This window comes from Pseudomonas sp. PDM21, assembly GCF_014852505.2.
Lineage (GTDB): Bacteria > Pseudomonadota > Gammaproteobacteria > Pseudomonadales > Pseudomonadaceae > Pseudomonas.
This window is the reverse complement of the sequence record NZ_CM181223.1, coordinates 4149212-4203957: the sequence shown is the minus strand read 5'-3', so window position 1 is coordinate 4203957 and position 54746 is coordinate 4149212. Positions and strand designations below refer to the sequence as shown.

56 protein-coding genes and 1 pseudogene (2 of these 57 running past the window's edge) are annotated in these 54746 nt (G+C 65.8%); 20 read left to right on the top strand and 37 right to left on the bottom strand.

The features are described from left to right. From IB275_RS19170 to IB275_RS19150, 5 genes are all read right to left on the bottom strand, one after another. A protein-coding gene (locus IB275_RS19170) for an ABC transporter ATP-binding protein (RefSeq protein WP_081518537.1) crosses the window boundary here: on the bottom strand, nt 1-21 show its start. 1065 nt of this gene lie to the left of the window's left edge; only the first 21 of its 1086 coding nucleotides appear in the window; its start codon is at nt 19-21; its stop codon lies beyond the left edge, outside the window. Between the two features lie 140 nt (nt 22-161). Continuing rightward, on the bottom strand, nt 162-1085 hold the full coding sequence (locus IB275_RS19165) for a LysR substrate-binding domain-containing protein (RefSeq protein ID WP_081518536.1): 924 nt from the start codon (nt 1083-1085) through the stop codon (nt 162-164). A gap of 370 nt (nt 1086-1455) precedes the next feature. After that, nucleotides 1456-2769, bottom strand: coding sequence for an NAD(P)/FAD-dependent oxidoreductase (locus IB275_RS19160; RefSeq protein ID WP_192294932.1), 1314 nt, complete (start codon nt 2767-2769; stop codon nt 1456-1458). A gap of 207 nt (nt 2770-2976) precedes the next feature. Further along, nucleotides 2977-4341, bottom strand: coding sequence for a glutamine synthetase family protein (locus IB275_RS19155; RefSeq protein ID WP_151187641.1), 1365 nt, complete (start codon nt 4339-4341; stop codon nt 2977-2979). 190 nt (nt 4342-4531) lie between these two features. Beyond that, complete coding sequence (locus IB275_RS19150) at nt 4532-4720, bottom strand: hypothetical protein (protein ID WP_192294931.1); 189 nt, start codon at nt 4718-4720, stop codon at nt 4532-4534. Nucleotides 4721-4952: 232 nt separating this feature from the next. On the opposite strand from IB275_RS19150, the gene IB275_RS19145 reads away from it, so the two are divergent. Both IB275_RS19145 and IB275_RS19140 read left to right on the top strand, forming a co-directional pair. Then, nucleotides 4953-5222, top strand: a complete 270-nt coding sequence (locus IB275_RS19145; protein WP_192294930.1) for a MoaD/ThiS family protein — start codon at nt 4953-4955, stop codon at nt 5220-5222. A 28-nt stretch (nt 5223-5250) separates the two neighbouring features. After that, on the top strand, nt 5251-6354 hold the full coding sequence (locus IB275_RS19140) for a WD40/YVTN/BNR-like repeat-containing protein (protein ID WP_192294929.1): 1104 nt from the start codon (nt 5251-5253) through the stop codon (nt 6352-6354). Here IB275_RS19140 and IB275_RS19135 read toward each other — a convergent pair. Further along, nucleotides 6333-6476, bottom strand: coding sequence for a hypothetical protein (locus IB275_RS19135; protein ID WP_192294928.1), 144 nt, complete (start codon nt 6474-6476; stop codon nt 6333-6335). The two genes, IB275_RS19140 and IB275_RS19135, sit on opposite strands and share 22 nt — an antisense overlap. Before the next feature lie 23 nt (nt 6477-6499). Beyond that, a pseudogene (locus IB275_RS19130) lies at nt 6500-7990 on the bottom strand (RimK family ATP-grasp domain-containing protein); the annotation flags it as partial. Nucleotides 7991-8173: 183 nt separating this feature from the next. Between IB275_RS19130 and IB275_RS19125 the strand changes: the two are divergent. The 5 genes from IB275_RS19125 (at nt 8174) to IB275_RS19105 (ending at nt 10741) form a co-directional block, all read left to right on the top strand. After that, nucleotides 8174-8623: a GNAT family N-acetyltransferase gene (locus IB275_RS19125; protein ID WP_192294926.1), complete on the top strand. Its 450-nt coding sequence runs from the start codon at nt 8174-8176 to the stop codon at nt 8621-8623. A 75-nt stretch (nt 8624-8698) separates the two neighbouring features. Continuing rightward, complete coding sequence (locus tag IB275_RS19120; protein ID WP_081518528.1) at nt 8699-9028, top strand: ArsR/SmtB family transcription factor; 330 nt, start codon at nt 8699-8701, stop codon at nt 9026-9028. Continuing rightward, nucleotides 9025-9459, top strand: coding sequence for a YeeE/YedE family protein (locus tag IB275_RS19115; RefSeq protein ID WP_192294925.1), 435 nt, complete (start codon nt 9025-9027; stop codon nt 9457-9459). The genes IB275_RS19120 and IB275_RS19115 overlap by 4 nt, the downstream gene beginning before the upstream one ends. Next, nucleotides 9456-9881, top strand: a complete 426-nt coding sequence (locus IB275_RS19110; protein WP_081518526.1) for a DUF6691 family protein — start codon at nt 9456-9458, stop codon at nt 9879-9881. Before IB275_RS19115 ends, IB275_RS19110 begins: the two co-directional genes overlap by 4 nt. After that, nucleotides 9878-10741 (top strand): MBL fold metallo-hydrolase, encoded by an 864-nt coding sequence (locus IB275_RS19105; RefSeq protein WP_192294924.1) that lies wholly within the window; start codon nt 9878-9880, stop codon nt 10739-10741. Before IB275_RS19110 ends, IB275_RS19105 begins: the two co-directional genes overlap by 4 nt. A 70-nt stretch (nt 10742-10811) precedes the next feature. Here IB275_RS19105 and IB275_RS19100 read toward each other — a convergent pair whose 3' ends face one another. From IB275_RS19100 to IB275_RS19080, 5 genes are all read right to left on the bottom strand, one after another. Next, a complete protein-coding gene (locus IB275_RS19100; protein WP_192294923.1) occupies nt 10812-14138 on the bottom strand; it encodes an autotransporter outer membrane beta-barrel domain-containing protein in 3327 nt (1108 codons plus the stop codon). A gap of 323 nt (nt 14139-14461) precedes the next feature. Further along, on the bottom strand, nt 14462-16390 hold the full coding sequence (aceF, locus tag IB275_RS19095; protein ID WP_192294922.1) for a dihydrolipoyllysine-residue acetyltransferase: 1929 nt from the start codon (nt 16388-16390) through the stop codon (nt 14462-14464). Between the two features lie 11 nt (nt 16391-16401). After that, complete coding sequence (aceE, locus tag IB275_RS19090) at nt 16402-19050, bottom strand: pyruvate dehydrogenase (acetyl-transferring), homodimeric type (protein WP_192294921.1); 2649 nt, start codon at nt 19048-19050, stop codon at nt 16402-16404. Between the two features lie 279 nt (nt 19051-19329). Next, complete coding sequence (locus IB275_RS19085) at nt 19330-20535, bottom strand: acyltransferase family protein (protein WP_192294920.1); 1206 nt, start codon at nt 20533-20535, stop codon at nt 19330-19332. A 74-nt stretch (nt 20536-20609) separates the two neighbouring features. Next, nucleotides 20610-21590: a GGDEF domain-containing protein gene (locus IB275_RS19080; protein WP_192294919.1), complete on the bottom strand. Its 981-nt coding sequence runs from the start codon at nt 21588-21590 to the stop codon at nt 20610-20612. Nucleotides 21591-21882: 292 nt separating this feature from the next. Between IB275_RS19080 and pmrG the strand changes: the two genes are divergently transcribed. Further along, nucleotides 21883-22527, top strand: a complete 645-nt coding sequence (pmrG, locus tag IB275_RS19075; RefSeq protein WP_151187633.1) for a lipopolysaccharide core heptose(II)-phosphate phosphatase PmrG — start codon at nt 21883-21885, stop codon at nt 22525-22527. Here pmrG and IB275_RS19070 read toward each other — a convergent pair. The 3 genes from IB275_RS19070 to IB275_RS19060 form a co-directional block, all read right to left on the bottom strand. Beyond that, entirely contained in the window at nt 22514-23086 is a 573-nt protein-coding gene (locus tag IB275_RS19070; protein WP_192294918.1) for a COG3904 family protein, read from the bottom strand. The two genes, pmrG and IB275_RS19070, sit on opposite strands and share 14 nt — an antisense overlap. Before the next feature lie 72 nt (nt 23087-23158). Next, nucleotides 23159-23533 carry an NUDIX hydrolase gene (locus IB275_RS19065; protein ID WP_081518519.1) on the bottom strand — a complete coding sequence of 125 codons (375 nt, stop codon included), beginning with the start codon at nt 23531-23533 and terminating at the stop codon, nt 23159-23161. A gap of 239 nt (nt 23534-23772) precedes the next feature. After that, a complete protein-coding gene (locus tag IB275_RS19060; protein WP_081518518.1) occupies nt 23773-24678 on the bottom strand; it encodes a LysR family transcriptional regulator in 906 nt (301 codons plus the stop codon). Between the two features lie 101 nt (nt 24679-24779). Between IB275_RS19060 and IB275_RS19055 the strand changes: the two genes are divergently transcribed. The 3 genes from IB275_RS19055 to ycaC all read left to right on the top strand — a co-directional run bounded on the left by IB275_RS19055 (nt 24780) and on the right by ycaC (nt 27108). After that, the gene (locus IB275_RS19055) at nt 24780-25646 is read left to right on the top strand and encodes a pirin family protein (RefSeq protein ID WP_192294917.1); all 867 of its coding nucleotides are present in this window, start codon (nt 24780-24782) and stop codon (nt 25644-25646) included. Nucleotides 25647-25743: 97 nt separating this feature from the next. Continuing rightward, entirely contained in the window at nt 25744-26430 is a 687-nt protein-coding gene (locus IB275_RS19050) for a hydrolase (protein WP_081518516.1), read from the top strand. Between the two features lie 51 nt (nt 26431-26481). Next, on the top strand, nt 26482-27108 hold the full coding sequence (ycaC, locus tag IB275_RS19045; RefSeq protein WP_081518515.1) for an isochorismate family cysteine hydrolase YcaC: 627 nt from the start codon (nt 26482-26484) through the stop codon (nt 27106-27108). Nucleotides 27109-27155: 47 nt separating this feature from the next. Here ycaC and IB275_RS19040 read toward each other — a convergent pair whose 3' ends face one another. Beyond that, the gene (locus IB275_RS19040; RefSeq protein WP_081518514.1) at nt 27156-27437 is read right to left on the bottom strand and encodes a hypothetical protein; all 282 of its coding nucleotides are present in this window, start codon (nt 27435-27437) and stop codon (nt 27156-27158) included. A gap of 674 nt (nt 27438-28111) precedes the next feature. On the opposite strand from IB275_RS19040, the gene IB275_RS19035 reads away from it, so the two are divergent. Further along, nucleotides 28112-28693: a hypothetical protein gene (locus IB275_RS19035; protein WP_081518513.1), complete on the top strand. Its 582-nt coding sequence runs from the start codon at nt 28112-28114 to the stop codon at nt 28691-28693. A 38-nt stretch (nt 28694-28731) separates the two neighbouring features. Here IB275_RS19035 and IB275_RS19030 read toward each other — a convergent pair whose 3' ends face one another. Next, entirely contained in the window at nt 28732-30018 is a 1287-nt protein-coding gene (locus IB275_RS19030) for an OprD family porin (protein WP_192294916.1), read from the bottom strand. Nucleotides 30019-30211: 193 nt separating this feature from the next. Here IB275_RS19030 and IB275_RS19025 point away from each other — a divergent pair, with 193 nt between their 5' ends. After that, the gene (locus IB275_RS19025; protein ID WP_192294915.1) at nt 30212-30502 is read left to right on the top strand and encodes a DUF6021 family protein; all 291 of its coding nucleotides are present in this window, start codon (nt 30212-30214) and stop codon (nt 30500-30502) included. Nucleotides 30503-30677: 175 nt separating this feature from the next. Here the strand turns inward: IB275_RS19025 and phnX are convergent, their stop codons facing one another. The 7 genes from phnX to phnD form a co-directional block, all read right to left on the bottom strand. Continuing rightward, nucleotides 30678-31505 (bottom strand): phosphonoacetaldehyde hydrolase, encoded by an 828-nt coding sequence (gene phnX, locus IB275_RS19020; protein ID WP_192294914.1) that lies wholly within the window; start codon nt 31503-31505, stop codon nt 30678-30680. Between the two features lie 102 nt (nt 31506-31607). Next, nucleotides 31608-32468 (bottom strand): LysR substrate-binding domain-containing protein, encoded by an 861-nt coding sequence (locus tag IB275_RS19015; protein WP_151187626.1) that lies wholly within the window; start codon nt 32466-32468, stop codon nt 31608-31610. 56 nt (nt 32469-32524) lie between these two features. Beyond that, entirely contained in the window at nt 32525-33820 is a 1296-nt protein-coding gene (locus IB275_RS19010) for an MFS transporter (protein ID WP_081518509.1), read from the bottom strand. Between the two features lie 110 nt (nt 33821-33930). After that, nucleotides 33931-35019 (bottom strand): iron-containing alcohol dehydrogenase PsrA, encoded by a 1089-nt coding sequence (gene psrA / locus IB275_RS19005; RefSeq protein ID WP_192295080.1) that lies wholly within the window; start codon nt 35017-35019, stop codon nt 33931-33933. A 225-nt stretch (nt 35020-35244) separates the two neighbouring features. After that, nucleotides 35245-36063, bottom strand: a complete 819-nt coding sequence (gene phnE / locus IB275_RS19000) for a phosphonate ABC transporter, permease protein PhnE (protein WP_192294913.1) — start codon at nt 36061-36063, stop codon at nt 35245-35247. Further along, on the bottom strand, nt 36060-36860 hold the full coding sequence (gene phnC, locus IB275_RS18995) for a phosphonate ABC transporter ATP-binding protein (protein WP_192294912.1): 801 nt from the start codon (nt 36858-36860) through the stop codon (nt 36060-36062). The genes phnE and phnC overlap by 4 nt, the downstream gene beginning before the upstream one ends. Continuing rightward, nucleotides 36857-37729, bottom strand: coding sequence for a phosphonate ABC transporter substrate-binding protein (gene phnD, locus IB275_RS18990; protein WP_192294911.1), 873 nt, complete (start codon nt 37727-37729; stop codon nt 36857-36859). The genes phnC and phnD overlap by 4 nt, the downstream gene beginning before the upstream one ends. 111 nt (nt 37730-37840) lie before the next feature. Between phnD and IB275_RS18985 the strand changes: the two genes are divergently transcribed. The 4 genes from IB275_RS18985 (at nt 37841) to IB275_RS18970 (ending at nt 41336) form a co-directional block, all read left to right on the top strand. Then, a complete protein-coding gene (locus tag IB275_RS18985; RefSeq protein WP_192294910.1) occupies nt 37841-38698 on the top strand; it encodes a LysR substrate-binding domain-containing protein in 858 nt (285 codons plus the stop codon). A gap of 86 nt (nt 38699-38784) precedes the next feature. Beyond that, complete coding sequence (locus tag IB275_RS18980) at nt 38785-39912, top strand: MFS transporter (RefSeq protein WP_192294909.1); 1128 nt, start codon at nt 38785-38787, stop codon at nt 39910-39912. A 39-nt stretch (nt 39913-39951) separates the two neighbouring features. Then, the gene (locus IB275_RS18975; protein WP_192294908.1) at nt 39952-40329 is read left to right on the top strand and encodes a cytochrome c; all 378 of its coding nucleotides are present in this window, start codon (nt 39952-39954) and stop codon (nt 40327-40329) included. A gap of 119 nt (nt 40330-40448) precedes the next feature. After that, the gene (locus IB275_RS18970) at nt 40449-41336 is read left to right on the top strand and encodes a sterol desaturase family protein (RefSeq protein WP_192294907.1); all 888 of its coding nucleotides are present in this window, start codon (nt 40449-40451) and stop codon (nt 41334-41336) included. Here the strand turns inward: IB275_RS18970 and IB275_RS18965 are convergent. From IB275_RS18965 to IB275_RS18955, 3 genes are all read right to left on the bottom strand, one after another. Continuing rightward, a complete protein-coding gene (locus tag IB275_RS18965; RefSeq protein WP_192294906.1) occupies nt 41325-42008 on the bottom strand; it encodes a helix-turn-helix transcriptional regulator in 684 nt (227 codons plus the stop codon). The two genes, IB275_RS18970 and IB275_RS18965, sit on opposite strands and share 12 nt — an antisense overlap. Beyond that, the gene (locus IB275_RS18960) at nt 41995-42555 is read right to left on the bottom strand and encodes a GNAT family N-acetyltransferase (protein ID WP_192294905.1); all 561 of its coding nucleotides are present in this window, start codon (nt 42553-42555) and stop codon (nt 41995-41997) included. The genes IB275_RS18965 and IB275_RS18960 overlap by 14 nt, the downstream gene beginning before the upstream one ends. Nucleotides 42556-42617: 62 nt before the next feature. Then, nucleotides 42618-43508, bottom strand: a complete 891-nt coding sequence (locus IB275_RS18955; RefSeq protein WP_192294904.1) for a LysR family transcriptional regulator — start codon at nt 43506-43508, stop codon at nt 42618-42620. A 169-nt stretch (nt 43509-43677) separates the two neighbouring features. Here IB275_RS18955 and IB275_RS18950 point away from each other — a divergent pair, with 169 nt between their 5' ends. After that, entirely contained in the window at nt 43678-44667 is a 990-nt protein-coding gene (locus tag IB275_RS18950) for a zinc-dependent alcohol dehydrogenase family protein (protein WP_192294903.1), read from the top strand. Here the strand turns inward: IB275_RS18950 and IB275_RS18945 are convergent. From IB275_RS18945 to IB275_RS18935, 3 genes are read right to left on the bottom strand one after another with little or no spacing between them, the layout of a single operon-like run. After that, nucleotides 44657-45733 (bottom strand): flavin monoamine oxidase family protein, encoded by a 1077-nt coding sequence (locus IB275_RS18945; RefSeq protein ID WP_151187616.1) that lies wholly within the window; start codon nt 45731-45733, stop codon nt 44657-44659. The genes IB275_RS18950 and IB275_RS18945 overlap by 11 nt on opposite strands. A gap of 58 nt (nt 45734-45791) precedes the next feature. Beyond that, on the bottom strand, nt 45792-46127 hold the full coding sequence (locus IB275_RS18940) for a carboxymuconolactone decarboxylase family protein (RefSeq protein ID WP_192294902.1): 336 nt from the start codon (nt 46125-46127) through the stop codon (nt 45792-45794). A 14-nt stretch (nt 46128-46141) separates the two neighbouring features. Next, complete coding sequence (locus IB275_RS18935) at nt 46142-46915, bottom strand: SDR family NAD(P)-dependent oxidoreductase (RefSeq protein WP_192294901.1); 774 nt, start codon at nt 46913-46915, stop codon at nt 46142-46144. A 179-nt stretch (nt 46916-47094) separates the two neighbouring features. Between IB275_RS18935 and gcvA the strand changes: the two genes are divergently transcribed. Then, on the top strand, nt 47095-48027 hold the full coding sequence (gcvA, locus tag IB275_RS18930; protein ID WP_192294900.1) for a transcriptional regulator GcvA: 933 nt from the start codon (nt 47095-47097) through the stop codon (nt 48025-48027). Here gcvA and IB275_RS18925 read toward each other — a convergent pair. From IB275_RS18925 to IB275_RS18895, 7 genes are all read right to left on the bottom strand, one after another. Beyond that, complete coding sequence (locus IB275_RS18925) at nt 48016-48657, bottom strand: cupin domain-containing protein (RefSeq protein WP_151187613.1); 642 nt, start codon at nt 48655-48657, stop codon at nt 48016-48018. The two genes, gcvA and IB275_RS18925, sit on opposite strands and share 12 nt — an antisense overlap. Beyond that, nucleotides 48654-49397, bottom strand: a complete 744-nt coding sequence (locus IB275_RS18920; RefSeq protein WP_192294899.1) for an SDR family oxidoreductase — start codon at nt 49395-49397, stop codon at nt 48654-48656. Before IB275_RS18920 ends, IB275_RS18925 begins: the two co-directional genes overlap by 4 nt. Before the next feature lie 113 nt (nt 49398-49510). Further along, nucleotides 49511-50461, bottom strand: coding sequence for a LysR family transcriptional regulator (locus tag IB275_RS18915; RefSeq protein WP_192294898.1), 951 nt, complete (start codon nt 50459-50461; stop codon nt 49511-49513). Between the two features lie 49 nt (nt 50462-50510). Continuing rightward, nucleotides 50511-51485 carry a quinone oxidoreductase family protein gene (locus IB275_RS18910; protein WP_192294897.1) on the bottom strand — a complete coding sequence of 325 codons (975 nt, stop codon included), beginning with the start codon at nt 51483-51485 and terminating at the stop codon, nt 50511-50513. A gap of 114 nt (nt 51486-51599) precedes the next feature. Continuing rightward, a complete protein-coding gene (locus IB275_RS18905) occupies nt 51600-51944 on the bottom strand; it encodes a VOC family protein (RefSeq protein ID WP_192294896.1) in 345 nt (114 codons plus the stop codon). A gap of 45 nt (nt 51945-51989) precedes the next feature. Further along, the gene (locus IB275_RS18900; RefSeq protein WP_192294895.1) at nt 51990-52400 is read right to left on the bottom strand and encodes a hypothetical protein; all 411 of its coding nucleotides are present in this window, start codon (nt 52398-52400) and stop codon (nt 51990-51992) included. Between the two features lie 94 nt (nt 52401-52494). Beyond that, a complete protein-coding gene (locus IB275_RS18895) occupies nt 52495-53154 on the bottom strand; it encodes a hypothetical protein (RefSeq protein WP_192294894.1) in 660 nt (219 codons plus the stop codon). A 276-nt stretch (nt 53155-53430) separates the two neighbouring features. Between IB275_RS18895 and IB275_RS18890 the strand changes: the two genes are divergently transcribed. Next, nucleotides 53431-54746: the 5' portion of an LTA synthase family protein gene (locus IB275_RS18890; protein ID WP_192294893.1), read on the top strand. Its footprint extends 613 nt past the window's final position; the window shows 1316 of its 1929 coding nt (coding positions 1-1316); it begins with the start codon at nt 53431-53433; the stop codon falls past the right edge of the window.

Below are 54746 nucleotides of genomic sequence, written 5' to 3'. Positions count from 1 at the left end.
TAGTTGGGGCTGTCGCTCCACTGCACTTACCTCGATTTCTTGTTCTTGTTCGAGCGGCCGCCGGGTGAGGATCGGGGTAAAAATCAGCGGCCTTTTTTTAATGCAGTATTGTTAAATCTCTCTCCGCATCAATCGCGTTTTTTTGCCCTCATTGTTCGAAATCATTCACCTATCACGGCGCTCCGGCCGCTGTGGCGGAACTGCTCGGACATCCGCAACTCGGCCTTCATCCAGGCCTTGAAGGCCCGCACGTCGGGGCGTTCGGACTTGGCCGGGTCGGTGACGAAGTAGTAGCGGTTGGGCGGCTCGATGGCGACGTTGAACAGCCGCACCAACTGCCCCTTGGCCATGGCGTCGCCGCTGACCAGCGCGTCACCCATGGCCACGCCTTGTCCGGCGATGGCCGCCGACTGCACCAGGTGCGCGTCGGAGAAGACGATGCCGTTACGCACGTTGAGGTTCTTCACCCCGGCGGCGGCGGTCCACAGCAGCCAGTCGGAGTGGTCGACCATGTGCAGGAAGGGCAGGCTGGCGAGGTCTTCCGGCGAGTCGAGGCCGCCGACGGAGTTGATCAGCGACGGGCTGCACACGGGAAAGGTGTCCAGGGTGGCGATCAGGTCGACGTGCAGGTCGGTCCAGTCGCCGACGCCGTAGGCGATGAACAGGTCGACGTCGCGGTCGCTGACGTCGTCGGGTACCCGCGGCGAGACCAGGTTGAGCTCCACCTGCGGGTGTGCGCGCTGGAACTTGCCGATCTGGTGGCACAGCCAGTAGGTGGCGAATCCGGGCGTGCAGCTCACGCACAGGCGGCCGGAGACTTCCTCGGCATTGGCGAAGCGCCGCGCCTCGTTAAGGATCGCCAGGGCGCGCTGGGTCTCGCGGGCGAAGCATTCGCCGTGGTAGGTCAGCGCGATGCCGCGGCCAACCCGCTCGGTGAGCGGGATGCCCAGGCAGTCTTCCAGGCTGTGCAGCTGGTGGCTGACGGCGCTGCGGGTCAGGCTCAGTTCGCTGGCCGCACCGGACAGGCTGCCCAGGCGGGCAACGGCGTCCAGCACGCGCAGGGCGGTCATCGAGGGGAAACGCATGGCTCACTCCAATTTCGAAGTGGAGCCTTTATCCCTGAGCGGGGCGGTGGTGTCGAGTGGCTGCGGGTACGGGCGGAGAGGGTGGGTGTTTCAGGGCGTTTCGCTTGGCGCCTGCAGCGGGCGCCCTGCTGCGACGGATGCTCACTTGTAGGAGCGGGCCATGCCCGCGACCAGACTGGCCCCCGCACCTGCTGCACGGCGAAGCACGAACGTAGGATGGCGTGGAGCTTGCGATACCCATCGATGACCGGGCACCGGCAGCATGGGTATCGCAAGCTCCACCCATCCTACTTAGGCGTTTGCCGGCGAAGACACTGGAATGCGGTTCGCGAGCAAGCTCGCTCCTACAGGTTGACCTCGAGGCCTGGTGTCAGCGCAGCTTCTCCATCATCTGGTAGTACCACATGCCCGCGGCCAGCATCGGGTTGCCGAACACGTCGCCCATGGGCACGCGGATGTGCTTGCACTGGGCGAAGGTGTCGAACTTCTCCAGGTCGCCGGTCATCGCCGTGGCCATGATCTCGCCCATGATGTGGGTGGTCGCCACGCCGTGGCCGGAGTAGCCCTGGCAGTACCAGACGTTCTCCGACAGCTTGCCCAGCTGCGGGATGCGGTTCATCACGATGCCCATGGCGCAGCTCCACTGGAACTCGATGTCCACGCCCTTGAGCGCCGGGAAGGTGCGCTCGATGCATGGGCGCAGCTCGCCGGCGATGTCGCGGGAGTCTCGGCCGGAGTAATTGGCGCCGCCGCCGAACAGCAGGCGGCCGTCGCCGGTCATGCGGTAGTAGTCGAGCACGAAGCGGCAGTCGTAGACCGCCAGGTCCTGCGGGTTGATGCGCTTGGCCAGCTCGCCCAGCGGCCTGGTGGTGACGATGCCGCCCATGGCCGGGAAGATCATGCCCTTTAGCTGCTTGCGCTCCAGCTTGTGGTAGACGTCGCCGGCGAGCATCACCTGGGCTGCGTTGATCCGTCCGCCGGAGGTGACCACTGCCGGACGCGGGCCGTGGATGATATCCAGCACTTCGGAGTGCTCGAAGATCAGTGTGCCCAGGCTGGCGGCGGCCTTGGCTTCGCCGATGCACAGGTTGAGCGGGTGCAGGTGCATGTTGCGGGTGTTCTTGATGGCACCGCAGTACAGGTCGCTTTCCAGATGCGCGCGCACGCCGGCGCCGTCCAGCAGGCTGATCTCGTCGCCCATGCCGCGACGCTTGGCGTCGTCGAAGGTAGCCTTCAGTTCGTCCATGTGCGACTGCTTCATCGCCGCGTGCAAATGGCCGAACTTCAGGTCGCACTGGATGCCGTACTTCTCCACGCGGCTCTTGATGATCTCGTGGCCGCGCCAGCGCAGGTGCCAGATGAAGTCGTCGACGTCGTCGCCCAGCCACTGGCGCATCTGCTTCTCCATGGCGGAGTCGCCCGAGAGGCTGCCGGTGACCTGCCCGCCGTTGCGCCCGCTGGCGCCCCAGCCGACCTTGTTGGTCTCGACGATGGCGACCTTGTAGCCGCGCTCGGCCAGCTCCACGGCAGTAGCGACGCCGGTGAAGCCGCCGCCGATGATGGCGATGTCGACGTTTACCTCGCCCTGCAGCGTGGGGTAGCTGGTCTCTTCGTTGAGGCTCGCGGAGTAGTAGGACTTCGCGCGCTCGGGGGCGGGAGTGGCGGGGTTAACAGCGGCGTTCATTGCGGTGTTCCTTTCTTGTTCGTTCGTGTGGCCTGCCTCCCTCACCCTAACCCTCTCCCAGAGGGAGAGGGGACTGATCGGAGCAAGCTTAGATGTCTGGTTTTTGCCGGGCGTTTCAGTGAGCGGGAAGCTCATCTCGGCACATTCGGCTCCCTCTCCCTCTGGGAGAGGGTTGGGGTGAGGGGCTTTTTAGCGATCCTCGAATACTCACGCCTGCGTCAGATACCAGCGCCAGTCCTGCTCGCCGACCTCGCCCATGAACTGGCGGTACTCGGCCTGCTTGACCTTCAGGTAGACGCCGAGGAATTCGTGGCCCAGCGCATCGCGCGCCCAGCTGGAGCGCTCCAGCGCGCGCAGCGAGGTCAGCCAGTCGGTGGGCAGCAGTTCCTTGGCCTGGGCGTAGCCGTTGCCTTCCACCGGTGCGCCCGGGTCGATCTCCTCGCGGATGCCGCGATGGATGCCGGCGAGGATGGCTGCGGCGGCCAGGTAAGGGTTGGCGTCAGCGCCACAGATGCGGTGCTCCACGTGCCGCGTGTTAGCCGGGCCGCCCGGCACGCGCAGGCTCACGGTGCGGTTGTCGCAGCCCCAGGTCGGCGCCAGCGGTGCGTAGCTGTTGGCCTGGAAGCGGCGGTAGGAGTTGGCGTTGGGGCAGAACAGCAGCAGTGAGTCGAGCAGGCTTTTCAGCATGCCGCCCACGGACTGGCGCAGCAGCGGAGTGCCCGCCGGATCTTCACTGGCGAAGAGGTTGTTGCCCTCGGCGTCGGCCAGGGAAACGTGCATGTGCATGCCGGTGCCGGCCAGGTCGTCGAACGGCTTGGCCATGAAGCACGCCTGCATGCCGTGCTTGTGCGCCACGCCCTTCACCAGGCGCTTGTAGCGCACGGCCTGGTCCATGGCGACCAGCGCATCGCCGTGCTCCAGGGTGATTTCCACCTGGCCCGGTGCGTACTCGGAGATGGCCGTGCGCGCCGGAATGCCCTGGGCCTTGCACGCGGCATAAAGGTCGGCGAGGAAGGGTTCGATCTGCTCCAGCTCGCGCAGGCCGTAGACCTGGGTGGCACGCGGGCGGCCACCGTCGGCGTCCAGCGCTGGTTGCGGGCGGCCATGGGCGTCGCGCTTGGCGTCCAGCAGGTAGAACTCCAGCTCGCAGGCCATCACCGGGTGGTAGCCGGCGGCCTTGAGGCCGTCGATCACATGGATCAGTACATGGCGCGGGTCGGCGATATCCGCCGGCTTGCCTTGTTCGGGATGCATGCTGACCTGCACCGCCGCCGTGGGAATCTGCCGCCAGGGCAGGCGCACCAGGCTGCCTTGCAGCGGGTAGGCGCGGCAGTCGATATCGCCAACGTCCCAGACCAGCCCGGAATCCTCCACATCCTCGCCATGCACGGTGAGGCCGAGGATGGTGCTGGGCAGCGGCCGGCCGGACTGGTACACGGCGAGCAGTTCCTCGCGGTGCAGCAGCTTGCCGCGCGGCACGCCGTTGGCGTCGAGGATGAACAGCTCGACCATCTCGATATCGGGGTTCTGGGCCAGGAAATACTGGGCTTCTTGCACAGAGGCGAAATTCATGGGGCTCTCGTTAGTATCCACGCGGATGCGCTGACGACCTGCAGGCCAGGGCCGCACCGAGGGGCACGGGATTGAAGGCAGGCAAGCGATGCAACGGGCTACGTCTTGTTCGATGAAAAGCGTTGGCCGTGATGAGCCGAGCTCTTCGATGAATGTAGCTCCGTCGGGCGAAGTCGGGCGGGGTGCCCGGTCAGCGAGAGGTATGGTCGGGCGGGCGCGCGTGGCGGCAATGCCAGAGCGCCCAGAAGGCCAGTTCCAGAGGCAGGGTCAGCGGTTGCAGCTCGAGCCAGCGGGCATGTTTGCGCGGCAGGCGGACAGCGCTGCCGGCCTTGCGGGCGGCGACGGGTTCCAGCGGTGCGGGCGAAACGAGCAGGTGCATGTCGAAGGATTTGGCTGACGATTTCCGCAGACTCGCACGGCGTATGGGTTTGTTAAATGTGATTTTCACGACGTTTGGATTTGCAAAATCGAAACTGAATGCTCGTTGCTGATCGGCATGAAGGCCATTCCAGAGCCTTTGCGTTGCTCTTCGCGCACCTCGTCGAAGCACTCGTAGCGCTCGCCGTGTCTGCCCTAGACTGGGGCAATCAGCGTCCGCCACGGGCCCGTCCATGTGCCGCATCGTCTTCGCCCCATCGATCCAGCGCCATGTTCCCATCGAGGAGCGCGAGTTGCCGGCCGTGACCCTCGCCGGCGCGCTGGAAGCGGTATTTGTCGAAGCGCCGAAATTGCGCGGTTACCTGCTCGACGACCAGGGGGGGCTGCGTCGGCACCTGACGATCTTCATCGACGGTCTGCGCCTGCGTGACCGTGCCCGCTTCAGCGATGCGCTGGCGGCGGACAGCGAGGTCTACGTGGTCCAGGCCCTGAGCGGCGGTTGAGGGCCAGGCGGCATTTGAGGAGAACACAATGGATGATCGATTGCTGGTGGCGACCCGCAAGGGGCTGTTCACCTTCCAGCGTGGCGCGGACGGCTGGCAGGAAACCCGTCGGGACTTCATTGGCGAGCCGCTGAGCACGGTGCTCGCCGACCTGCGCGATGAAACCCTCTACGCCGCCCTCAACCTCGGCCACTTCGGCTGCAAGCTCTGGCGTCAGCGTGTCGGCGAGGGCTGGCAGGAGATCGCCGTGCCGACCTACCCGCCGCAACCCGATCCGCTGCCCGCGCCCCAGGAGGGGGAAGCCCCGCCCGCGCCCTGGGTCCTGCAGCAGATCTGGTGCCTGGAGATTGGCGGCGCCGCCGAGCCCGGCGTGCTCTGGGCCGGGACTATTCCCGGCGGCCTGTTCCGCAGCGACGATGGTGGCGATAGCTGGCAGCTCAATCGCCCGCTCTGGGACCGCCCCGAGCGCTCGCGCTGGATGGGCGGCGGCTACGACTGGCCGGGCATCCACTCGGTCAGCGTCGACCCGCGAGACAGCCAGCACCTGACCATTGCCGTGTCCTGCGGTGGCGTCTGGCAGAGCGACGATGGCGGTGCCAATTGGCGCCTCACCACCAGCGGCATGTACGCCGACTACATGCCGCCGGAGCTGCGCGAGGAGGGCGCCATCCAGGACCCGCACCGCCTGGTGCACTGTCCCGCGCAGCCGCAGCGCCTGTGGGTGCAGCACCACAACGGCATCTTCACCTCCACCGATGGCGGCGCGCGCTGGAGCGACGTGCAGGTCAAGCCGTCGAGCTTCGGCTTCGCCGTCGCCGTCCACCCGACCCGGCCGGACACCGCCTGGTTCGTCCCCGCGGTGAAGGACGTCTGCCGGATTCCGGTGGATGCCCGTTTCGTCGTGACCCGTACCCGTGATGGCGGCGCCAGCTTCGAAGTGCTCGACAGCGGCCTGCCGCAGGGCGCGGCCTTCGACCTGGTGTACCGCCACGGCCTGGCGGTGGACGACGATGGCGTGTGCCTGGCCATGGGGTCCACCACAGGCGGGCTGTGGCTGTCGGAGAACGGCGGCGATCACTGGCAATGCCTGTCGATGAACCTGCCGCCGATCTACTGCGTGCGCTTCGGCTGAGCCTTGCGCCTGGCCTGTTCGCGCACCTCGCGCGGCTTCATGCGGCGATCGAAATAGTTGATCGCGGTGCCGAACACGACGATGGCGATCAGGATGGTCAGGCCGATGTGCGTGGCATCCATGGGGTTCTCCTTGAGGGGGCGGATTACAGCGCCTGGCCGCGCCGCTTGAGTTCCAGGCGGCGGATGAATTCCTCCAGCACCTGGCGGTAGAGGTTGTCCCTGAGGCAGGCGTCTTCGATGCCGGCGTCGAGGTTGGGGTTGTCGTTCACCTCGATCACCACCACCTCGCCGTTCGCCTCCTTGAGGTCCACGCCATACAGGCCGTCGCCGATCAGGCTGGCGGTCTTCAGCGCCAGTTCCACCACGGCGGGCGGCGCGCTTTCCACCGGCAGGGTGCGGCATTCGCCAATCACCTCGCCGCCAGCCTTATGCTCGACGATCTGCCAGTGCCCGCGGGACATGAAGTACTGGCAGGCGAACACCGGCTTGCGGTTGAGGATGCCGATGCGCCAGTCGTACTCGGTGTAGAGGTACTCCTGAGCGAGCAGCAGCACCGAGTGCTCGAACAGTTCGGCGCTGACGCTGCGCAGTTGCTGGGCGTCCTCGACCTTGTAGACGCCCCGGGAGAAGCAGCCGTCGGGAATCTTCAGCACCAGCGGGAAGCCCAGCTGTGCACCGACGCGCTCCAGTTCCTGAGGGTTGTCCTTGTAGAGGATTTCCGTGTCCGGCATGCCCAGGCCCTGGCCGCGCAGCAGGTCGGTCAGGTAGACCTTGTTGGTGCAGCGCAGGATCGAAGCCGGGTCGTCCATCACGATCAGTCCCTCGCGTTCGGCCTTCTTGGCGAAGCGGTAGGTGTGGTCGTCGACGCGAGTCGTCTCGCGGATCAGCAGCGCGTCGTACTCGGCCAGGCGCGCGTAGTCCTTCTTCTCGATCAGGTCGACGTCGATGCCTAACTGCCGGCCGACGCGGACGAAGTTCTGCAGCGCCGCAGCATTGGACGGCGGCAGGCTCTCCGCCGGGTTGTGCAGGATGGCCAGGTCATAACGCGCCAGCCGCCGCGAGTTGGGCTGGCGCCAGACGCGCCGGCTGAAGCGGTCGAGGGCGTCGGCGAACTGGTCTTCCTGTTTCTCCCGCAGCTTGTGCAGGGCGCCGGGGCGAACGCCGGCGATATGCCAGGCATCGGTACGGCGGAAGTCCACCAGCAGGATCGGGCAGGGGAAGGCCTCGAACAGCTGGCGGGCGATGGGTTGCAGCGGCTCCAGGTCAGTGCGGCCGAAGTACAGGCGCAGGGTGAAGCCGTCGGTGCTGGCGCAGGGATGCTGGTCGAGGGCTTTCTCCAGGGTTTTTTCCAGGCCGTCCAGGGCTAGCCCGTAGAGGGATTTCTTCGCCAGTTCGCTGATCGTGCGTACCGATGGGATCACCTTGTGCCCGCGCGCCTCGGCGAGTAGCGAACAATAATAACCGTGGCCCAGGTATTTATAGTTTCGACACAGGTTGATCACTTGGAAGCGTTTTCCCGCATCGAGCTGGCGGGAGTCTTCCAAGTATTCCCGTGCGCTCAGCATATCTTCGCTGGGAATATACGAAGCCCAGTCTTCCTTGCGCTCGACGATGATCAGGACCTGGCTGGAACGGGCTGAAGGCGGCTCCGCAGAGGTGTCGGTGACAGCCTGGAGGGAACTTGCATTCAACTTTTCATGGAAGTTAGTGTGTAGCGAAGACATTGTTCACGGACCTGTCTGGAAGTTGCCGTGTGTCTATTAAGCAGCAACTTCTGGAAATGTCCCGATTCATGACGAAAGTTTTACGGAGTACCCATGCCGCTGTTATATCGCCTTGCCACCCGTGCCGATTTAGCGGGTCTTGTGGCGCTGGAGGAGGGCACTTTTCACCAGGACCGTCTGAGTGCGCGCAGCTTTCGCCAGTTGATCGCCGCGCCGAGTGCCGAGCTGATCGTGGCGCAGGAGGGCAACGAGTTGCTCGGTTACGCTTTGCTGCTGTTTCGCCGGGGCACGAAGGTGGCACGCCTGTATTCGCTGGCGACCTCGCAGCAGGCTCGCGGCAGGGGACTGGGCAGCGGATTGCTGGAACAGGCGGAGCGTAGTGCCGCGCGGCACGGTTGCAGGGCGTTGCGGCTCGAGGTGCGCGTCGATAACTGCGTCGCCATTGGGCTCTATGAGCGGCGTGGCTATCGCCGCTTCGGCCGGATCGCCAATTTCTACGAAGACGGCGCCGATGCCTGGCGGTACGAGAAACCGCTGATCTGATGAAGGGGGAGGGGCTGGTCAGGGTGCGGAAAACAATCTATAAAAATATAGATTGTATATTGGTAGATCGTCCCCATGACCGCCACCACGCTCGAACCCGCCGACGCCCTGCGCCTGCACCAATCCGCTGAATCCGCCTGCCAGTTGCTCAAGGCGCTGGCCAACACCGATCGCCTGATGCTGCTCTGCCAGTTGGCCCAGGGCGAGCTGAACGTCGGCGAGCTGGAAGCCTGTACCGGCATCACCCAGCCTACCCTGTCGCAGCAACTGGCCGTGCTGCGCCGCGAGGAGCTGGTGGAGACCCGCCGCGATGGCAAGCAGGTCTACTACCGCATTGCCAGCCAGCAGGCACTGGCGGTGATCGAGACCTTGTACCGGCTGTTCTGCGCGGAGCAGGCGAGATGATCGACTGGGCTCATTTCACGCCGTGGAGCGCGCTGGCCGGCGGCGCACTGATCGGTCTTTCGGCCGGGCTCTATGCCGTGCTCGATGGCCGCGTCGCCGGTATCAGCGGCTTGCTCGGCGGGTTGTTCAACAGTGCAGGCTGGAAGGGCGAAGGATTGTTCTTCCTGATCGGGATACTCGCTGCCCCGCTGTTGTGGACGGTGCTGCATCCGCTGCCGGAGATCCGTTTCGAGGCCGGCTGGATGACGCTGGCGGTGGCGGGCCTGCTGGTCGGCGTTGGCAGCCGTTTCGGTTCCGGCTGCACCAGTGGGCATGGCGTCTGCGGTTTATCGCGGCTGTCCGGCCGCTCGCTGGTAGCGACCCTGTGCTTCATGGGGACCGGCTTTGCCACCGTGTTTGTCGTGCGCCATCTGCTGGGGAGCGGAGCATGAGCCGCATCGTCGCGTTGCTGGCCGGGCTGCTGTTCGGTTTCGGCCTGCTGCTGGCCGGCATGGCCAACCCGGCCAAGGTGCTGGGGTTCCTCGATCTCGCCGGGGCGTGGGACCCGTCGCTGGCGCTGGTGATGTTCGCCGCCATCGCGGTTGGTCTACCGTTTTTCACTTGGGCGCGGCGGCAGCATCGTTCGCTGCTGGGCGGCCTGATGCAGCTGCCGCAGCGCCGTGAACTGGATGGCCGACTGATCGGCGGCAGCCTGCTGTTCGGCGTTGGCTGGGGCATTGCCGGCATTTGTCCGGGGCCGGCTCTGGTGACCTTCGCTGCCGGCTACTGGCAGGGAGCGCTGTTCTGCATCGCCATGCTGGTGGGGATGGCGGGCTACGAATGGAAAATCGAGACCAGGAGGAGACCCACATGAGCGCCACCATCCAGCACTTCTTCGATCCCGCCACATCCACCTACAGCTATGTAGTGGCGGATCACAGCACCGGGCGCTGCGCCATCATCGACCCGGTGCTGGACTACGATGCCGCCGCCGGCCGCGTTGGCAACGCCGGCGCCCGCCAGATACTCGAGTACGTTCGCGAGCAGGCGCTGACGGTGGAGTGGCTGCTGGAAACCCATCTGCATGCCGATCACCTGTCCGCCGCCGCCTGGCTCAAGGGCGAACTGGGCGGCCGGCTGGCCATCGGATCGAGCATCGCCCAGGTTCAGCGCACCTTCGCCGGCCTGTTCAACCTGGATGAAGATTTCCCCTGCGACGGCAGCCAGTTCGACCATCTGTTCGAAGATGGCGAGTGCTTCAGCATCGGCGAACTGCAGGCCCAGGCACTGCACACGCCCGGCCACACGCCGGCCTGCATGACCTACCTGGTCGGCGATGCGGCGTTCGTGGGTGACACCCTGTTCATGCCCGACTACGGCACTGCCCGGTGCGACTTTCCCGGCGGCGATGCACGGCAGTTGTACCGCTCGATCCAGCGACTGTTCGCCTTGCCGGACGAGACGCGGCTATTCCTGTGCCACGACTACCTGACTGCCAAACGCGATCACCATGAATTCGAGACCAGCGTGGCGCGGCAGCGCCGGGACAACGTGCACGTGCATGAGGGAGTGAGCGAGGACGCCTTCGTCAGCATGCGCGAGCAGCGCGATGCAGGGCTGCATGCGCCGGCGCTGATCTGGCCGTCGATCCAGGTGAACATGCGTGCGGGCGAGCTGCCGGAGACGGAAGCCAACGGCGTGCGTTACCTGCGAATTCCGCTGGACCGCCTGTGAAAAAAGCCGCCCCGAAGGGCGGCAAGCACCGAGGAAGATGGTTCCCCGCGCAGGGCGCGGGGAGGGTGGATCAGAAGCGCCAGTCCAGCGACAGGTTGCCCGACACCGAGTTGTAGCCGGTGCGGAACAGATCACTGGCAACCCCGGCGCCGATGTCGACGTTCTCGCTGAGCGAGTAGCGGATGTTGCCGCGCAGGCCCATGGAGTCGCGGTCCATGACGGTGTTCTTGCTGCGGAACGACGAGCCCTGGTAGGTGGCGAAGGTCGCGTCCTGGATCAGGTCGGTGTTCAGCAACTCATGGTTCCAGGTGACCTGGCCCTCGGCCTTGATGGCGCGGCCGCCTTCCAGCGGGAAGTTCATCGCGCTGTTCAGGCCGACGCTGGAGCGCAGCGAATCGAACTGCTGGGACTTCAGCTTCAGCGCGGAGCCATCGGCGCCTTTCTCGTGGGTGCCGTCGCGCCACAGGCTGGTGTAGGTCAGGGTGGCGATCGGACCCAGGCTGACGTTCTCGTTCAGCTGGAAGCGATAGCCGCCGCCGCCGACCACGGACGCGCTCTTGCCGGTCCAGTCGGCCTTGTTGCGGGCCGAGTAGTCGTCGAAGTCGATCTTGCGCTTGAGTTCGCCGTTCTCGTAGCCGACGCGGGCGCTACCCAGCCAGTAGGTGCCGGCCATCGGGTCGAGTGCGTAGCGGACGTGTGCACCCAACTCCAACGCCGTGGTATCGCCATCGCCGCGCTGCGGGTCCTTCAGGCTGAGGTTCTGCTTACTGGCGGCGCCATGCAGGCCAACGATCAATGCGCCGTCGCTGGAGGCGGCGGTTTCCGCACCGAAGATCACGCCGTAGCTGTCGGTGGTGTAGCCCACGGCATCGTGATCGCTGTTCTGCCGGGAATTGCCGCCGAAGGGCTGGATGAAGGTCTGCCACTCATCGTCACGCAGCTTGCCCGGTTCGCGGGCGCTGATGGCGTCGGCCACTTGCTGCTCGCGCTGCAGCGAACTGGCCATCATGGCGCTGTAGGCGGACGGGGAGAGCTGCTCCAGCGCCCTGGCGATGGTGCTGCCGTCGGGGTTGGAGAAGTCCAGCGCGGTGTACAGGTTCTGGCGGTCGGTGCTGGCCGGCGAGGAGGTGGTTTCGCTCAGGGCTTCACCGACATTACGCCCGTTTTTGCTCGTGGCGTACTGGCTGTAAGCATCGCTGGTGCGGTTGAAGCTCAGTAGCTGGCTGCCGTTGATTTGCGGAGTGGCCAGCAGCGACATAGTCGGCGAAATAGGCGTGGCCTGCACTTCGTCGAAGGCGCCGGTGGTGGAGTTTGCCGCCAGCAGTTGGCTGGAGCTGATTTTCCATTGCGGCGAGTACCAGCCACGCTGCGGCGAGACGGTCAGGCGACCGGCGAGGTCGGCGTTGCCCTTGACCACCAGGCTGTCGTGGGCGCCCTTGTCGTTGACCTCCACCAGCAATTGGCCGGAATCGGTCTGCTGGTAGTTGCCGTCGACGGTGATGCTGCCGATGGAGTTTCCCGGTGCGACGGTGCCACGGTTGACGAACGAGCCGTCTTCGTTGAGCTTGAAATAGCCGTTGCCGGCCAGCGTTGCGCCTTCAGCGACTTCCATGCTGTAGACCTGGTTGTGCCCGCCCAGGGAAGTGACGCCGCCACGCAGGTTGAGGGCGAAGTTGGTGATGCCTTGGATGTCGCCGTTGTAGGTCATGCGGAAGTTCGGGTCGGCCTGGTTGGTGGCGCGGCCCTGACTATCGGCCAGGCGACCGAAGGTCAGTTGGGTCAGGCGCTGGTTACCGTTGTCGTCCTCCTGGTCATAGGCGGAAAGGATATTGCCTTCGAGCTTCGCGCCGGACAGCACGTTGAGGGTATTGACCAGGGCGTTGCTGGAGATGGAGATGGCCGCTGCCTTGCCGGCCAGGCGACCGCTGATGTCGACGTTGTCGACCAGGGCGCCTTCGAGCTCCGGGAGCAGGTCGGAAGGACTGCCATCTTCAGTGCGAATGAACGATCCGCGATACTCGCTCTTGTTGCCCACTAGATTGTTGCCGAAGTTGAATTCGGCCGCGATGCCCTGATCGCCCAGCGCCTCGACATCACCGCGCTGGATGAAGTTGTGGTCCATGCCGTAAGCGAAGAGCACGCCTCGACCGTTCAAGCCGTCGGCATGAATGCGGGTGCCGGGTTCTACTATTAGGGTGTTGCCTTCGCCGTCGATTCGCACGCCGGCGGCCCCGGCGCCACGGGTCAGCAGGTTGGCCTGCTGGAAGATCAGGTTATTGTTGCCGTAAACGTGGAGCCCCAAGCCCATCAACGTGTTGCTGTAGGCGCCAACCAGGTAATCGGTGCCTTCGGCATTGCGCTGGTAATAGCCGTGCTGGTTGTACAGAGTCTGGCCGTCGCCATACACCGAATAGCCGAAGAAATTGCGGCGGTCGATCTGGTAACCCAGGTCCTGCAGGGCCGCCAGTTCCGCCTCCATGAAGGTGGTGTAGTTGCGATAGTTCTGGTGGCTCATCAGGCTGTTCTTCAGCTCGATATGGGCCATGTAGTCAGTGTCGATGGTGCCGTCCAGGCTCAGTATCCGCACGGGAACGCCGGGCATGGCGCCAGCCAGGACTTCATCCACATGCTTGCCTGTGACGTAACCGTTGTCCTGGCGCAGATCGAAGCCGGCGGGGTCATAGGGGGTGGCGCAGACCGAGCAGAGTACGGCCTGGCCCGGCTGCGCCGGATTGCCATTGTCGTCCCGCATATGCTCTTCCCAGGACCCCAACGAGGATTGGAAATAGGGGGTTTTGGAACCGCTGCCATTTTTATCGGCAACGTAAGTGGTGACTCCCAGTCCATGCGCCAGTTCGTGGAGTGCCGTGGCGCTGAGATCGAAGTTGGTTGAGCGCGGCTGCTGGGAGGGTAGGTAGGCGATCGAATCGTAGGTGAGCCCGTTGCCCATCTGGAATTGCGCATGGGACCCATAGTCCAGCGACTTGACCAGATCGTTCCGCCCGATGAGGGCTGCCTGAACAGCGGTGAGTGCGCTTGTCTCGGTAACCTGGACCGAATCGCTGGCGCCGCCGGCATTGTCCTCGTTATTGGTCCCCACGTTGACCACGGCAATGGGCGCACCCGGAGCCGGCCGGATCACTGTCGCCCAATACTCGATGGCTTTCTGAATCTTGCTCTTCTGGTCGCCGCTGAGATTCCATGTTGATACTTGCGCGGTGTCCCCGTCGGTCATGTAGGGGCCGTCGCCTACATCGAAGAAGCGCGTTTCGAAGACGGGAACGCCCTGTGGGCCGTAAGCCAGTCGGGACTCCTGGGCGCACAGCGAGAAGCTGGCGGCGGCCAGGGAGATGGCCAGTGAAACTTTGTTTCGGCTGAATGCCTGGGTTCTTTTCACGTTTAACTCCTGTCAGCTAGTACCTGCCAGCGCGTCATGGCGGCAGGACTTCCTCGAAACGCCAGGTGGCCTGTAATGCCCGACCTAGAGCTTTTTTATGCCTGGAAGCAGAACGGAGTGTTTGGAAGACAGGGGGGAGGAACAAGGTGAATTCAGGAGTGGTGGGGAAGGTATTTTCCGAAGCGCAAGAAAGTGTGAAGAGCGTGGCAAACGAAATAGGAAGGAGAGCCCTGACATTTGCGCGTGCGCTGACCGATGTTGCCGGGCCCAACCAGCGGAGCCCCAGGAACAATTCCGCCTGAGCGGGATTGTTCCTGGTTTTTTTAAAGCAGCAGGCTGCGAATATCCCCCAACACCTCCCCAAGCCTGCGGGTGAACCGCGCTGCCGCTGCGCCGTTGATTACCCGGTGGTCGTAGGACAGCGACAGCGGCAGCATCAGCCGGGGCTGGAAGACCTTGCCGTCCCACACCGGCTGGATGGCTGCCTTGCTCACACCGAGGATCGCCACTTCCGGCGCGTTGACGATGGGGGTGAAGCCGGTACCGCCGATGTGCCCGAGGCTGGAGATGGTGAAGCAGGCACCCTGCATGGCGTCGGCGGATAGCTTCTTCGTCCGCGCTTTCTCCGCCAGCTCGGCGGCCTCCAGCGCAAGCTGCAGCAGCCCCTTCCGGTCGACGTCGCGGATAACCGGCACCAGCAGGCCATCCGGCGTGTCCACGGCGAAGCCGATGTGCACGTACTTCTTGCGGATCAACGCCTTGCCACTGGGGGCGAGGGAGCTGTTGAAGTCCGGCAGCTCGCGCAGCAGGTGGGCGCAGGCCTTGAGCAGGATCGGCAGGATGGTCAGCTTGGTGCCGGCTTTTTCCGCCGCCGCCTTCTGCGCGATGCGGAAGGCCTCCGCCTCGGTGATGTCGGCGGACTCGAATTGCGTCACATGGGGCACGTTCAGCCAGCTGCGGTGCAGGTTGCTGGCGCCGACCTGCATCAGGCGGGTCATCGCCACTTCCTCAGTTTCGCCGAACTTGCTGAAGTCGATCTCCGGGATCGGCGGGATGCCTGCGCCACCGGTTGCTCCTGCAGCGGCACCGGACTTGCTGCGTTGCAGCTGCTCCTTCACGAACGCCTGTACGTCTTCCTTGAGGATGCGGCCCTTGGGCCCGCTGCCGGTGACTTGCGCCAGCTCGACACCGAACTCGCGGGCGACCATGCGCACGGCGGGGCCCGCATGCACCCTGGTGCCGTCGCGGCTGGGCGCGCCCACCGGGGCGACGCCCGGCGCCTTGGGCGGTTCGGCTTTCGCCGCTGGAGCAGCGGCTGGTTTTTCTGCAGCGGCTGCGGGAGCCGCCGCTGCGCCCGCCACTTCCAGGTCGAGTATCTCGTCGCCTTCCGTGAGGGTGTCGCCGATCTTCACCTTGATCGCCTTCACCACGCCTGCTTTCGGCGCCGGAATCTCCATGCTGGCCTTGTCGGATTCCAGCGTCAGCAGGCTCTGGTCGGCCTCGATGTGGTCACCCACCTTGACCATCAGTTCGATGACGTTGCCCTGGCCGTTGCCGATATCGGGCACGCGGATGCTCTCCACGCCGCCACTGGCAGTCGGGGCGGGCGTTGGCTTTTCTTCCTTCGCCGGAGCCGGAGCAGAGGCGGGCGCCGCCGCGGCCGGCGTGCTGGTCGTAGCAGCGCCGCCCTCGGTTTCCAGTTCGAGGATGTCGTCGCCTTCCTTGAGGGTGTCGCCGATCTTCACCTTGATCGCCTTCACCACGCCCGCTTTCGGCGCGGGAATCTCCATGCTGGCCTTGTCGGACTCCAGCGTCAGCAGGCTCTGGTCGGCCTCGATGCGGTCACCGACCTTGACCATCAGTTCGATGATCTCGCCCTGGCCATTGCCGATGTCCGGCACCTTGATGGTTTCCACGCCGCCGCCGGAAGGCGCAGGTTGAGGCGCCGGCGCGGCGGCGGGCTGGGGGGCCTCGGCGGCAGGTTGGGTCGGTTCCTCGGCCTTGGCTTCGGCGGCGCCGCCTTCGGCTTCCAGTTCGAGGATTTCATCGCCTTCCTTGAGGGTGTCGCCGATCTTCACCTTGATCGCCTTCACCACGCCCGCTTTCGGCGCGGGAATCTCCATGCTGGCCTTGTCGGACTCCAGCGTCAGCAGGCTCTGGTCGGCTTCGATGCGGTCGCCGACCTTGACCAGCAGTTCGATGACTTCACCCTGGCCGTTGCCGATGTCGGGTACGCGAATGGTCTCGCTCATCGTGCCTCTCCTCAGCAGTCCAGCGGGTTGGTTTTTTCCGGGTCGAGGCCGAACTTCGCGATGGCCTCGGCCACCACTTTCGGCTCGATGTCGCCGCGATCGGCCAGGGCCTCCAGCGCGGCGAGCACCACCCAGTGGCGGTCGACCTCGAAGAAGTGGCGCAGCTTGGCGCGGGTGTCGCTGCGGCCGAAGCCGTCGGTGCCCAGCACCTTGTATTCCTTGGTCGGCACCCACTGGCGAATCTGGTCGGCGTAGACCTTCATGTAGTCGGTGGACGCCACCACCGGCCCGCGCCGCCCGGCCAGGCACTGTTCGACATAGCTGGGCCGTGGCTTCTGTCCTGGATGCAGGCGGTTCCAGCGCTCCACCGCGAGGCCGTCGCGGCGCAGCTCGTTGAAGCTGGGCACCGACCAGACGTCCGCACCGATGCCGAAGTCGTCACGGAGGATTTTCGCCGCCGCTTCCACCTCGCGCAGGATGGTGCCCGAGCCGAGCAGCTGCACATGGTGCGCGGCGGCGTGCTTGTCCTCGTCGAGCAGGTACATGCCCTTGATGATGCCTTCCTCGGCGCCCTTGGGCAGTGGCGGGTGAGGGTAGTTCTCGTTCATCACGGTGATGTAGTAGAAGACCTCCTGCTGCTCCTCCATCATCTGCCGCACGCCTTCCTGGATGATCACCGCCAGCTCGTAGGAGTAGGTCGGGTCGTAGGTGCGGCAGTTGGGGATGACCGAAGCCAGCACATGGCTGTGGCCGTCCTCGTGCTGCAGGCCTTCGCCGTTGAGCGTGGTGCGCCCGGCGGTGCCGCCCAGCAGGAAGCCGCGCGTCAGGCTGTCACCGGCCGCCCAGGCCAGGTCGCCGATGCGCTGGAAGCCGAACATCGAATAGAAGATGTAGAACGGCAGCATCGGCTGGCGGTAGTTGCTGTAGGCCGTGCCGGCGGCGATGAAGGACGACATGGCACCGGCCTCGGTAATGCCTTCTTCGAGGATCTGGCCCTTCTTGTCCTCGCGGTAGAACATCAGCTGTTCCTTGTCGACCGGCTCGTAGAGCTGGCCCACCGAGGAGTAGATACCGAGCTGGCGGAACATGCCTTCCATGCCGAAGGTGCGTGCCTCGTCGGGAATGATCGGCACGATGCGCTGGCCTAGCTCCTTGTCTTTCACCAGCTGCGAGATGATCCGCACGAAGGCCATGGTGGTGGAAATCTCGCGGTCGCCCGAGCCATCGAGCAGCGCCTTGAGCGTCTCCAGCGGCGGCGCCGGGATGCGCTGGCTGTTGCCGTGGCGGTGGGGCATGAAGCCGCCCAGGGAAGCGCGGCGCTCCTTCAGGTAGCGCGCCTCGGCGCTGCCTTCGTCGGGGCGGTAGAAGGGCAGCTTGGCCAGGTCTGCATCCTTGATCGGGATATCGAAGCGGTCGCGGAAGGCGCGCAGGCTGTCCACGTCGATCTCGTGGATGTTGTGGGCGATGTTCTTCGCCTCGCCGGTGCCGGTGCCGTAGCCCTTGATGGTCTTAGCCAGCACTACGCTGGGCTGGCCCTTGTGGTTCACCGCGGCGTGGTAGGCGGCGTAGACCTTGTAGGGATCGTGGCCGCCGCGGTTGAGCTTCCAGATTTCCTCGTCGGAGAGGTCCTTGACCATCTCCAGCAGCTCCGGCCGCGCGCCGAAGAAGTGCTCGCGGACGAAGGCACCGTCCTTGGCCTTGTAGTTCTGGTAGTCGCCGTCCACCGCCTCGTCCATGCGCGCCTGCATCAGGCCGGCGGTGTCCTTGGCGAACAGCGGGTCCCAGAAACGGCCCCAGATCACCTTGATCACGTTCCAGTTGGCGCCACGGAACACGCCTTCCAGTTCCTGGACGATCTTGCCGTTGCCGCGCACCGGGCCGTCCAGGCGCTGCAGGTTGCAGTTCACCACGAAGATCAGGTTGTCGAGCTTCTCGCGCCCGGCTAGGGAGATCGCGCCCAGGGACTCCGGCTCGTCGGTCTCGCCGTCACCCAGGAAGCACCAGACCTTCTGCTTGCCGGCGGGAATGAAGCCACGGCTCTCCAGGTACTTCATGAAGCGCGCCTGGTAGATCGCCTGGATCGGCCCCAGGCCCATGGACACCGTCGGGAACTGCCAGAACTTCGGCATCAGGCGCGGGTGCGGATAGGAGGAAATGCCCTTGCCGTCGACCTCCTGGCGGAAGTTCTCCAGTTGCTCGTCGGTAAGCAGGCCCTCGATGTAGGCGCGGGCGTAGAAGCCCGGCGAGGCGTGGCCCTGGAAGTAGATCAGGTCGCCGGCGTGTTCCTCGGTGGGGCCGTTGAAGAAGTAGTTGAAGCCGATGTCGTAGAGGGTCGCCGAGGAAGCGAAGGTGGAAATGTGTCCGCCCAGCGACGGGTCCTTGTGGTTGGCGCGCATCACCATGGCCAGCGCGTTCCAGCGCACCAGCGAGCGGATGCGCCGCTCCATGAACAGGTCGCCCGGCATGCGGGCTTCGTGGCCTACCGGGATGGTGTTGCGGTAAGGCGTGGTGATGGCGTAGGGCAGTTGCGTGCCGGTTCGGCTGGCCAGCTCGCCTAGGCGAGTCATCAGGTAGTGGGCGCGCTCTTCGCCTTCTTTTTCCAGTACGGATTCCAGCGCGTCCAGCCATTCCTGGGTTTCGACGGGGTCGATATCGTGCATGGTCAGGGGTCCTGGTTACGGGGTCGGCTCTACGCAATGCCGGCTCCGGGCCAGGTGATCCATCGGTTTGGCGCAGTGGGCGGCAACCCTCGTGAGGCCGCCGCGCTGCCGCCGGCACGCGCGTGTGGCTATAGAGCTTAGACAGCTCTGGCGCCACTGCCCGTCCGGTTGGTCGAGTCAGGACGTCGCAGCCGCCTTGTGGTCGTTCCGGTACGTCGCCATAAAGAAGCCCGCCAATTGGCGGGCTTCTTTATGGAAGGCAGCGCGTCTTTGAACGCATCAAGTTGTGGCGAGGCCGGAGCGTGCCGATTTTTGCTTCCTGTTCACATAGTCGATGGCAGGCTGCTCGATGAATATGTGAACCAGATATGCAGCTCCGATCACCATCATCAGGTATGACGGAACGGCGGACCAGTCGCTCATATCCATGTGCTGCTTGTAGAAGCCCACGAAGATCGGGTGAATCAGATAGACCGAATAGGAAATGCGACCGAGGAAGTCGCCCAGTCGATTATTCGTCAGGTGATACACGATGCCAGCTTGGCTTGCGATGGAGTAGATGAGCACGGTGAAAATGAACGGAGCAATGTAGGCATCGCGGTTGACCCAACTGGTCTTTGCAAATAAATACAGGCCGATACTTATGACAATGATCTGGATGATGGATTCACCCCATTCGGATATCTGCTGCGAACGCACATGGATGGCGACGGCCGCACCGAGGCAGAAGCCAATCAGGCAGCGAATGAATCCAAAGGGAACGCCGTTGTTCCATAGGTGGTAATGCACGTTCATGTGCAGCGGAGATGTTCTGCTGATAAGCACGGCCAGCCAGAGTGCTACCAGGACCAGACAGGCCAGAAGGACACCCGCATGTCTCTGCTTCAATGCGTGGATGAGGGAGAAGAAGATCATGCCCAACCAGAATTCGGCGGAAATGCTCCAGCCCACTCCAATGGGCTCAAATCTGTAGTTGCCGCCACCACCAAAGGGGAACAGTTGAGTGAGGGTGACTATCTTGAACAGGTCCAGTCCGCTGGGAGTGGATAGGTTTTTCGTGAGCTTCAGGATCACGAATTGAACAGCGACAGCGAATAGAAAGGTCGGGAATAGCCGGAAGATTCGCTTCTCGGTGAACCTGACGAACCAGTCGCTACCATCGCGCTTGTCCGCAATGATCGATTTGGTAAGAACGAAGCCACTGAGGATGAAAAAGAAGTCCACCGCCAGAACGAACGAGGAGGGAATAACGTTCTTTACGCCGCTCCAGAAATAGAAATGTCCCAATGCGACTACTAGTGCGAAGGCTCCTCTGAAGAAGTCCAAGGATAAGTTTCGCGTCGTCCCCGCCACCGTAAATCTCCCTAATAAAAAAGGCGCAATTGTATCAGAGGTGATGTTGTTTTGATATTTTTTTGACATCTCAGGTGATTCGGTTGAACCGCTGATGCAGCGCGGCAGATAAGCTTCGGGGCTGGATTCCATTCGGCCGAAATCGACAAGCGAGGAGGTGCAGTGGAGGTCCTGCGATTCGACTCAGGACGTGGAAGCCGACTCCATCAAGGGCGGGTGCGCACCGCATCACGCCGCAGATCATCCCCGCGACTCCACTGCGCCGCCACCAAGCGGTCGCGCCCGGCCTGCTTGGCCTGGTAGAGCAGGCGATCCACTGCCGCGACGAAGTCCAGCGGACGGTCGCTGGAGGCGGGCACGGCGGTACCGACGCCCAGGCTGATGGTCAGGAGGTCGGAGACGGCAGACTTCTCGTGGGCAATGCGCTGCTCGCGCAGCACGCTGCGGCAACGCTCGGCGATCTGCCGCGCGGCCTCGCTGTCGGTCTCCGGCAGCACCAGCACGAACTCCTCGCCACCGAAGCGTGCGATGAAGTCCCTGGGCCGATGCAGCGCGCCGGCCAGCGCCTTGCCGACGCTGCGCAGGCAGTCGTCGCCCTGGATGTGCCCGTAGTGATCGTTGAACTGCTTGAAGTAGTCGATATCCAGCAGCACCAGCGAGATCGGCTGGCCGCTGCGCTGGGCGCTGCCCCATTCGGTGTCCAGCACCGAGTCGAACATGCGCCGGTTGGCCACGCCGGTCAGGCCGTCCTTGTACGAATACTCCTCCAGCTGGCGCTGCAGCATGATCAACTGCTCTTCGGCGCGCTTGCGCTCGCTGATGTCGAACATGAAGCCGACCAGCGAATCCACCTCGCCATTGTCGTCGCGCACCACGTGCACCACGTCGCGGATCCACACGTAGTCACCGGAGGAGGTGAGGGCGCGGTAGTCCGCCTCGTGGTCGGTGCCCTCGCGGGACTGCGACACACAGAAGTTCACCACGCGCTCGCGATCCTCCGGGTGCATGCGCTCGGCCCAGTCGTTGGCGCTGACCCAGCTGGCCTGGCTCCAGCCCAGAAGTTCTTCGATCTGTGGGCCGATGTAGGCGAAGGTCATGGATCGCCAGTCGATCTTCCAAGGAATGGCACGGGTGGATTCGAGGAGGGTCTGGTAGACGGGATTTTCCGGGGAGGCGTCGTACGGCATGGCGGCGGCTCTCTGATGGCACTGTGCCCTGTTCTACCACAGTGCGATGACCGAAAGCCGGCTGATTGTGTCAGCCGGCAGTATGAAAGCGGCGGGGCGACGGACGGTCGTTTCTGACAGAGACGGATTCTTCAGCAATTCATAACGGGTTCTTCACGAATCCGGCGATAGGGTTTGCTTGCCCGCCATCTGACAACCCCGCAGTGCGATGGTCATCCCAGGGATGGGTCGGGCCTCCCTCCTTCGAAGAGGGAACGGACGCGGACCCTTTTCCAGCTGCACGGCCTGAACCATGCCCATCCCGAAGTTCTTCAGATCACTGTCCCGCGGTTGGTTGTCCTTGCTGGCGATCCTCCCGGTGATCGCCCTGCTCAGCGGCTTCCTGCCGCTGGACTTCTCGCGGCCGACTCCCCTGGTAGGCGATGCCCAGCGCCAGGCGGAATTGCGCGAGCACTGGCAGAACGGCGACCTGATCGTGCTGGTGCGTCACGCCGAACGGTGTGACCGTTCCAGTGCGCCCTGCCTGGGCAATGTCGATGGCATCACCGTGCGTGGCGGCCAGAGTGCCCATGCCATCGGCCAGGACTTCGCCACCCTCGGCCTGGCCAATGCCGACATCCTCAGCAGTGAACAGCTGCGGGCGGTGCAGACCGCCACCTCGATGTTCGGCCGCACGCCGCAGGAGCAGCCCTGGCTGTACAAATGCGAAGGCTCGATGCTGGACCAGGCGCTGCAGCACAAGGTGGCGCACCGCAACCTGATCCTGGTGACCCACAGCGAATGCATCGAAGACCTGGAACACTCGGTAAGCGTGGACGACCCCGCAACCCCGGATTACGCCTCGACGCTCTTCGTGCTCAGTGAATCGGACAAGAGCCCGCGCCTGCTCGGTTACCTCGACGCCGACCAGTGGCCGCTGAACGTCAGCGGGCGCTGATCTGGCTGGGCGTGGCGCCCAGTCGGTAACGTTGCAACTCCTCCGGAGTCAGCACACGCATGCGCTGCGGATCGATGCTCTGCATGGTGTCGGCCAGTTCCAGCGGAATGTCCATGTCGCGGAAATAGGTGCGGGCGTTATAGCTGCCCGCCGCCTGGGACGAATCGCCGGCGGGGTAGTAAGGGCGATGCAGCCCCACATAGCCGCGCACCGTGCGGTGCTTGCCGGCGGCCAGCAGGTAGACGCAGGAGCCCTGGCAGACGCTGTTGGTCGGCACCAGGGTCTCGAAGCCGGACTCGCGCAGCAGGCGGCCCATCTTGATCGATTCGGCGGCGCTGCCTCCGATGCTGTCCAGCAGGGCCACCTTGCGGGCGAACTTGCCCGGGTTGGCCATCAGCCCCTTGAACAGGCGCTCGTAGTCGCCCGGAGCGATTTCCTCGCTGATCCGTACCGCCAGCACTTCGCCCACCTTGGAATGCTGCACGGGCTTCACCTCGACCTGGGCGACGGCAAGGCCGGAGGACAGCGCAAGGGTGCAAAGCATGGCAGCGCGAAGCATGGGGTAAATCCTGTACGGGCGTCTTATAGGAAGGCGCTGAAGATACCCTGATACGCGGCGTCCGTCAGCCTGTCAGCTGGCCTTCAGGCAGGTGCGCAGCAGGCGGCGTGCCGACTTGTTGACCCGGCGGCGCTCCAGTTCTTCGGGCGCGAACCAGCGGCAGTCGGCGATCTCGTTCAGGGGCGTGGGCTGCTGCGCCGGGTCGACCGGCGTCTCGAACACGTAGTGCAGCGTCTGGTACAGCTCCAGCGGTGCGACGTAGTTCAGCTGTTCGATGGCCAGCCCGGTTTCCTCGATCAGCTCGCGGGTGGCGGCCTGGCCGGGGCGTTCGTCGGCCTCGATGCGGCCGCCGGGGAGGTTCCATTTCGACTTGGATTTGCGCACGAAGAGAATCTTGTCGTCGAGGCGGCAGATAACCGTTGCACGCTCTTTCAGGTTCTTAGCCATACCGGCTGCTCCTCGACAATCTTCCAACAGTATTCAAGGTAGACATTAATCAGATATTTCCAACCAGATGAACTGGTTACGGCGTTTATGTCGACAAATGGTAAGGATTGGTCGCTGGAAAGGTATGTCAGGGCTTTCTGAAGAAATGCTCGTCCTATTCCCGACTCGTATTTCCTTCAGAGTCGACCCGTGTTCTGGGTTGAAGTGCGAACTTTCTGTCCGCCCTGCAGGACGCCTACTTAGGACATGTCGCTCTTCTCGAACTCCTCGCCCAGAAAATCGAGCAAGGTTCGTACCGACGGCAGCAAGCCGCGCCGCGAAGGGAACACCGCATGGACCACGCCGGTGCGTGGCGCCCAGTCGGGCAGCAGGTTCACCAGCTTGCCGTCATTCAGGTCATCGCAGACCACCACGGCAGGCATGTGCACCGCGCCGGCGCCCGCCAGCGCGGCCTGACGCAGGGCGACCAGATCGTCGGTGACCATTCGCGGCTGGTAGCGCACCTGCGCGCTGGCGCCCTTGGGGCCGTCCAGCAGCCACTGGTATTCGCGCTGCACCACGCCCCAATGCAGCGTCGGCAGGGCGGCCACGTCGGCGGGCGTCGGCCTGGCCGGCAGGCGCTCGCGCAAGGCCGGGGCACCCACCACACGCTGGCGGCTTTCGCCCAGTACCTTCATCACCAGGTCGCTGCTTTCCAGTGGCGGGAAGCGCACCCGCAGGGCGATGTCGATGCCTTCCTGGATCAGGTCCACCTGGCGGTTGGTGCTCTGTACATGCAGCTCCACCAGCGGGTACTGCACCATGAAGCGCGCCAGCATCGGGCCGACCCAGAAGTTCAGCAGCGCCGTGGGGCAGCTCAGGTTCACCACCCCGCGCGGTTCGGAACGGTGCTGCTCGACGGCCTCGGTGGCCGCCGCCGCTTCCACCAGCATCGCCACGCAGTGCCGGTAGAACACCTGGCCTATCTCGGTCACCGAGAAGTGCCGCGTCGAACGCTGGATCAGCCTCACGCCCAGACGCTCCTCCAGCGCGGCGATGCGCCGGCTGAGCTTCGACTTGGGCTCGTCCAGGGCACGGCCGGCCGGGGTGAAACCGCCGTGCTCGACCACCTGGGCGAAGTAATAGAGGTCGTTGAGATCGTCCATTTCAGTGTTCCTCTTGTGGAACACTGATACTAATTTTTGCCGTCTACCGAGGCAATTGTTCCATCCGTATCGTGGCCTCCATGCACTACAGGAGGCACTCCATGAAACAGATTCTTGGCATCTACAGCGCCGCCCGCCCGCATTGGGTCGGTGACGGTTTTCCGGTCCGCACGCTGTTCTCCTACGACAGCCTGGGCGAGCACCTCAGCCCCTTCCTGCTGCTCGACCATGCCGGCCCCCACGCTTTCGGCCCCAGCACGGTGCGCCGTGGCGTCGGCCAGCACCCGCACCGGGGCTTCGAGACCGTGACCCTGGTCTATGACGGAGAACTGGAGCACCGCGACTCCAGCGGCGGTGGCGGCCGCATCGGCCCTGGCGACGTGCAGTGGATGACTGCCGGCGACGGCATCCTCCACGAGGAATACCACTCGCCGGACTTCGCCCGCAGCGGCGGCAACCTGCACATGGCCCAGCTCTGGGTGAACCTGCCGGCCCGCCACAAGCGCACCGCACCGGCCTACCAGACGCTGCTGGCCGGTGACATCCCGCGCATCGAACTGGCCGACGGCGCCGGCAGCCTGCGGGTGATTGCCGGTGACTACGCTGGCCACGCCGGTCCGGCCCACACCTTCAGCCCGCTGGATGTCTGGGACTTGCGCCTGCAGCCCGGTCGCCCGTTGGAACTGGCCGTCAAGGCGGGGCGTAACACCGCCCTGGTGGTGCTGCGCGGCAACGTCCGGCTGGGCGGCGGCGAAACGCTGCGCGAAGGCCAGCTGGCGCTGTTCGACCGGCGCGGCGACAGCCTGCAGCTGGAAGCCGAGAGCGATGCCCTGGTGCTGCTGCTCAGTGGCGAGCCGCTGGACGAGCCCATCGTCGGTTACGGCCCCTTCGTGATGAACAGCGAATGCGAAATCCAGCAGGCCATTGCGGACGTCCAGAACGGACGTTTCGGACAGATGACCCGCTGATGTCATACCCCCGACTCAGGCCTCGCCTAGTCTGGATGAACGCCCGCGCAGGAGGCGCGGGTTTCTTGGGCCGGACGCCCCTTGTGGAGACCACGACATGAGCCACTTCAACCAGATTGCCAACTTCAACGGCCAGCGCCCGGTGATCGATCCCGACGACACCGCCATGCTGCTCATCGACCACCAGAGCGGGCTGTTCCAGACGGTCAAGGACATGCCCATGACCGAGCTGCGCAACAACGCCATCACCCTGGCGAGGATCGCCACCCTGGCGAAAATCCCGGTGATCACCACCGCGTCGGTGCCGCAGGGGCCCAACGGCCCGCTGATCCCCGAGATCCACGAGGCCGCGCCGCATGCTCAGTACGTGGCGCGCAAGGGCGAGATCAACGCCTGGGACAACCCCGAATTCGTCGCCGCCGTCGAGGCCACCGGCAAGAAGACCCTGGTCATCGCCGGCACCATCACCAGCGTATGCATGGCCTTCCCGGCGATTGCCGCGGTCAACGCCGGCTACCGGGTCTTTGCCGTGATCGACGCCTCCGGCACCTACTCCAAGGCCGCGCAGGAAATCACCCTGGCGCGTGTCGTCCAGGCTGGCGTGGTGCCCATGGATACCGCCGCCGTCGCCTCGGAAATCCAGCGCACCTGGAACCGCCCCGACGCCGCGCAGTGGGCCGAGGCCTACAGCCTGATCTTCCCGCACTACCGCCTGCTGATCGAAAGCTACACCAAGGCCCAGCAGGTGGTGACCGAACACGAAGTGCTGGACTCCCAGCGCTGATTCGCCCCTTGCCCGGCTCCGGCCGGGCTTTCACTGCAACGAGGAAACGCCATGAGCAAGCCCTACGTCCGTCTCGACAAGACCCAGGCCGCCGTATTGCTGGTCGATCACCAGGCCGGTCTGCTCTCGCTGGTGCGCGACATCGAACCGGACAAGTTCAAGAACAACGTCCTGGCCCTGGCCGACCTGGCCAAGTACTTCAAGCTGCCGACCATCCTCACCACCAGTTTCGAGAACGGCCCCAACGGCCCGCTGGTTCCCGAGCTGAAAGACCTGTTCCCCGACGCGCCCTACATCGCCCGTCCCGGCAACATCAACGCCTGGGACAACGAGGACTTCGTCAAGGCGGTGAAGGCCACCGGCAAGAAGCAGTTGATCATTGCCGGCGTGGTCACCGAGGTCTGTGTGGCCTTCCCGGCGCTGTCGGCGCTGGAAGAGGGCTTCGAGGTCTTCGTCGTCGCCGATGCCTCCGGCACCTTCAACGAAGTTACCCGCGATGCTGCCTGGCGCCGGATGGAGGCGGCCGGCGCGCAGATGATGACCTGGTTCGGCGTGGCCTGTGAGCTGCACCGCGACTGGCGCAACGACATCGAAGGGTTGGCCGCGCTGTTCTCCAACCACATCCCGGACTACCGCAACCTGATCACCAGCTACAGCACGCTCACCGCCAAGAAGTGAGGCAGCGCCGTCGGGTCGGCGCAGCGAGGCCGACCCGGTGGCGGAGCTTATCGATCCAGCGGCCCCGCCTTGTAGCCGGGGCGCTCCAGGGCCAGTTCGTAGAGTTGGCGGGCTTCGCTGACCAGTGGCGCCAAGGCGGAGGCGAGGCGGGCGGTGGCGCGGATGAGGCCGCTGTCGCTGTCGTCTTCCATCAGTTGCAGCAGGTCTTCGACCGCCGTGATGCGGCGCAGGGCGGCTTCGCGCAGGTGTTCGACCGGGGCCAGGGCGTTGATGAAGAGGACTTCTTCGCCGAATTGGCCGGTCAAGGGGACTGGGAGGAATTCACGCATGGGGCACCTCCGGAGAGAGCGTCGACTTGCGTGGTGAGAGAAGGCGGGGCGCGGGGGTAAAAAAGGGATAGTTCATGTCAGCCACTACTTGGTCTAAGGATCAAGAAGCCGCCAATCAACCTTCCTACGGGTAAAGAGAGGCGGACCGTGCAAGGGTAGGAATGCCGGGACCAAGGAACCGGTAGGCCGAAGCCTCCATGCACGGCCGCCATAGACGCACGAAAGTGCAAGGCGGATTTCGCCTGCAATCGTGACTACAAAGTTGCCGTACCTTGATCCTTATATCCCGGGTTCCTACGCCCGTCCGCGATGAACTGCGGCGAACCAGAGGCTAGGGACGGCGCTCGTAGGTCCGCAAGGCTAATGGCTCGTGGGACTTTTCGGTTGCTGGCGGCGATCCCGAGCAAGGACATTGCCGACAGAATGAAACGGGTCTCATCCGTTTCCCCAGCATGTAGGATCATTCCCCTTGCAGGAGTGGCACCCTGGCGCCTTCCCCTTGGAAGGCGCATAGCGCTGCAATGGATTTCGCGGAGCTGGCTTCGGGCTAAAGGATGTGCACCACAATTCTGCAATCTCGCCGGCTGTCGCTCCCGCTTCCAGGTCCCGCCCGCTGCTATGGGGCTTAGCATCCGTGCGGTCTACCGCCACACGTTGCGAGAGGGGGCCTGCGGATGCCCGGTACCGAGTTCCAATGGCTGGCTGTCGTCTTCGGCATGTTGACGGGGCTTGGTGTCACGCGGCTGCTGTCTGGTGTTGTGGCGACGCTGCGTTCACGGGCGACCTCGAAGATCGATTGGTTGCCGCTGATCTGGAGCGCCTCGCTCTTCCTGATGCTGCTCGAATATTGGTGGAGCACCTACTCCCTGAAGTCCTTGATCAATGTCTGGACATACAACGAGTTTCTGCGACTGCTGGTATCGCCGCTGCTGCTGTTCTTCAGTGCGGCGCTCATTCTGCCGGTTCACGAGCTGAAGGCCGGCGAGACTCACCAGGAGGTATTCGAATCCCACGGGCACTGGGCCCTCCTCGGGTTCAGCGCCTATTACGCCGAATACTTCTGGGAAGCGGCGAGGTACTGGGACAACCAATGGTTCAGCGGCTGGGGCGTCTTCATGGTGGTGATCATCCTGTTGCCGATCATCGCCTTCTTCAGCTCTCGCCGAGTCCATCTGGTCATCGCCACGGCCATTCTTGTCATTCAGGTACTGGGAATCTCAGTGGATTTTGGCGAGCTTCAGGACGTCCGTTTCTAAGGCGAAAGGCGGCCGCGACCGCCCCGCCGACCTACAGATCAGAGCATCGAGAAGTTGTAGCTGGCGATCAGCCGCACCTCGTCCACATCGCGCGCCGACTGTTCGTAGTTGGTGCGGTAGGTGGCGTTGCGCAGGCGCAGGCTGAGGTCCTTGAAGGTGCCGGTCTGGATCACGTACTTGAACTCCACGTCGCGCTCCCATTCCTTGCCCTCGTCGCCGTTGGCCAGGGCGATGTGGTCGCCGTTGACGTAGCGGGTCATGAAGCTCAGGCCGGGCACACCGACGCTGCGCAGGTCGAAGTCGTAGCGCAGTTGCCAGGAGCGCTCCTGGGCGTTGGCGAAGTCGTTCACCTGCACGTAGTTGGCGAGGTAGGGGTTGCTGCCGTCGAGGTAGGGCATGGAGCTGTCGCCGCTCATGCGCTGCCAGCCGGCGCTGAGGATGTGGCCGCCCTGGGCATAGGCCAGCAGCAGGCTCAGTGCGCGGTTGTCGATCTCCCCGGCGCGGGCCGAGCCGTCGTCGTCGCTGTCGAACCAGCGCAGGTCGGCGGTGACCTTGCCGGCACCCAACGCCTGCTTGCCGACGATGCCGACGTAGCGCTGGCGGTAGACGTTCTCCAGCCCGCCCTGGGCGTATTGCAGCAGGAGCTGGTCGTTGACCTGGTAGTCGGCCTGGTAGGAGTCGAAGCGGTTGCCGGTGGTATCGCAGGCGTAGCGCTTGTTCTTGCAGTTCAGGCGCACGTCCTGGGCATCGGTGGAGTCGCGCGCGGTGTAGCGCTCCAGGCGTGTGGCGGTGAACTTGAGGTGGGCGATTTCCTCGCTGGTCAGCTGCGCGCCGTGGAACATGTTGGGCAGCAGGCGGCCGTCGTTGTACTTGAGCAGCGGCATGTCCGGCAGCATCGCGCCGTACTTGAACTGGGTGTGGGAGACGCGCAGCTTGCCGGTGACGCCGGCCTTGGCGTACTGGTCCTCGGATTGACGCGGGTCGTGGCCGCTGGAGGGCAGCAGGCCGCTGTTGCTGTCGGCGGGGCTGGAGTCGAGCTTCACGCCGAGCATGGCCAGGGCATCGACACCGAAGCCGACGGTGCCTTCGGTGTAGCCCGACTGCAGGTTGAGAATGAAGCCCTGCGCGGTTTCCTCGCGCTTGGAGGCACCCTGCGGGTTGGACGAGCTGCCGTCGCGGAAGTCGCGGTTGAAGTAGAAGGTGCGCGACTCCAGGCGCGCGCTGCTGTCCTCCAGGAAGTCGGCGCTGGCCGGGGCGGCGATGCCACCGAGCAGGGCGAGGGCGCTCAGGCGGGCGAGCGGGCTGGAGGAGAGGGGCGAGGGCATGCGGTGACTCCGGGGGCGCTAAAAAAGCGCGCGAAGGTGTCACAGATGGGCGGTCGGGTCTTTGCGACCATGGTCTAGATCGGGGTTTTCGCCTGGGCGAATCCACCGGCGGTACCGTCGGACAATCGGCTGAAACCTTCGGCGCAGTCCCGCGTCCACCGTCATGCCATTACCCGAACCGCTGGAGGTGAACATGAAAGGCCACGGTGAAATCACAGAGCGCCCGGGCGTTGCCCCTGAACGCTGGCCGGACAGGTCCAGCCCCGGGGACAAGCGCGGGCTGCCCGGCTACCCGCAGCGCCAGGTGCCCCTGGGTGGTTCGCGGCATATTGATCCGGAACTGGGTTTCGACCCGGATTCGCCGGACCTCGCCGACCCGCAGATCGACCCGCCGCATCCGCCCCACGTTCCCCACGACGGCCCGGACCCGCAGCGCCAGCGGCGCGTGCCGGGGGACAAATATCCGCCGTATTCGGGGCACTAGAGCAACGGCAACGGCCCCTCACCCTAACCCTCTCCCGCGAGCGGGAGAGGGGACTGATCGGCGTGGGGGATACTGCAGCTTCAGCCGGCACAGTCTGCCCCCTCTCCCTATGGGAGAGGGCTGGGGTGAGGGCCAACCCCCACGCCATCCTACGTCGAGTTCAGCTTGCGAATAATCAGCAGGCCTGCGGCATCTCACCCCGCGCCAGGCGTGCATTGATGTCGGCAATCACCGCTGGCAGTTCGGCGATGGTGTCGATCAGGTAGTGCGGGCGCGAGCCTTCGAACATCTGGCCAATGCGGCGGCGTTCCTGCTCCAGCTTCTCCGCCGGCAGCGCCTTGTACTGCTCATAGGTCAGACCCAGGGCGTTGCCCGAGCAGGTCAGCGCCACGGTCCACATGCCGGCACTGCGGCCTTCGAGGATGCCCGGCCAGGTGTCGTCAACCTTCACGCAGGCCGCCACGTCGTTGATGCCCAGGGCAATCACGTTGGCCAGCGCCTGTGCCGGGTGCGGACGGCCGTTGGGCACTTCATCGGTAGCGACCACGTGGTCGGCGACGTAGCCGTTGGTCTTCGCCAGGGCAACGACCTTCTCCATCACCACCGCCGGGTAGCCGGAGCAGGAGCCGATCTTCAGCCCGCCCTTGCGCAGCGCAGCGATGGCATCCAGCGCGCCCGGAATCAGCGCCGAGTGCTCGGCGATCTTCTCGATCTGCAGCGGCATGAAGCGCTCGTAGATGGCGGTGACGTCGTCATCGGTGGGCAGGTGGCCGAAGGCGGCGCGGTAGCGTTCGCCGATGGCGGGGATGTCGCACAGGGTGCGGATGTGGTCCCACTTGCCCATGCCCATCGGGCCGCGGGCTTCTTCCAGGCTGACCTGGACGCCGAACTCGGCGAAGGCTTCGACGAAGATCTGCGTCGGCGCGAAGGAGCCGAAGTCGACCACGGTGCCGGCCCAGTCGAGGATGGCGGCCTGCAGTTGCTTGGGTTGCTGGTAGTGCATGGTGATGCTCCTGTGAGGGGGTTACTTGTGAAATCGAAGGTGAGCGCAGCCCGCCCGGCGTGGTGGCAGGCTCGCGGTTTCAGGGTTGGTCCGGGTTGCAGGTCAGGCCGTGGAGTCGAACAGCTCGGCGATGATCGGCCGCTTGCGGCGGATGCCCAGGCAGCACAGGTAGTAGCTGATGTGGAACGGGTCCTCGGCGAAGGCGATGGAGCGCGTGCCCGGCCGGTCGGCGTACTCCACCGCCGAGACGAAGCCCACGCCGATGCCGTGTACCACCGCATGCACGATGGCCTCGCGGCTGTTCAGCTGCATCGCGCAGTCCAGCTCCACGCCGTGCTGGCGACAGCCTTCCTCCACCAGCTGGCGGGTACGCGAGGCCGGCTCGCGCAGTACCACACGCTCCTTGGCGATCTCCTGCACGCTGACCGATTCCTGCCGTGCCCAGGGGTGGTCGTCGCGTACCACCGCGAGGATCGGGCAGGTGCGGTACAGCTGGGTGCTCAGGCGCTGGTCGAACTCGGAGAGGGCGAGGATCGCCACGTCGATGTCGAAGTTGTACAGCCGCTCCAGGGTGCCGGCCTCGCTGGTGAAGGAAGTCTCCAGTTCGATGTCCGGGTAACGCTGCATCAGCGAGTAGGTCAGGCTCATGGCGATCGGCGGCGACACCGCACCGAGGCGCAGCATGCCCTGCTTGCGCTGCTGGAAGCTCTGCAGCAGTTGCAAGGCTTCGTCCTCCTGGCCGAACAGGCCCTGGGTGATCGCGTAGAGTTGCTGTCCGGCCGGGCTCAGCTCGATGAAGCGGCCGCGGCGGTGGAACAGCTCCACGGAAAAGCGCTTCTCCAGCCCGCTGACCTGCTCGCTGATGGTCGGCTGGCCGACGCTCAGCAGCGCCGCGGCCTGGGTGAAGCTGCCGGTGCGGGCCACGGCATGAAAGGAGCGCAACCACTTGTGGTACTGGTACATGGCTTCTCTTTTTATCGGGGGCGTCTGGCATCGGGGCTTGCCACATGGCCGTGCCCTCAGCGCCGGACGAACAGGGCGACCACCGCACTGCACACGCAGGCCGTGGTGACCACGATGAAGATCAGTGAAGTATTGCCGGTCGTGTCCAGCATGCGACCGATCAGGGGTTCGGCCAGACCCGCAAAGAGGTAGGAGGAGAAGTTCATGATCCCGGTGGCGGTGCCGGCGCGGCGCGCGCCGACCAGGTCCGGGCAGAGCGCCCAGAAGCTCGACGCCGGGCCGTAGACGAAGAAGCCGCAGAGGAACAGCGCGAGCAGGCCGACGCCGCTGTGTGCCGGCAGGCTCCACATCCACAGGCTGGTGAGGGCGCCCAGCACCATGTAGAGCATGATCGCGCGGTAGCGCTTGCTGCCGAACAGGCGGTCGGATACCCAACCGTTGCTCAGCGCGCCCACGGCCATGCCGACGGGCAGGGCGATGGTGATCCATTTCGGGTCGATGAAGCTCTGGCCCTTCTGCCAGTCGGCGCCGAGGAAGTGCACCGGCACCCAGACGATCAGCCCGTAGCGCGCGGCGTTCTGGAAGCCCAGCGACAGCGCTGCCACCAGCAGGCGCGGGTTCTTCAGCACGGCAAGGTAGCGTTGCGTCGAGGTCTCTTCCTCGCCGTGGGCGGCTTCGCTGGCGCGGTCCTCGGCGTTGGCCACGCCGGTGTCGGCCAGCGGTTCGAAGCCCATGTCCTGCGGGCGTTCGCGGGCCACCAGGTAGAACACGATGCCGCCAGCGAGCATCAGCAGCACCGGCAGGCGGAAGATCCAGCGCCACTCCAGGTGCATCACGTCGATCACTATCACCGAGGTGACGTAGGACAGCACCGACGCGCAGCCGGCGGCGAACACATAGAAGCCGTAGACCTTGCCGCGCTCGGCGGCGCTCCACCAGTTCGACAGGAGGCGGCTGCCCGGCGCCCAGCCCAAGGCCTGGAAGTAGCCGTTGATGCCCCAAGGCAGCACCAGGCTGACGAAGCCGCCGGCGAAGCTGGTGACCCAGTTGGCCCCGCAGGACAGCGCTGCGCCGAGGCTCATGATGCGCCGGCCGCCGAACTTGTCGGCGAGATTGCCGTTGATGGCCTGGCCGATGGCGTACATCCACAGCATGGCGCTGGAGGCCCAGCCGAGGGTTTCCTTGCTCAGGCCGAACTCGGCCTGGATGCCGGGGATGGCGAAGCCGAAGGTCTGGCGGCCGGTGTAGAAGAACAGGTAGCAGAACATCGCGGCCAGCAGCATGCGCCACTGGGCGAGGCGAAACGGGGTGACGGCGGAGACTGGCCCAGACAGGGTTTGTGCACGGTTCATGGTGTTTTCCTTCTTGTTCGCTCGCGCCGGCTGGAAGCTCGGCGTGTCGGCACTCTTATTCGGTGCAACAGGAAAAGGCGGCCGCCAGGGCCGCCCGGTGAGGAGCGGCGTCAGGCGGCCTGTGAGCCGATGAAGTTGCGGCCGCGGGCACCCTGCATGGCGAAGTCGATCATCGCTTCGGCTTCGGCGGCAGTCACGCCGTAGTCGCCGAACTCGGTCTTGACCCCGAGGCGATGGAGGAATTCACGCAGGCGCTTCTGCGCGCCGGCAAGGTCGTGGCCGAACACCCGCTGCAGGGTGCGGTCGCGGTCGGCGTCGCGGCCCCAGGCCAGGCCCAGAACCAGCGGCAGGGTGAAGGAACAGGCAATGCCGTGGGGCAGGCCGTGGCGCAGGGTCATCTCATAGGAGATGGAGTGGGCGAGCGCGGTCTTGGTGTTGGAGAAGGCCATGCCGGCCTTCAGCGCGGCCAGGGCCATGCGCGAGCGCAGTTCGCGGTTGGAAAGGTCCTGTTGCAGGCGTGGCAGGCAGTCGAGGATGTCCTCGATGGCGGAGAGGGCGAAGGTGTCGGAGATGGGGTTGGCGTTGTGGTTCCAGATCGATTCCAGCGCGTGGGACAGCGCGTCCAGCCCGGTGGAAACCGTCACCCCGGCGGGCACGCTGAGCATCAGGTCCGGGTCGATCAGCGCGACCTTGGGCCAGGTGCAGTCCAGGTGCAGGGAATACTTCTTCTGCTGCTGCGCGTCCCAGATGGTCGCCCAGGGCGTGACTTCGCTGCCGGTGCCGGCGGTGGTCGGCGCGGCGATCAGTGTCTTGCTGCGCGCCGGAGTGAAGGGCTTGCCGGCGGCCAGCAGATCGAGCAGTTCGTCGAAGTGCCCGGATGCGGTGCCGACGATCAGAGCCTTGGCGGTGTCGATGGCGCTGCCGCCGCCGAGGGCGAAGACGGTGCTGCAGTCGGCTGCTTCACGCCAGAAGCGCTCGTGCACATCGCGCAGCCAGGCGACGTCGGGGTTGGGCTGCACGTTGTCGATGACGTAGGCGAGGCGGTCGCCGAGCAGGTTGCGAACACGGTCGATCAGCCCCAGCTGCGCAGCTTCGGGGAAGGTCACCAGGGCGACCTTGCCTTCGCACAACTCGGCGATGTGGTCCAGGCTGCCGCCGCCGAAAACGGTGGCGACCGGATTATGGAATCGGGCAGGCATGGGCAGTTCCTTGTTGTTGTTTGAACGTGCGGCCATGCTCGGGGCCTCTTCGGTTTCGTTCCAATCGATTGATCGCAGGTGGGCATCGGCCAGACCGATAACGGCGGGTGCGGGCATTTGTGCAAACTCCGGGCGTGCGCCTGCCCGGCGCGCGCCCTCCAGGCTGAAATAGCAGGCGCACGCGGCAGGGGGTTGGGGCGGAAGGGAGAGGCAGGTGCCGGGCGGTCAGTGCCGCCCTTTACCCTGGATGGCGTGGCGCAGGCGGTTCGAGAGCAGGTCGGCAAGCACCACCATGACGGTGATGACGACGATGCAGGTGGCGGTCTCCTGGTATTTGAACAGCTTCAGGCTGCTGACAAGCTCGAAGCCCAGGCCGCCGGCGCCGACCATGCCGAGCACGGTGGCCGAGCGCAGGTTGACCTCGAAGCGGTAGAGCACCACCGCGATCCACGCGGTGATCACCTGCGGCAGCACGCCGAAGACGATCACCTGCAACGGCCGCGCACCGGTGGCCTGCAGCGCCTCGATGGGGCCCTGGTCGATCTCCTCGATGCTCTCGGCGAAGAACTTGCCGAGCATGCCCACGCCGTGCAGTGCCAGGGCCAGCACGCCGGGGAAGGGCCCCAGGCCCACGGCGGAGACGAACACCAGGGCGAGGATCAGTTCGTTGATGCTGCGGATGACGTTGAGCAGCTGGCGCGTGGCGAGGTACAGCCAGCGGTTGCCGTGCAGGTTGCGTGCGGCGAGAAAGCCCAGCGGCACGGCGAGCACGATGCCCAGCAGGGTGCCCCAGAGGGCGATCTGCAGGGTCTCCAGCGCCGGGCCCCAGAGGCTCGGCAGGATGCTCAGGTCCGGCGGCAGCGAGCGGCTGAGGAAGTCGCCGATCTGCGGCAGGCCGCTGGCCAGTTCGCTCCAGCTCAGCTGTGCGCCCTCGGCGCTCCAGTGCAACAGGTAGAGCACCGCCAGCACGGCGGCGCCGGTGCTCAGCCAGCCGCGCTTGGTGTGCGGCGTCTCGACCATCCAGTGGTGGCTGCGCAGGTTCATGCTCCGGCTCCTGTTTCGCTGGCGTAGACCGCGCGGGCGGCGGTCTGGTAGGCAGTTGCCTCGCTGCTCGGACGTTGCTGGTAGATGCGCCGCAGGGCGTCGTCATCCAGTTGTTCGCGGCTGCCGTCGAACACCAGACGGCCGTTGGCGAGGCCGACGATGCGGTCGCCGAACTCCCGCGCCAGGTCCACCTGGTGCAGGTTGCACACCACGGTGATGCCCAGCTTGCGGGTGGCCTCGCGCAGGTAGTGCATGACCAGTTGCGCAGTCTTCGGGTCGAGGCTGGCCACCGGTTCGTCGGCGAGGATCACCTGCGGCCGCTGGGCCAGCGCACGGGCGATGCCCACGCGCTGCATCTGTCCGCCGGAGAGGGAATCGGTGCGCGCTTCCGCCTTGTGCTCCAGCTCCACCCGGCGCAGGCATTCGCGGGCCAGGGCGACGTCGTCGCGGCTGAACAGCTGCAGCACCGAGGCGAGGGTGCCGACGCAGCCCAGGCGCCCGGTGAGCACATTCTTCAACACCGACAGGCGCGGCACCACGTTGTGGTGCTGGAAGATCATCGCCACCCGCCGACGTAGTTCGCGCTGGTCGCGCGCCTGCATGGCGTCGACGCCGGCCACCTGCAATTCGCCGCCGTCGGCCTGGGCCAGGCGGTTCATGCAGCGCAGCAGGGTGGACTTGCCGGCGCCGGACTGGCCGAGGATCACCACGAACTCGCCGGCCTCGATGCGCAGGTCGATCCCGCGCAGCACCGGGTTGTCGCCGTAGCCCTTGGTCAGTTGGGCGACGCGGATCATTTCAGGCTCCGCAGGTCGAGGTCGAGCACCTTGGCGGTGTCGCGCACGACGTTGTAGGCGGCGTCGTTGGTGGGCTGGAAGCCATTGAGCTGGCCCTGGTCGCCCCATGGCACGTCCTTGATCGAGGCGAACGCGGCGACCAGCTTCTGCTGCAGTTCCGGGTCGAGGTTCTTGCGCCAGACCATGGGCGATTCGGGGATGTCGTCGGACTTCCACACCACCTGTATGTCGTCCTGCTTGACCTGCCCCGAGCTGATGGCGCCGGCGAGGATGCGGTCGGCCACGGCGGCGGCGTCCACCTTGCGGTTCGCCACGGCGAGGATGCTGGCGTCGTGGGAACCGGAGAAGATCACGCGCGAGAACAGCGCCTTCGGGTCATGGCCGGACTGCTCCAGGCCAGCCTTGGGGAACAGGTGGCCGGAGGCGGAACTGGGGTCGACGAAGGCGAAGGTGTGGCCCTTGAGGTCGTCGAGGCTGCGGATGCCGCTGTCCTGACGGGCGATGATCAGGCTGTGGTAGGCGCTGGTGCCGGTCTTCTTGGTCACCGCCACGGCGAAGGCGTCGGCGCCGGCGACCTGATGCGCCAGCACGTAGGAGAACGGGCCGAGGTAGGCGACGTCGAGCTTGCCGGCGCGCAGCGCTTCGATCACGCCGTTGTAGTCGGTGGCGACGAAGGGCTTCACCGGCATTCCCAGACGCTCCTGCAACTGGTCGAGGACCAGCTGGCTGCTCTTGATCATGGCCTGGGAATCCTCGGAGGGGATCAGGCCGACGGTGAGGGCGTCCTGCGCCTGGGCAGTGGAAGCCAGGGCGGAGGCGAAGGCGAGCGGCAGCACGGCGAAGCGGAACAGTCTGGTCAGCGAAGTCATGGCGTTACCCGGAGGTTGTGTTCGGTAGCGCCAAAGCTAGGGCTGTCATGTGACAGTCACGCCATCAAATCAATATGGGTTAAAGCACTAATCCATTGATAGGAGCTATGGATGTCCACCGCCCGCCTGCGCACCTTCCTCGCCGTGGCCCGCCACGCCAGCTTCAGCGCCGGGGCCAGGGCCATCGGCCTCAGCCAGCCGACCGCGACCACGCAGATCCAGGGCCTGGAGCGCGAGTTCAACGTGGAGCTGTTCCACCGCCGTGGCCGGCGCATCGAGCTGACCGCCGTGGGCCGCGCGCTGCTGCCCATCGCCCAGCAGATGTCGATGCTCGAATCCGAGGCGACCAACCTGCTGCGCGATTCCGGCCAGCTCAACCGCGGACAGCTGAAGGTCGGCGCGGTGGGGCCGTTCCATGTGATCGAGATGGTCGACCTGTACCGCCGCGACTACCCGCAGATCGACGTGTCGATCCGCATCGGCAACTCGGCCTCGGTGCTGGCCGACCTGGAAAACTATGTCACCGACGTCGGTGTGCTCGCCGGGCTGCATGACGATCCGGCGTTCGTCGCGCAGTTGTATGCGCGCCATCCGGTGATCCTCTTCGCCCACATCGACCACCCGTTCGCGCGTAACCACGAGGTGCGCCTGCAAGCCTTGCAGGGCCAGCCGCTGCTGCGCCGCGAGCAGGGCTCGACTACCCGCGTGGCGCTGGAGCGCGAGCTGGACAAGGCCGACGTGACGCCGCGCATCGCCATGGAGATCGGCAGTCGCGAAGCCCTGCGGGAGGCGGCGATCCGTGGCATCGGCATTGGTGTGGTGTCCGAGGCGGAGTACATCGCCGACCCGCGGCTGAAGGCCATCCGCATCAGTGGCGACCCGGTGTGTACCGAGACCTACCTGTACTACCTCGCCGAGCGCCGCAGCAGCCAGGTGATCGCCTCCTTCCTGCGCTCGCTCGCGCAATAGCACAGCTACCGGCGCCGGCGTAAGGCTTGTCCTGCGGGGCGGGGCGCGGGTTATCCTGCGGCCCCCGTCGTTGTCACGAGGCTGTCATGTCGTCCGCTTCCGCGCCTGCCCTGCAGCGAGCCGACCGAGATTCGCGCAACTCCGCCCAGGTACTCAGCCTGTGCCTGCCCAGCGACGTGCTGCTGTACCTGCTGCTGCCGATGTACGCTGCCGATTTCGGTGTGACCCTGGTGGAGGCGGGCATCCTGCTGGCGGCCAACCGGCTGGTGCGCATCGTCGGCTATGGCTGGGTGGTGCGCTTCTACGGCCGCTACGGCGACCGCGCCGCGTGCAGCCTTGCGGCCTTCGCGGCGGCGGCCTGTGCGCTGGGCAACGCGACCCTGTCCGGCTTCGCCGCGCTGCTGGTCCTTAGGCTGGTCTGGGGCCTGTGCTTCGCCACGTTCAACCTCAGTACCCAGACCCTCGCCACCGCTGAAGCACAGGGCGCTGCACGCCGCGCCGGGCGCTCGCGGGCGACCCTCTCCATCGGGCCGATGCTGTTCCTCCCGCTGGGCGCGGTGATGGCCCAGTCGCTGGGCCCGCGCAGTATCTTCTTCGTCCTCTGCGTCAGCGCCCTGTGCGGCCTCTGGCGTGCCCGCGCGCTGCCCGACAGGGGGCACGACATCCCTTCCAATAGCGGCCGCCGCCTGCGCCTGCCGGACAGCATCGCCACCTGGTCCTTCATCGAAGGCGTGACCCTCGACGGCCTGTTCATCTTCGGCCTGTCGCTCTACGCGCAGACTCACCTGGGCGGCACCGGCGTGCTGGTGGCCGGTGTGCTGATGGCGGTGCGGTATCTCAGCGAGATGCTCTTCAGCCCCTTCGGCGGGCGCCTGGCCGATCGCTTCGGCGCACTGCGCATGCTGGTCGTGCTGTCGCTGGCCACCTCGCTGGCGCTGCTGATGTTCGGCAGCTACTGGCTGTTCGTCGGTGCCTTCTTCGTGCTGGTGCTGCGCGCGTTGCAGCTGCCACTGGTGGTCACGCTGGTGGCGCAGCGCAACCCGCAGGCGCGTATCCAGGCGCTGGCGGGCAACGCGGTGTGGCGCGATATCGGTGCGGGGCTCGGGCCGATCCTGGCCGGCGTGCTGCTGCCGCAGGTGCCGGCGCTCTGGGCCTACGCGGGTGCGGCTGCGATACTGGCGCTCAGCGCGCTGGGCTGTGCCTGGCGACGTTGATTGAATCAGGATGGATTGGCACGGCAAGGAAGCAGGAAAGTGAAAGCATTATTCATCGGTCTGACCGGGATTCTGTCGCTCGCGCAGTCAGCGCCAGCCCTCGCGAACAACCTCAACGGCAAGAACCTCTTCACCCAGCGCTGCGCGGTTTGCCACGGTGCAGACATCAAAGCGACCGGGCCGCTGGCCCGTAAGAGCAACCCGCCCACGCCCGATCTCACGACGCCCGCGTTCAAGAAGCGACTGAGTGATTATCCGGGCGTCATCGTGTCTTCGGTGGTCCTGCGCCCCAACGGCAGCCTGATCCCCCGGACCCTGCGCGAGAATGGCGTGAAGCTGCCGCCGCACGCCTGGAACATCGATGACCTGCGCGATCTGAGCCAGTACATGGTCGGGGTGATTTCCAAGAGTCGCTGAGGCTGCCCGTGGGGCACGGAAATCCGCGCGCGATGGCGGCGCCGAATGCGCGGATTGTTCAAGCGCGGCTTGTGGCTCGGCGGGAACACTGGCGGCTCCCACCGTACTGGAGCTGCCTCATGCGATACCTCTATGCCCCTGCATTCTTCTTCGGCTTCATCGGCCTGGCCCTGTACCTGGTCGGTGAAGGCGTCTCGCTGCTGTGCCTGCCGGCGCTGTTGCCGCTGGCGATCCTGCTGGCCTTTCTCGCCGAGCGATTCTGGCCCTATTGCGCAGGCTGGAACGAGAGTCGCGGCGACGGCGCCCGCGATCTCATCCACGCGCTGGTCAACGAGACGTTGAATGCGCTGGGCATTGCGGCGATTCCGTTGATGGCCCTGTGGTTACCGCACTTCGAACTGTGGCCAACGGATTGGCCACTGGCGCTGCAATTGCTGGCGGCGCTGCTGATCGCCGACCTCGGCATCACCCTGGTGCACTACGCCAGCCACCGTTCGCCGCTGTTGTGGCGCCTGCATGCGGTGCACCACAGCGTCACGCGCATGTATGGCTTCAACGGGCTGATGAAGCATCCGCTGCACCAGATGCTGGAAGCCCTCGGCGGCACGCTGCCGCTGCTGTTGCTGGGTATTCCCGTGGAGGTCGCGGCGCTGCTGGCGTTCGCCATCGCTATCCAGCTGTTGCTGCAGCACAGCAATGTGGCCATGCGCATCGGCGCGCTGCGCCACCTGTTTGCCTGGGCGCCGCTGCATCGCCTGCACCACTTGAAATACGGCACGGCAGGGGACGTGAATTTCGCGCTGTTCTTCAGCTTCTGGGATCGCCTGCTGGGCACTGCGTTGCATCTGCCTGACTACGCGCTGGCGGAGGATGACCTGGGGATCGGCGACCGCCCTGACTACCCAATGGCGTACTTCGATCAGCTGGCCGAGCCGTTTCGCCGCATCGATACAACGCACTCCCCGGCACCGTTGCCGACGGAATTGCGTCGCCTGCTAGTCGAGTAGGCGCAGCTTCAGCTGGCGCAGTGTCAGGTCGGCGCGGATGCCGAACTGGCTGCGCACGCTGCGGGAGAAGTGCGCGGAATCGGCGAAGCCCGCGGTGACGGCAGCAGTGGTCAGGCTGTCGCCGGCCATGGCCAGCCGCAGTGCCTGGCGCAGCCGTTGCCAGAGCACCAGCCGGCGCACCGACAGGCCCAGCGTGCCGCTGAACAGCCGTTCCAGCTGGCTCAGCGAGAGTGAGGCTGCCTCGGCCAGCGCCTGGGCGGGCAGGGCGCCGTCGTCCAGCGTGCGGATGCGTTGCAGGGCTTTCTTCAGGCGTGGGTCGAGCTGTCGGCGCGGCAGTTCGCGCAGGCCTGATGTGAGCCTCTGCAGGTCGGGCCCGGCCTGCCGGCAAAGCTGCTCCAGATCGGCCAGCCCGAACGCCAGCGGCTCGGCGAACAGGGTGACGGCGCGCTGGTCGCTGTCGAGGATCGCGTGGCGCTGGTTGGAGGCGATCACCAGCAGCGCAGCCTGCTGCGGCTGCTCGTCGATCAGCGCGTTCACTTCACCTTCGCAGGCCATCAGCAACTGGTGCGCGTAGTGGGCGTGGGGGCGCGCATGGCCGGTGGTGCCGGCGACGAGGCAGAAGTCCGCGCCCAGCCAGAGTTCGCCCTGCCAGGCGCGCTCAGTCGTCTGCATGGCGTCCCAGCCACTCTTCCCGCGTCAGCTCCCAGGTTTCCCTTGGCAGCACGCCACTGACGAAGTGACCTTCGTCGCGGCCCACCAGACGCATGCCCTCGCGTTCGGAGACGCGCCGCGAGCCTTCATTGGGGACGGCCTTGGGCACCTGCAGCAGCGGCCGGCCCAGGGTCTGGAACCAGAAGCGGCTGACCGCCTCGCAGGCCTCGCTCATGTAGCCGTGCCCCTGCCAGGCGGGCGCCAGCCAGAAGCCGCGGTGATTGCCCGGCTGATCGAACAGCGAGATGTTGCCGATGCCATCGTCCGGCTCGCCAGCGAGGCGGATCATCCAGTGCCATTCCTCGCCACTGGCCATGGCCGGCAGTATCACGTCACGCACATAGGTCAGCGCGCCGTCGGCCGGGTAGGGCCAGGGCACTCGGCGGTCCAGGTAGCGCACCACTTCCCAATGCGGGAACAGGCGCTGGATGAGCTCGGCGTCTGCCAGCTTGATCGGCGTGAGCAACAGGCGAGCGGTGCGCAGAGTGGGTGTGGGTTGGCTGTCCATGGCAGGTTCCTCGAAGCTTGCGTGACAGTCTGCCGTTCCTGGGGGCGGCTGACCAGCCGGCCTCAGGCCGGACGGCCGAAAACAGCGATGGCGAAGTCGAGGAAGCTGCGCAGCTTGGGTGTGAGGCGCCTGTCCGGGGCGTAGAGGATGTGCATCGGCGAGGTCGGCACGCTGTATTGCGGCAGCAGCTGCACCAGCGTGCCACTGCGCAACGCGTCACCGACCAGCTCCTGGGGTTGCAGCACCACGCCCAGCCCGGCCACCGCCGCTGCCAGCAGCGGGTCACCCTGATTGATCGTCAAACGGCTTGTAATCGGCACCTCGATGCGTCCGTCCGGCCCATCGAAGGTCCAGCTGGAGCGGCCATCGGAAAAGGCGAAGCCCAGGCATTCGTGCTGGCTCAGGTCCTCGGGAGTGCGGATCGCCGGGCGCCGTGCGAGGTACGCCGGCGCGGCGCACAGCACGAGCCGGTAGGGCGCCAGTGGCACGGCCTTGAGGCGGCTGTCGGCCAGTTCGCCGATGCGGAAAACCACGTCGTAGCCGTCGTTGACCAGGTCCACCAGGTCGTTGGAGAGCGTCAGGTCCACCGCCACTTGCGGGTAGCGCACCATGTACTCGAGCAGGCGTGGCGACAGGACGCGCATGCCGAAGGTCACCGGCGCGTTGATCCGCAGCCGCCCGCTGGGTGTGCCACGGGTGACGGCGGCGAGGCTTTCCGCCGCCTCCATGTCCGCCAGGATCAGTTTGGCGCGCTGGTAGAAGGCCCGGCCGAAGTCGGTGAGGCTCTGCCGCCGCGTGGTTCGGTTGAGCAGGGACAGGTCCAGGTGCTGCTCGAGCATCTTCACCTGCTTGCCCACCAGTTGCGACGACATCTGCAGCTCTTCGGCCACCGCGCTGAAGGAGCCCAGCTCCACTGCCCTGACGAAGATGGCCATCTGTTCGAGACGGTCCATTGCAAACCCTGTGTTTCAAGTGTCTGGCCATCCTAGGCCTTTATCCGAGCCCAGCCAACGCCTAGATTTTCCCCCTGTCGCGAACGGTCGAGCACTGCTGCCGCGACTTTCTACACTCCCATTCCGGCCTGCGCTTTCACGCTGGCCCCAGCTCTGAAGAGAGGTTTCCATGGCCCGCATTGTCAGAATCCACCAATACGGTGACGCCAGCGTCCTGAAGCTGGAGGCGGTGGACCTGCCCGCCCCGGCAGCGGACGAGGTGCAGATCGCGGTCAAGGCCATCGGCCTGAACCGCGCCGAAGTGATGTTCCGCAACCACGCCTACCTGCAGGAAGCCGAGTTCCCCAGTCGCCTGGGCTACGAGGCGGCCGGTGTGGTGAGTGCGGTGGGCAGCTCCGTGAAGGCGGTCGCGGTGGGCGATGCAGTGAGCCTGATCCCGCCGCTGGATATCGCCCGCTGGGGCACCTACGGAGAAGTGGCCAACGTGCCGGCGCACCTGGTGGTGAAGCATCCGCAGAACCTCAGTTTCGAACAGGCCGCGGCGTCCTGGATGCAGTACGTCACTGCCTGGGGCGCGCTGGTGGAGCAGGCGAAGCTGTCCCGGGGCGAGTTCGTGCTGGTCACGGCGGCATCCAGCAGCGTCGGTCTCGCAGCGTTCCAGATCGCCCGCATGGTCGGCGCCACCTCGATTGCCGTGACCCGCACCCAGGCCAAGAAGCAGGCATTGCTGGAAGCTGGCGCCAGTCATGTGATCGTCAGTGACGACGAGGACATCGTCGAACAGGTGATGGCGCTGACCGGAGGGCAGGGCGCGCGCGTGGTGTTCGACCCGATCGGCGGCCCCGGCTTCGAGGTGCTCACCCAGGCCATGGCGCGGGGCGGCATCCTCCTCGAGTACGGCGCGCTGAGCCCGGAACCGACGCCTTTCCCGCTGTTCACCGTGCTGGGCAAGAGCCTGACGCTGAAGGGCTACCTCTACGCCGAGATCGTTGCCGACCCGGCGGCGCTGGAGCGCGCCAAAGCGTTCATCGTCAAGGGACTGGAGTCCGGCGCGCTGAGCCCGGTGATCGCGCGAACCTTCCCGCTGGAGCAGATCCAGGACGCCCATCGCTTCCTCGAAGCCAACCAGCAAGTGGGCAAGATCGTCGTCACGGTCTGAGGCGTTCATCCGACGGCAGTGCCTGGACGGCGCGCTCGACAGCCAGCAGCGCGCCTTCCATGTAGCCGGCCTGCTCGCCACCGGCTTCGCTGCCGATCAGGCGCAGGCGATGCTGTGAATGCCTGTCCAGCAGGCCGGTCAGGTCCTGCAGACCGTGCCAGCGTGGCGCAATCTGGTCGTCCTCGGTGGCAGTCAGTGGCTCCTGCGCCCAGTCCTGCAGGCTTTCGTCGATGGGGTGCGCAGCCGCTTCGCCGAACAGCCGGACCAGCTGCGCACGGCAGGCCGCCATGAGCGCCGGGCCATCCAGCGCCCGGCGCTGTGCGGCGCTCGGTCCAAGGAAGCCGAACAGCGCGGCGCCACCCGCGTGGCCGGCGTCATGTACCTCCGCGAGCGGGCCGGTGCCGCTGAAGGCGTCGCCGGAGAGCCCCGACTCACGCCAGAACGGCCGCGCATAGCGGGCCACGTACTTGGCGTGGGAGGCCATCCAGGTCGGTACTTCGACGAGCCTCTTCACCACGTCGGCCGGCAACGCCGGGGTAAAATGCAGGCGGGCCGCCAGGCGCGGCGGAATGGCGAGCCAGACGGCGCGGAAACCTTCCCGCACGGGGCCGGAGCAGGCAAGGCTCAGGCGCGCGCCGCTGTTCTCGAGCACGATCTGTTGCAGTTCGCTGTGCAGGAAAAGCCGTTGCGCGGGCAAGCGCTCGGCCAACGCCTGAACCAGGCGGCCGGTGCCGCCTTCGATGCGCAGCGAGAGGTTCCCGGAGGTGTAGCCCGGTCGGCGTTGCACCTGGGTACCCCAGCGCTCGATCAGCGCATCGCCGTCTTCATATTGCGCAAACGTTTCCAGCCCCAGCTCGCTTGCGAGATCTTGCAGGCGTGGCTGGCAATCCGGCCAGAACCAGGTCGGGCCAAGGTCGATGCCGCCAGCCGGCGTTGACAGGATGCGCCCGCCAAGGCGCGGGCGCGCCTCGAACAGCTCCCAGTCGATACCCAGCCGTTGCAGGCGATAGGCCGCGTACAGGCCGGCCAGCCCGCCACCGACAATGGCGATCTTGCGTGAGGACATCAGGGCTCTCCGCTCGGGTCGATTCGCAACCGGGGCGCCATCTGGCGCCCCGGCTCGTTCAGGATTTGTCGAACGCCGCCACGGCGTCGAACACCCGTGCCGTGTAGGTCAGAGCGGCGCCGGCGTTCAGCGCGATGGCCACACCCAGTGCTTCGGCGATTTCCTCGCGGGTTGCGCCGTGCTTGAGCGCCGCCTGTACGTGGGTGGCGATGCAGCCATCGCAGCGGGTGGTGATGGCCACCGACAGGGCGATCAGCTCATGCACCTTGGGCTCCAGGTGCGTGGCTGGCAAGTTCCCCAGGGTGTTCAGGCCGCGCATGGTCGCCGGGGCCAGGCCGGCGAACTCGCCGACGCGTTCGATCAGGCTGGTGAAGTAGTCGTTCCAGTTCATCATGTTCTGTTCTCCTTTCATTGACGTCCGGCGGTCACGCCGCCATCCACCGGCAGCACGGTGCCGGTAATCCACGAGGCCTCATCGGAGGCGAGGAACAGGATCGCCGCCGCCACGTCGCCCGGCTGGCCGTTGCGGCCCAGCGGGTGGAAGGCGTTGAAGGTCGGCAGCACCTGCCTGACCTGCTCGGCATCCATGAAGCTGCCGTAGACAGGGGTCTCCACTACGGCAGGGGCCACGGTGTTGATGCGGATGTTCGAGCTGGCCAGTTCGATGGCCAGGTTACGGGTCAGCGCATGCACGCCGGCATTGGCGGCGGAGTAAGCCGCCGACGGCGTGGCGCCGATGGCCTGGATGGCCCACAGCGAGCCGGTTTGCACGATGGCGCCGCCGCCGCGCTGGAGCATGGCTTTGGCCGCTGCCTGGGCCATGAAGAACTTGCCCTTGAGGATGGTATCGAGGAAGGCGTCGTACTCCTGCGGGCTGACCTCCAGGAACGGCTTGGGCGTGAAGATGCCGGCGTTGTTGATGAGGACGTCGACGCCGCCGAATTCGCGTTGCGCCAGGTCGACCAGCGCCTGGGCGGTGGCCGGGTCGGCGATGCTGCCGGCGAGGGTGCGCACACGCTGGCCGCTGGGGTCGATCTCGCGGGCCGCTGTATTGAGCTTGACGCCGTCGCGGCCGCCGATGACGACGCTGGCGCCGGCCTCGACCAGTCGCCGCGCGACTTCCTTGCCGATGCCCGAGCCGCCGCCGGTGATGATGGCAACCTTGTTAGAAAAACTATTCATGGTGGGAGTCCTCGTTGTGTCAGGGAGGAAAGCTGCTGTTGATCGCCGGAGCCTGTCTGGGGATGCCGTATCTGCTATCTTTCAGGCTTCAAGTGGCTCCGGCCTGGTACGCATTGTCGAACCGGGCCGGGGCGGAAACAACGCAGAAGTTCTTCGCTGGCGGAATAGAAAAACTATCCATGACCACACCGGCCTACCTGAATGCACTGCGCGCCTTCGATGCGGCGGCGCGGCACCAGAGCTTTTCCGCTGCGGCGGCGGAGCTGAACGTCACCCCGGCCGCGGTCGGCCAGCAGGTACGCAATCTCGAGTCGTGGTTGGGCATTGCCTTGTTCGCCCGGGCGAGCAGCGGCAGTGCGCGACTGGTGCTGACCGATGCGGCACGCGCGGCGCTGCCGGATATTCGCGAAGGCTTCGAACGGTTGACGGTGGGGCTAGCGCGGCTGAAGGACGCCGGTGTGCACGCCGGGCTGACCATCACCGTCAGCCCGGCTTTTGCCGCCAAGTGGCTGTTGCCGCGCATCGAGCGCTTCCAGCAGGCCTATCCGGACCTGGATGTGCTGCTGGACACCAATGCGCGTTCGGTGGACTTCCAGGCCGAGCGAATCGATGTCGGCGTGCGCTATGGCGGCGGAAAATGGCCCGGTCTGACGGCGGTGCGGCTGATGGACGAGGTGATGTTCCCGGTGTGCTCGCCGGACTTCGCACAGCTCATGGGCGGAACGCTCTCTGCCGCGGCGCTGGAGGGCAGCATGCTGATCCATGACCTGTCGATGGCCAACGAGCCGGATTACCCGACCTGGCGCATGTGGCTGGATGCGTCGGGCTACCCGCAGATCAAGGCGAACCACGGGCTGCGCATCAACAACTCGGCGGCGGTGCTGCAGGCGGCGATGGAAGGGCAGGGACTGGCGCTGGCACGCAGCGTGATGGTGCGCGACGACCTGGCGGCGGGCCGGCTGATCCGCCCCTTCGCCGACAAGGGCCTGGATTGCCCGTTGACCCAGGCCTACTACGTGGTCTATCGCCCGGAGTGCGGCGAGCTGCCCAAGGTGCGGGCATTCCGCGACTGGGTGCTCGGCGAGGCCGGGGCGTTGGCGTCAGAAGCCTAGGTCGGGCGCCGCGTCCTTCACCCACAGGCAGGCGCCCCGGTTGCCCGCCACGCCGGCCAGCTCCATGCCGGGAGGCAGGCGCATCCAGCTCAGGGGATGCAGCCGCAGCTCGCTGAGCGTCATCCAGCCCTGCAGGACCAGTACTTCCAGCCCACGTGGATTGGCGTGTCGCCAGTGGCCACCGGGTTCGATGACCTGCAGCCAGACCCGCTCATCGTCACTTTCGAACAGCGGCTGGCCATGGCCTGGTAGCGTCGGCACGACGACCTGTTCGTGGTCATGGTCGGGGAATTGCCGCAGGCGGACGAAGATTACACAGCCCTCGGTCGAGCCCGGCGAGTGCCGGCTGCCGGGCGGGTTACGCACATAGGTGCCGCCCGGGTAGCGGCCGTGCTCGTCCTCGAAGGTCCCTTGCAGCACGAGGAATTCCTCGCCGCCAGGATGGCCGTGGCCAGGGAAGCGGCTGCCCGGTGCGTATCGCACCAGACTGGTGGCACGGGCACGCTCGCCGCCCACGCGATAGAGCGGCAGCCGCTCCACGCCGGGCTGCGGGGAGGCGATCCAGGGCTGGGCGGCGCCGTGGCGGATCGCCCGTTGCGACAGGTCGTCGTGGAGGCGTTCGGGAATCACAGCTCGGCCCTGCCGCCATCGACGAGGATTTCCGCGCCGAGCATGTAACTGGAGGCATCGCTGGCGAGGAACAGCACCGCGGCGGCGATTTCCTCGGGGCGCCCCATGCGTCCGATTGGCGCCTGGCGGCCGACACGCTCGGCGTATGCGCGGAAGTCCTCTTCGGTCTGCCCCGGACTGCGGTGGATTGGCGTTTCGATGGCGCCGGGGCTGACCGCGTTGACGCGGATCTGCCGCTCCAGCAGTTCCGCCGACAGTGTGCGGGCCAGCGAGCGCGCCGCTGCCTTGGATGCCGACAGCAGGGCGCGGCCGGGCGTGCCCACCTGGTTGAGCCAGGAGGTATTGAGGATGATCGAGCCGCCGTTGCGCAGGATCGGCTCCACGGCTTGCACGGAGAAGAACAGGCCCTTCAGGTTGATGTCCATCAGGCCGTCGTACTGCTCTTCGGTGGTGCTCGCCAACGGCGTCCCGTAGGCGACGCCGGCGTTGGCGAAGAAGATGTCCAGGGCGCCGAAGGCATTGCGGACTTCGCCGGCCATCTCCTGCAACTGCTCGCGCGAGCGCACGTCGCAGGCCAGGGTAAGCAGGTCGGCACCGAGCTCCTTGCGGGCGGCGGCCAGCCTTGCGGTGTCGCGTCCGGTGATGGCGACGCGGGCGCCGTTGTCGAGGAGCAGGCGGGCCGTAGCGAGGCCGATGCCGGAACTGCCGCCGGTGATGAGGGCTGTCTTGCCTTTGAGCATGGAAATCTCCTGTCGAGTGGGGCAACCGGTGCGAGTCCGGCGCAGGAACCATGATCGACAGGGGCGGGCAGGGCCGCGACCGATTAAATCTTCGCGCCCGGCAAAGAAAAGCTTTATCGCGGGGGCGAGGGCTGGGTGTCCGGCCCGATCTCCCATGGCGCACCGTCGGCGAACTGCGCCTCGATCCATGCCTTGAACACTTCGCTGGTGGCCGAGCTGTAGCGCGCCGAAGGGCGCACGAAGTAGATGCCGGCGGCGGCGTCCAGTTGCCAGTCTGGCAGCACCCGCACCAGGCGACCGGCGTCGAGGTCGTGCTTCATCAGCCATTCGCCGCCAGCGAGGATGCCTACGCCCAAGCGCGCCGCCGAGAGCAGGGCCTCGTTGTCGTTGCTGTGCAGGTTGCCGCTGACGCGGACGGTCTGCTGCCGGTTGCCGTTGGCCAGCTTCCAGTCCGGCCAGGAGTGCAGGCCGGTGAAGCCCAGGCAGTTGTGGGCGGCGAGCTCAGCCGGCGCTCGCGGGGTGCCGTGGCGCTCCAGATAGTCGGGTGCTGCGCAGAGGATGCGCCGCAGGTCGCAGAGCCGGCGGGCCAGCAGTCGGCTGTCGGCCAGCTCGCCGATGCGGATGGCGGCGTCGAAGCCTTCGGCGATGAGGTCGACGAAGCGCTCCGAGTACTCCACTTCCAGTGTCACCTGCGGGTGCTCGAGGACGAAACGGGAGAGGATCGGGCTCAGCCACAGCCGGCCCATGGCGGCCGGCACGGCGAGTTTCAGGCGGCCCTGGACCTGCGCCGCGCTGCGGGTGGCCTGGTCCTGGGCTTCGGCGATCAGGCTGGCGGCCTGGCGCAGGCGTTCCACCAGGCGCTGGCCTTCGTCGGTGAAGCGCAGCTGGCGGGTGGTGCGCTCCACCAGCCGCACGCCCAGGCGTTGCTCCAGCGCGCCGAGGCGTTTGGACAGCACCGATGGGTGGCGTTGCAGGGCGCGGCCGGCGGCGGCAAAGGAGCCGTGCTCGGCAAGCGCCAGGAGGGTGGCGAGTTCGTCGGCCTGGCGACTATCGAACAGATCCATAGGGCTCCCGATTCGGCGAATCCACCAGGGCGGCTGCTCGCGGTGGTGGTCATGGCGTGAGCACGAGGGCCCCTTCGGAGCGGCCTTCGTGCAGGTCGGCGTGGGCCCGGGCGACTTCCGCCAGCGGGTAACGACGCCACACACGAGGCTGGATGATACCGTCCGCGACGGCTTGCAGGACGTCGTTTGCACGCTGCTGGTATTCCTCGGCAGAGGCGGTGTGCGCGGCGAGCGAGGGGCGGGTGAGGAACAGCGAGCCCTTGGCGTTCAGTGTGGCGACTTCCACGGCCGGCGGCGCGCCGGAGGCCATGCCGAAGCTCACCAGCAGGCCGCGCGGGCGCAGGCTGTCCAGAGAGGCTTCGAAAGTGGCGCGGCCGATGGGGTCGTAGACCACGTCGACCCTGTGCCCGTCGGTGACCTCGCGGACCTGTTCGGCCAGCGTCGCGGCATCGAACACCAGCACTGCGTTGCACCCGGCGGCGCGGGCGCGTTCGACGCTCTGCGGCTTCGACACCACACCGATGACGAAGGCGCCCAGGTGCCTGGCCCAGGGCACCAACAGTTGCCCCAGCGCGCCGGCGGCGCCATAGATCAGGACGCGGGAGCCGGGGCCGACCGGCCAGGTGGACTTGAGCAGGTATTGCGCGGTAATGCCCTTGCACAACACGGCGGCGGCGTCCTCGAAGCTGACGGAGTCCGGCAGCTTCACCAGGCGCTCCGCCGGGTACAGGCGGGCGCTGGCATAGGAGCCCAGCGGCCCGGTGGCGTAGGCGACGCGGTCGCCGACCTGCACGTTGGTCACACCTTCGCCGAGGGTGGCCACGGTACCTGCGCCTTCCAGGCCGAGCGTGGAGGGCAGCGGCACCTTCACCGCGCCGGAGCGCTGGCTCAGGTCCAGCGGGTTGACGCCAATGGCGGCCTGTTCCAGCCAGACTTCGCCGGGACCGGGTTGTTGCACCTTGGACTGTTCGAGTTGGAGGACTTCCGGGCCGCCGAAGGCTTGCAGTGATACGCGGGTGGGCATGGTGTTCCCCTGACTGGTGATGGTGCCCACCAGTCTAGGGATGTGCCCGTAATGAACCAGACAGGGCGGATGCAGGACATAGCTGCACGCTGTGCAGTAATCCGCCGGGCCTGCTCAGGCTTTGACGTGCTGGGCGAAGGCCAGGTGGTAGCCGTTGCAGTCGCGCACGCCGAATTCCTGCGAGCCGTAGGGCATGTCCTGCAGTGGCCAGGCGATCTGCGCCCGGTCCTTCACGGCGGCGAAGTAGCGTGCGACGTCGGCGAGTTGCAGGTAGATCGTGCCTGAGCAACCGGCCTCGCGGTCCCACAGGTCCTGGGCGGTGAACAGCAGTCGGCAGTCCTCCAGTTGCACGGTGAGCGTGCCCTCGGCGGAGTCGGTCACGCTGAAACCGAGCGTGTCGCGGTAATGCTCGCGGGTAAGCCCGAGGTCGTGGCAGTGCAGCAACAGGGTCAGCGGCATGGGAGCTCCGGCGGTGGGCGCGAAGCCGCAATCATGGCACAGGGGTCAGCGCAGAATCACCCGCAGCAGCGAAACCAGCGCCGCGCCGAACAAGGGCGAAATCCAGATGCCGAAGGTCTGCAGGACGAACTGCCGGGCGTACGTCAGCAGTTCCATGTCCGCAGAGGGGACACCGAGGCTGTGCCGGCAGTAACCCAGGACGGCGACGATGAAGCAGGTGCCTGCCAGCACGCCAAGCGCTCGCCACATCAGCCCTCGTTCACTGGCATAGGACAGCAGGGCGCCACAGAACGCGCCGCTGAGCGCCACCAGAATCTCGAAGGTGAATTCGGGTTCGGCAAACCATCGGTTACCGTTCAGCCCGATGATATTGCCGATCTGCCAGCCGGCGAGGCTGCCCACCAGCAGCGCCAGGGCGAGCCACGGGAAATAGCGCATTACCGTGTTGTTCTGCATCGGGGAGGCCCCCTGAAAATCATCGATGATGGCAAAAGAGCAGTATAGCGGGCGCCCCGGCGTGCGCCGGTTCAGCGACGGATGGTGAAAGCGCTTACTTGCGCAGGATGTAGACCCGCACGCCGTCCACGCCGGGGACGACGTTGTAATGGCGTATCTGCGAGAAACCCAGGCGCTGGAACTCGCGCTCCAGGGACCGGGCGCTGGCGAAGTCCGGGCCGCCGGGATGCGGATCCGGGCCGCAGGGGCAGGCCTGGTCCGCCGCGAGGGCAGGGCTGGAGTGGTCGACGCGGGCGAACAGGATCACGCTGTCGCGGGTCACGGGAATCCACTGGTTCAGCAGCCGGATGTTCTGCCGGTTGCAGGCGCTGTGCGGGATTTCCGGGAGCAACAGGCAATCGACCGAACCCTTGCGCAGTTCGGCGTTTTCCTGCGGGGCGGGCAGGTCCCTGATCCGCCGCTTCATCGCCTCGGGCAGTCGCCGGTGGGCGTCGGCCAGCGTGTCGCCGGACGGGCAGGTCGCCACGATGACGCGGTTGCTGTGCTCCAGCAGCACCGGCCAGGCGGCGCCGGGCAATTGCGAGACCTCCAGCACCAGGATCGGCTCCTCGGCCATGCGCAGGGCCAGGCGCAGCAGGCGCCTGAGGCGCCACTGACGGACGCGTTGGCAAAGACCTGTGCCGAATGCGCCGCCGGCAACGACGCCGTTCTCTCGAGGAGTGATGGAGGAAAACACGCGTTGGGGTTCGTTCATGGAGGCGGACTCGTCAATTGCCTCCATTGTCGAATCGCGCGATCAAGGTCTCGTCAAGGACATGTGAAAAAGACGTGGTCGCCGGGGAATTTCGAACCCTGTAGCGCCGTCGCTGAACGTGACCGGTTTCAGGTCGCCGGTAATTCACGAAACCGGCAGCTCCATTTGACGAATTCTTTTCCTTTCGACTTGTAGAGTCCCGCCCCGACTGCCGCTTTCGGCCACCTCCTGCGCTGCCTTTCGTCCAGTGCGACGGACCTTTACAAGGGACACCCCATGCAACTTTTCCGCTCGGCCCCGACGCGCTTCCTGGCGCTGGTTGCCTTGCTCTGGCTGATCGTCTTCTTCCTGACCCGCCTGGTCCTCCTGGTGAGCCACTTGCCCGAGGTGGGCGCCGGCCATGTCGGGGTCTTCGTCATCGGCCTGCTCTATGACCTGAGCTTCCTGGTCTATGCGTTGTTGCCGATGGGCGTGGTCCTGTTGCTGATGCCCGCGAGGGTCTGGCGCAGCGCCACCTGGCGCTGGTTGCTGACGACCACGTTGTTCGTCAGCGTCTACGTGATGCTTTTCACCGCGGTGGCCGAATGGCTGTTCTGGGACGAGTTCGGCGTGCGCTTCAACTTCATCGCGGTCGACTACCTGGTGTACTCGGACGAGGTGCTGAACAACATCCTCGAGTCCTACCCGATCGGCCTGCTGCTGAGCATCCTCGCGGCCATTTCGCTGGTCGTGACGCTTGCGCTGTTCAAGGTCATCGGCCGCCTGCGTGACGCTGAGGTGGCGTCCCTGCCGCGCCGCCTGCTGGGCTGCGTTGGTCTGGTGGTGCTGGCGCTGGTGGCCGGCCTGCTGGTGGACCAGGATTCCCCGCGCGGCCAGGGTGGCAACACCTACGCCCGCGAACTGGCGAGCAACGGGCCCTATCAGTTCTTCGCCGCCTTCCGTAACAACGAGCTGGACTACCCGCAGTTCTACGCCACCCTGCCGGCGCAGCAGGTGACCCAGGAGATACGCGCCGAACTGGCCGAGCCCAACGCCCGCTTCACCGGCGACGATCCGATGGACATCCGCCGCACTATTGCCAACGCCGGAACACCCAAGCGCTACAACATCGTCCTGGTGACCATCGAGAGCCTGAGCGCCAAGTACCTGGGCAGCAACGGCGACGGTCGCAACCTCACGCCCAACCTCGACGAGCTGCGCCGCAACAGCCTCTACTTCAACAACTTCTACGCCACTGGGACCCGCACCGACCGCGGCCTGGAGGCCATCACCCTGTCGATCCCGCCGACGCCGGGCCGCTCCATCGTCAAGCGCGTCGGCCGCGAGAGCGGCTTCGCCAGCCTCGGCCAGCAACTGAAGAACGTCGGTTACGACGCCGTGTTCCTGTATGGCGGCCGTGGCTACTTCGACAACATGAACGCCTTCTTCGGCGGCAACGGCTACCGCATCGTCGACCAGTCCAGCGTCCAGGAGTCGGACATCCACTTCAAGAACGCCTGGGGCATGAGCGACGAAGACCTTTACGCCCAGGCCATCAAGCTGGCGGACGAGGACAACGCGCGCCAGCAGCCGTTCCTGCTGCAGCTGATGAC

Bases quoted from the DNA above. Each gene is read 5' to 3' on its own strand.
- IB275_RS19165 (WP_081518536.1), bottom strand. From the start codon at position 1,085: ATGCGTTTCCCCTCGATGACCGCCCTGCGCGTGCTGGACGCCGTTGCC.
- IB275_RS19160 (WP_192294932.1), bottom strand. From the start codon at position 2,769: ATGAACGCCGCTGTTAACCCCGCCACTCCCGCCCCCGAGCGCGCGAAG.
- IB275_RS19155 (WP_151187641.1), bottom strand. From the start codon at position 4,341: ATGAATTTCGCCTCTGTGCAAGAAGCCCAGTATTTCCTGGCCCAGAAC.
- IB275_RS19150 (WP_192294931.1), bottom strand. From the start codon at position 4,720: ATGCACCTGCTCGTTTCGCCCGCACCGCTGGAACCCGTCGCCGCCCGC.
- IB275_RS19145 (WP_192294930.1), top strand. From the start codon at position 4,953: ATGTGCCGCATCGTCTTCGCCCCATCGATCCAGCGCCATGTTCCCATC.
- IB275_RS19140 (WP_192294929.1), top strand. From the start codon at position 5,251: ATGGATGATCGATTGCTGGTGGCGACCCGCAAGGGGCTGTTCACCTTC.
- IB275_RS19135 (WP_192294928.1), bottom strand. From the start codon at position 6,476: ATGGATGCCACGCACATCGGCCTGACCATCCTGATCGCCATCGTCGTG.
- IB275_RS19125 (WP_192294926.1), top strand. From the start codon at position 8,174: ATGCCGCTGTTATATCGCCTTGCCACCCGTGCCGATTTAGCGGGTCTT.
- IB275_RS19120 (WP_081518528.1), top strand. From the start codon at position 8,699: ATGACCGCCACCACGCTCGAACCCGCCGACGCCCTGCGCCTGCACCAA.
- IB275_RS19115 (WP_192294925.1), top strand. From the start codon at position 9,025: ATGATCGACTGGGCTCATTTCACGCCGTGGAGCGCGCTGGCCGGCGGC.
- IB275_RS19110 (WP_081518526.1), top strand. From the start codon at position 9,456: ATGAGCCGCATCGTCGCGTTGCTGGCCGGGCTGCTGTTCGGTTTCGGC.
- IB275_RS19105 (WP_192294924.1), top strand. From the start codon at position 9,878: ATGAGCGCCACCATCCAGCACTTCTTCGATCCCGCCACATCCACCTAC.
- aceF (WP_192294922.1), bottom strand. From the start codon at position 16,390: ATGAGCGAGACCATTCGCGTACCCGACATCGGCAACGGCCAGGGTGAA.
- aceE (WP_192294921.1), bottom strand. From the start codon at position 19,050: ATGCACGATATCGACCCCGTCGAAACCCAGGAATGGCTGGACGCGCTG.
- IB275_RS19085 (WP_192294920.1), bottom strand. From the start codon at position 20,535: ATGGAATCCAGCCCCGAAGCTTATCTGCCGCGCTGCATCAGCGGTTCA.
- IB275_RS19080 (WP_192294919.1), bottom strand. From the start codon at position 21,590: ATGCCGTACGACGCCTCCCCGGAAAATCCCGTCTACCAGACCCTCCTC.
- pmrG (WP_151187633.1), top strand. From the start codon at position 21,883: ATGCCCATCCCGAAGTTCTTCAGATCACTGTCCCGCGGTTGGTTGTCC.
- IB275_RS19070 (WP_192294918.1), bottom strand. From the start codon at position 23,086: ATGCTTCGCGCTGCCATGCTTTGCACCCTTGCGCTGTCCTCCGGCCTT.
- IB275_RS19065 (WP_081518519.1), bottom strand. From the start codon at position 23,533: ATGGCTAAGAACCTGAAAGAGCGTGCAACGGTTATCTGCCGCCTCGAC.
- IB275_RS19060 (WP_081518518.1), bottom strand. From the start codon at position 24,678: ATGGACGATCTCAACGACCTCTATTACTTCGCCCAGGTGGTCGAGCAC.
- IB275_RS19055 (WP_192294917.1), top strand. From the start codon at position 24,780: ATGAAACAGATTCTTGGCATCTACAGCGCCGCCCGCCCGCATTGGGTC.
- IB275_RS19050 (WP_081518516.1), top strand. From the start codon at position 25,744: ATGAGCCACTTCAACCAGATTGCCAACTTCAACGGCCAGCGCCCGGTG.
- ycaC (WP_081518515.1), top strand. From the start codon at position 26,482: ATGAGCAAGCCCTACGTCCGTCTCGACAAGACCCAGGCCGCCGTATTG.
- IB275_RS19040 (WP_081518514.1), bottom strand. From the start codon at position 27,437: ATGCGTGAATTCCTCCCAGTCCCCTTGACCGGCCAATTCGGCGAAGAA.
- IB275_RS19035 (WP_081518513.1), top strand. From the start codon at position 28,112: ATGCCCGGTACCGAGTTCCAATGGCTGGCTGTCGTCTTCGGCATGTTG.
- IB275_RS19030 (WP_192294916.1), bottom strand. From the start codon at position 30,018: ATGCCCTCGCCCCTCTCCTCCAGCCCGCTCGCCCGCCTGAGCGCCCTC.
- IB275_RS19025 (WP_192294915.1), top strand. From the start codon at position 30,212: ATGAAAGGCCACGGTGAAATCACAGAGCGCCCGGGCGTTGCCCCTGAA.
- phnX (WP_192294914.1), bottom strand. From the start codon at position 31,505: ATGCACTACCAGCAACCCAAGCAACTGCAGGCCGCCATCCTCGACTGG.
- IB275_RS19015 (WP_151187626.1), bottom strand. From the start codon at position 32,468: ATGTACCAGTACCACAAGTGGTTGCGCTCCTTTCATGCCGTGGCCCGC.
- IB275_RS19010 (WP_081518509.1), bottom strand. From the start codon at position 33,820: ATGAACCGTGCACAAACCCTGTCTGGGCCAGTCTCCGCCGTCACCCCG.
- psrA (WP_192295080.1), bottom strand. From the start codon at position 35,019: ATGCCTGCCCGATTCCATAATCCGGTCGCCACCGTTTTCGGCGGCGGC.
- phnE (WP_192294913.1), bottom strand. From the start codon at position 36,063: ATGAACCTGCGCAGCCACCACTGGATGGTCGAGACGCCGCACACCAAG.
- phnC (WP_192294912.1), bottom strand. From the start codon at position 36,860: ATGATCCGCGTCGCCCAACTGACCAAGGGCTACGGCGACAACCCGGTG.
- phnD (WP_192294911.1), bottom strand. From the start codon at position 37,729: ATGACTTCGCTGACCAGACTGTTCCGCTTCGCCGTGCTGCCGCTCGCC.
- IB275_RS18985 (WP_192294910.1), top strand. From the start codon at position 37,841: ATGTCCACCGCCCGCCTGCGCACCTTCCTCGCCGTGGCCCGCCACGCC.
- IB275_RS18980 (WP_192294909.1), top strand. From the start codon at position 38,785: ATGTCGTCCGCTTCCGCGCCTGCCCTGCAGCGAGCCGACCGAGATTCG.
- IB275_RS18970 (WP_192294907.1), top strand. From the start codon at position 40,449: ATGCGATACCTCTATGCCCCTGCATTCTTCTTCGGCTTCATCGGCCTG.
- IB275_RS18965 (WP_192294906.1), bottom strand. From the start codon at position 42,008: ATGCAGACGACTGAGCGCGCCTGGCAGGGCGAACTCTGGCTGGGCGCG.
- IB275_RS18960 (WP_192294905.1), bottom strand. From the start codon at position 42,555: ATGGACAGCCAACCCACACCCACTCTGCGCACCGCTCGCCTGTTGCTC.
- IB275_RS18955 (WP_192294904.1), bottom strand. From the start codon at position 43,508: ATGGACCGTCTCGAACAGATGGCCATCTTCGTCAGGGCAGTGGAGCTG.
- IB275_RS18950 (WP_192294903.1), top strand. From the start codon at position 43,678: ATGGCCCGCATTGTCAGAATCCACCAATACGGTGACGCCAGCGTCCTG.
- IB275_RS18945 (WP_151187616.1), bottom strand. From the start codon at position 45,733: ATGTCCTCACGCAAGATCGCCATTGTCGGTGGCGGGCTGGCCGGCCTG.
- IB275_RS18940 (WP_192294902.1), bottom strand. From the start codon at position 46,127: ATGATGAACTGGAACGACTACTTCACCAGCCTGATCGAACGCGTCGGC.
- IB275_RS18935 (WP_192294901.1), bottom strand. From the start codon at position 46,915: ATGAATAGTTTTTCTAACAAGGTTGCCATCATCACCGGCGGCGGCTCG.
- gcvA (WP_192294900.1), top strand. From the start codon at position 47,095: ATGACCACACCGGCCTACCTGAATGCACTGCGCGCCTTCGATGCGGCG.
- IB275_RS18920 (WP_192294899.1), bottom strand. From the start codon at position 49,397: ATGCTCAAAGGCAAGACAGCCCTCATCACCGGCGGCAGTTCCGGCATC.
- IB275_RS18915 (WP_192294898.1), bottom strand. From the start codon at position 50,461: ATGGATCTGTTCGATAGTCGCCAGGCCGACGAACTCGCCACCCTCCTG.
- IB275_RS18910 (WP_192294897.1), bottom strand. From the start codon at position 51,485: ATGCCCACCCGCGTATCACTGCAAGCCTTCGGCGGCCCGGAAGTCCTC.
- IB275_RS18905 (WP_192294896.1), bottom strand. From the start codon at position 51,944: ATGCCGCTGACCCTGTTGCTGCACTGCCACGACCTCGGGCTTACCCGC.
- IB275_RS18900 (WP_192294895.1), bottom strand. From the start codon at position 52,400: ATGCAGAACAACACGGTAATGCGCTATTTCCCGTGGCTCGCCCTGGCG.
- IB275_RS18895 (WP_192294894.1), bottom strand. From the start codon at position 53,154: ATGAACGAACCCCAACGCGTGTTTTCCTCCATCACTCCTCGAGAGAAC.